The organism is Corynebacterium sp. KPL2734 (genome assembly GCF_040225595.1).
Lineage (GTDB): Bacteria > Actinomycetota > Actinomycetes > Mycobacteriales > Mycobacteriaceae > Corynebacterium > Corynebacterium rhinophilum.
In genome coordinates, this window is record NZ_JBEHFO010000007.1 from 56,391 (window position 1) to 114,061 (window position 57,671).

Below are 57,671 nucleotides of genomic sequence, written 5' to 3' on the forward strand. Positions count from 1 at the left end.
GTTACGTGACCTAATGTGAAAGGAAACTTGACACTATGACAAGGATTAAACACACAGATGCCAGTGCCAATACGGCTGCGTGGCGGAAGTGGGAAGCTGTGGCTTGCGGCCTTTGAGCAGGTCACGGGTGGCTTTGATGAGGAGGATGACTTGGTCAAGGTGGTGCCTGACGTCATCGGCAGTAAAGCGCAAAACCGTGTACCCATGCGCGGTCGCGGCGTTCTGTTTGGAGCGGTCGGCCTGGAACGCGATGCTGTGGTTGTGGTAGGTCCAACCATCGATTTCCACGATGAGCTTGCCCATCAGTAGGTCGAAGCGGTAGCCACACACTAGGGCGTTGTGAATAGGGAAAATGCCTTCGGTGCGCAGGGCACGGCTCACCTTCCGCTCCGGCGGACTATCCGCGCCGATGGCGGAGAGTCGAATCGTCTCTTTCAACGCGCGCGGTGTCCGGCCCATTCGCTTGCGGTCCCGCTCCAGCCGGCCGGGTCCCTTTTCGCCGCGATAGAACTCCTCCAGCAGTGGGCCACAGGCTCTAGCAATCTTGCGAGCAGCCCACAGAACCTGAACCACCGGAAGCCCTTTGACCAGTCTCGTTGCCTTGAGTCGAGAATGTGAAACCCGGAAATTCTTACCCCGCAGCGTGCGCGGTCCCTCTGCCTCCAGCGGAAACGTCAGCGGCCGGTCGAGGTGAATCTCCTGCGCGGTCTTTCCCGTAAAATAAATACGACTGAGCCCATGCGCCAGCGCCTTCGCCACGGCCAGCGGCGTCCATTCATCGGTATAAATCCCCCGGTGAACGCGGTACAGTTTGCCCGCGCGCACCCGCCGCCGAATCGCGTCCTTGCCCAGCCCCTGTTCGCGCAACTGCTTGGTTGTCCATGCCCCCATGGCTTCAACTTAAAAAGCGGCCGCCTCCTCGTCCAGACGGGGTCCGACAGCCTGTGGATAACCCGCCTATTTTGAGGTTTCGCGCTCTCTTTTCCTCGCCGCTCTGTGGATAACCTCCTTCCACCCTCCCTTCGTGCTCACCGGCGGCCAGGCGTGGGCCCTTAAGCGGCCCCTGGTGAGCGCGAGGGTGAGTGTGCCGGCCAGCCCCCTTTCACGCTCACCGCTTCCGCTTTCCGATGCCCATTTCGCCTCCCCATGAGCGCGGAGGACGGCCCCCACATCCGTCGCGCTCACTGAGAGGTGAAAACGGAACACCCCGCCCTGCGCCGGTGAGCGCGAAGGGCGGGGAGGCAGGCGTGAGGGCGGGGCGGATGCGAACGGTGGAGGTAGATGCGAGGTGGTGTAGGGCGCCAAGGGTAGGGCTGGAGACAAAAGCTAGGTCAGCGGAAGCGTGGAGGTCGGGTCGATGCCGCGAGCCTTGGAATTGAGCACGCCCGCGATGGCGAGCACCGCGAACATGGCGGCGGCGGAGAGGAGTTGGGTGCGGGCGGTGGCATCGGTAAGCATGAGCACCGCGATGGCCGCGAAGAGGGCGAGGGCGAACCAGGTGAGGTAGGGGAAGGCCCACATGCGGATGGGAAGGGGATGCAGGGCCTCGAGTTGGCGGCGCAGGCGCAGCTGGCTGACGGCGATGAAGACCCACACGACGAGCAGGGAGGCGCCGGCGGCGTTGAGCATGAAGGTGAGCAACCAGCCAGTATCGGCGTAGTTGAGCACGACCATGAGCGCGGAAAGTGCAACGGATAGGGCGATGGCGGTGGTGGGTACGCCCTCGGTATTGGTGGCGGCGAAAATGCGTGGAGCCTCGCCGCGGGAGGCGAGCGAGTGCATCATGCGGGAGGAGGCGAAGATTTGCGCGTTGAAAGCGGATAGCAGCGCGAGGACGATGATGACCTCCATGATGCCGGCGGCACCGGGAATGCCGGCGCGGTCGAGGACCATGGTGAACGGCGATTCGGCGGCGGTGGAGGCGGCGTCCAGGCTGGAATAGGGAAGCAGGAACGTGATGACCAGGACGGAGCCCAGGTAGAACACGGAGATCCGCAAGATGGTGGAGCGCACAGCGTTGACCAGGGACTTTTCGGGGTCCTCGGATTCGGCGGACGCGATGGCGACGACCTCGATGCCGCCGAAAGCGAAGGCTACGGCGAGCAGGCCGGCGGCGACGCCGCCGAGGCCGTTGGGCATGAAGCCATCGGCAAGGAAGACGGATGTGCCCACGAAAGTGTGGCCCGGCAGGAGGCCGAAGATGAGGAGGGCGCCGATGATGAGGAAGGCGATGATGACGACGACCTTGATGAGAGCGAACCAGTACTCAAATTCGCCGAAGGTGCGCACGCGCAGCAGGTTGACGAGGCCGAAGACGGCGACGCAGATGGCGGCGGGTATCCAGGGAGGCACGTCGAACCACGAGCCGATGAAACCTGCGGCGCCGGTGATTTCTGCGCCGAGGACGGCGACTGTGGCGCACCAGTAGATCCACCCTTGGGTAAAGCCCGCCCAGCGGCCGATGCCGTGCTCGGCGTATTCGGAAAAGGAGCCGGAGGCGGGGATGACCGTTCCCATCTCCCCAAGCATTTGCATCACGAGGATGGCGAGGAAGCCGGCGATCACGTAGGCGATGATCACCGCTGGGCCGGCGGCGGAAATGCCGACGCCCGTGCCGAGGAAGAGACCGGCGCCAATGGTGGAGCCAAGCCCCATCATGGTCAGGTGGCGGACCTTCAGGCCAGAACCAAGGGTAGAAGAGTTATCAGACACTTCTCCATGGTATTTCTCGGCCGCAGGGCACTGGAATTGGGGTGGCGTTAATTCTTGTGGAGGTCCTCGTTCAGTGCGACGGCCTCAGCATTCCACTCCACGGCCTCGACGGCACCGAAGACGGAATTGCGGCGCAGCAGCAGGCCGGAGGCGCCGGAGAGCTGGGAACCCTTAACGGCCTCGCCATTGCCGACGCCCAGGGCCTCAGCCACCTTGCCAAAGACGGCGACCTTGGTACCGGCGGTGACGTAGAGGCCGGCTTCGACAACGGCGTCATCGCCAAGCGAAATGCCGATGCCCGAGTTAGCGCCGAGCAGGCAGCGCTCGCCGATGGAAATAACTTCCTTGCCGCCGCCGGACAGGGTGCCCATGATGGAGGCGCCGCCGCCAATATCGGAGCCATCGCCCACGACGACGCCCGCGGAAATGCGGCCTTCCACCATGGAAGCGCCCAGGGTACCGGCGTTGAAATTGACGAAGCCCTCGTGCATGACCGTGGTGCCCTCTGCCAGGTGGGCGCCCAAGCGGACGCGATCGGCATCACCGATGCGCACACCGGAGGGGACAACGTAGTCCACCATGCGGGGGAACTTATCCACGGAGTAGACCACGACGGGGCCGCGGGAGGCGAGGCGGCCGCGCACCATCTGGAAATCGGAGACGGCGCAGGGGCCGTAGTTGGTCCAGACCACGTTGTTGAGGTGGCGGAAGATGCCGTCCATGTTGAGGCCGTGCGGTTTTACCTCACGGTGGGAGAGCAGATGGAGGCGCAGGTAGGCGTTGTAGGTATCGGTAGGTGCCTCGTCGAGGTCAGCGATGGTGGTTTCCACCGCCACGCGAGCCACGCCGCGCTCTTCATCGGGGCCGACGAGGGCGGAGAACTGCTGCGGAGTCTCCTCCAGACGCGTCGTGCCGGTGGTCTCTACTTGCTTATCGGTATGAACTGCTGGGAACCAAACGTCCAAGACGGTGCCGTCGTGGGTAATGGTTGCCAGGCCACGTGCGGATGCAGAAGTCATGGTGGCTAGCTTAGCAATTACTGCCGAACTTGTTCGCGCTTGTCCGCGGGAACCACGAAGGACAAGGCGACGAGCGCGGCAAAGAGGATGATGACGGCGATGACTTGGTTGCGGGCGGAGGGGTCAAAGAGCATGAAGATAGTCAGCGCGGCCAGCGCGGTGGCGGTCGCCCACGGTAGCCAGGGGTAGCCGGGCACGCGGATGTCCGTGAGCTCGCCGTTCGCCTTCAACTGCGGGTGCAGCTTGAGGAAGGAGGCGACGATGAAGGTCCACACCACCAAGAGGCAGCCGCCGACGGCGTTGAAGAGGAAGGCCAGCAGTCCCGGCGGGTTCCAGAACTGGAGGCCCACCGAGGCGAAGGCGAAGATCATGGACAAGATGACGGCGTTGATGGGGGAGCCGGAGTGGTTGGTCTTGAGGAAGAACTTTGGCGCGCAGTGGTCCTTGGCCATGTCGAAGACCAGGCGAGAGGTGGCGTAGATCTGCGCGTTGAAGGCGGACAGGAGGGCCAGCGCGATGATGGCCTCCATGAAGCCGGCGGCGAAAGGAATCTTGGCGGCCTCGAGCACCAAGGTGAACGGTGAATTGGCGGCGGCGTCGGCATCTTGGATCTGGCTAAACGGCAAGGCCATGGTGATGACCACGATGGAGCCGATGTAGAAGATCATGATGCGCACGATGATGGCGCGCACCGCGGTTGCCACGTTGCGGGCTGGATCCTCGGACTCGGCGGCTGCGATGGTCACCAGCTCGATTCCACCGAAGGCGAAGGCCACGGCCAGCAGGCCCGCTGCGAAGCCGGGCATGCCATTGGGTAGGAAGTTATCGGTGAAGTTGGTTCCAGCGCGGGAGAGATCCATGCCGGGCAGGATGCCGAGTGCCATGAGGATGCCGACAACGAGGAAGGCGATGATGACGGCGACCTTGATGATGGCAAACCAGAACTCGAATTCACCGAAACCGCGCACTGCGGCGAAGTTCACCACGGCGAAGAAGGCCACCGCGATAAGCGCGGGAATCCACGGTGCAATATCGAACCAATTGCCGATGATTGCTGCGGCACCGGTGATTTCCGCGCCCATGACCATGATGAGCATGAACCAGTAGATCCAGCCCATCGTAAAGCGCGCCCAGTGGCCGAAGGCCTGGCCGGCGTAGGTGGAAAAGGAACCGAGGGAGGGACGCGCTGCGGCTATTTCCCCGAGCATCCACATGATGAGCGCGATGAGGATGCCGGCGACGGCATAAGAGATGAGCACCGAGGTGCCGGAGATTTGGATTCCCAATCCGACGCCCAAGAAGAGACCGGCACCCACCGCGGAGCCAAGGCCCATCATGGTGAGGTGTCGCGATTTCAATTGTGTGGCTTCGGCCATAATTACCACCTTGTGAGAGGTTATTTTTTGCAGTGAAGTGAACATTACACAATGCAACGGACCCAGCGGGGCGCTACCATGGCGGCTTGTGACTTTAGATCTATATGCCGACCCCATTGAAGTGACCAAGGCGCTAGTCGATATCCCAAGCCCCTCCCACCACGAGGAGGCCATCGCGGATGCGGTGGAAGAAGCCCTGCGTGGTCTAGACGTGGAGGTCGCCCGCTTTGGCAATACCGTGTGTGCGCGCACGAACCGCGGGATGGATTCCCGCGTGATTCTTGCAGGCCACATCGATACCGTTCCATTGGCAGATAACGTACCGCATCGCATGGACACCGCCGAAGATGGTGCCGAGATCATGTTCGGCTGCGGCACCGTGGACATGAAATCCGGCATGGCAGTATACCTCAACGCCTTTGCTCACCTGCATGAATCGGAAGAGCTCCAGCATGACCTGACCGTCATTGCGTATGAGGGCGAAGAGGTATCCACTGAATTTAATGGGCTGGGCCACTTGCAAAAGGATCACCCCGAGTGGTTGCAGGGCGATTTTGCGCTCCTCGGCGAGCCCTCCGGCGCAATGGTCGAGGCCGGCTGCCAGGGTACGATTCGCCTGCGCGTGACGGCGCATGGCACCCGCGCGCACTCGGCCCGCGCGTGGCTCGGCTCCAACGCCGCGCACAAGCTCGCCCCCGTCATGACCCGCATTGCGGACTACGAGCCGCGCGAGGTCACCATCGATGGCTGCACCTACCGCGAGGGCCTGAACATCGTCCACCTGGAGGCCGGCGTGGCCACCAATACCTTGCCGGACGAGGCATGGATGTTCGTCAACTTCCGCTTCGCCCCGGACCGCAGTACGGAGGAGGCGTTGGAGTACATGAAGGGGGTCATCGGCAAGCATGAGGACGTCACCATAGAGATCGATGACATCGCCGGTGCCGCCCTGCCTGGCCTGGGGCAGCCTGCGGCACGCGCGCTTGTCGATGCCGTCGGCGGCAACGTCCGCGCCAAGTTCGGCTGGACCGATGTCTCGCGCTTTGCTGAGATAGGCATTCCCGCCGTAAATTTCGGTGCCGGCGATCCTGGCTTTGCGCATAAGAAGGACGAGCAGGTGCCCACGGCGCAAATCACTGAAGTTTCTACCGCACTGCTTAATTACTTGAAGGGATAAAAATGACCCCTGACCACATGCGTACCCTGCGCGGCCCGCTCTTGCTGCGCAGCGAGGGAGAACAAGGCTCCACCTTTGACCAGCGCCTGCTGGAATCCGGCGCGGACCACGAGTGGCAGCACGCCGATCCGTGGCGCGTGCTGCGCATCCAAGGCGAATTCGTCGCCGGCTTTGATGCGCTGGCTAAGCTGCCCAAGGCAGTGACGGTTTTTGGCTCCGCGCGCACCAAGCCTGAGGATGCGAGCTATCAGATGGCCGAAGAACTCGGCCGCAAGCTCGCTGAATGCGCCTACGCCGTCATCACCGGCGGCGGCCCCGGCATCATGGAGGCGGCGAATAAGGGTGCGCACGAGGGCGATGGCCTCTCGGTGGGACTCGGCATCGAATTGCCGCACGAGCAGGGCCTCAATAAGTACGTGGACTTGGGCCTGAACTTCCGCTACTTCTTCGCCCGCAAGACCATGTTCTTGAAGTACTCCCAGGCCTTCGTCTGCCTGCCCGGCGGCATGGGCACCATGGATGAGTTCTTCGAGGTTCTCTGCATGGTTCAAACCGGTAAGGTCACTAACTATCCCATCGTGCTCATGGGTACAGAGTACTGGTCTGGCCTGCTGGAATGGATTAAAAATACCCTCGCCGCCGGTGGGTATATCAACGAAGACGACCAAGGCCTTTTCCTGCTTACCGATGACCCCGATGAGGCCGTCGCCCATATCATCGAGCGCCACAAGGTGATGAGCGATAAACGCATTAGGGAGCCGCGTTGAGCCTCGCGCGCGTGATGGCGATAGTCAATCGCACCCCGGATTCCTTTTATGACAAGGGGGCCACCTTTGACATGGACCCCGCCCTCAAGCGCTGCGATGAGGCCATTGTGGCGGGAGCCTCCATCATCGATATCGGCGGAGTCAAGGCCGGACCGGGCGAGGAAGTGGATAGCGCGGAAGAAATCGACCGCGTCGTGCCCACCATCGCCCGCGTGCACGAGCGCCACCCGGAGGTACTTATTTCCGTCGACACTTGGCGCAGCGAGGTCGCCGAGGCCGCCATCGCCGCTGGGGCAGGGCTGGTCAATGACACCTGGGCCGGCTGGGATCCGCAGCTTATCGAGGTCGCCGGCCACCACCGCGTGGGCTACGTGTGCTCGCATACCGGCGGGATTACCCCGCGCACCCGCCCGCACCGAGTCCACTTTGATGATGTCGTCGCTGACGTCGTTGCAGAGACCACCGCCCTGGCGGAAAAGGCCGCGGGGCTTGGCTGCCCCGAAGCTCTCACCTTCATCGATCCCACGCACGACTTTGGCAAAAACACCTATCACGGCCTAGAGCTCCTGCGACGTATCGACGAGATCGTCGCTACCGGCTGGCCCGTGCTCATGGCGCTATCCAATAAGGACTTCGTGGGCGAGACCCTCGCGCGCGGAGTAGGAGACCGCGTCGCCGGAACGCTCACCGCCACGGCCTGGGCCGCAGCGCACGGGGTGGCCGCCTTCCGCGTCCACGAGGTCGCTGAGACGGTCGACGTCATCCGCATGACCGCCGCCATCCAGGGCACGGCCACGCCCCTTGACACCACGCGCGGGCTCGCATGAGCGTTTCCGTCATCATCCCGGCGCTCAATGAGGAATCCACCGTGGCCGGCGTTATCCGCGCCTGCCTTGCCGATGACCCCCTCGAAGTGCTCGTCATCGATGCCGACTCCACCGACGAGACCGCCGCAGTGGCGCGCGCCGCCGGTGCCGATGTGCGCAATTGGCGCGATATCCTGCCCGAACCGCCGCGCCCCGGCAAGGGCGAATCCCTCTGGCGCGGGGTCGCCGCCGCGCGCGGAGACATTGTCGTATTTATCGACGCCGACCTAGAATCCGCTGCGCCCGGCATGGTCACAGCACTCGCGGCGCCCTTTGAGGATCCCAGCGTAACCATGGTCAAGGCCCGCTATCGCCGCAGCCTCAACGGCCAACCCACCGGCGGCGGGCGCGTGACCGAACTCACCGCAAAGCCACTCATCCGGCAGTTCTTCCCAGAGCTAGCCCACATCGATCAGCCCTTGGGCGGCGAGTACGCGATCCGCCGCTCTGCCGCGCTAGAGGTGCCCTTCGTGGAGGGCTATGGGGTGGAAGCGGGGCTGCTGGTGGACATCGGCAAGCGCGGCGGGCTGACAGAAGTCGACCTAGGCACTCGAGTCCACCGCAACCGGCCGCTTCATGAGCTGGCACCGATGGCGGATATCGTGGCGCGCACGCTGCTCTCGCGCGCCGGGGTGGGAGCGCCAATTGCTCAGCGCCCGCCGCTGCTAGGTAGGATTTAAGCCATGCTGTCCTGGATTGTGCTCATCGTGGTGCTCATTGCGTTCATCGTGATCGGAACGTGGCTGTGGGGCTCGATTTTTGGGCCCGGGACCGTGATGGACCCGCCCGATGAGCCGCAGAAGGTGTTGGAAAATAACCGCGCCGCCGCAGCTCAGGGCCGTTTTGAGGACGTGCAATTCGAGGTCGTCCCGTGCGGGTACCGCCAGGATCAGGTCGATGATCTGCTCGCGCAACTTGAGCAAGAATTAGCGGCCGCGCGGAAAAGCGGGCAAAAAGGGACTAAGCTGGATAGAAACGAAGATAGTTAAGGAGCCCTACTATGGCAGCAATGAAGCCACGTACCACTGGCGGCGAAATGGAAGCGGTGGTGGAATCCCGCAAGATCGTCATGCGCATCCCTTCTGACGGCGGCGGGCGCATCGTTATCGAGCTGAACAAAGAAGAGGCCGCGGAGCTCGGTTCTTTGTTGACCGAGGTTTCTAGCTAGTCTGGATACATGCTTTCTCATATCGTCGATATTCTGGCCGATCCAAACGACGGCACGGCGCTTTCCGGCGCCGATGATTTTTCCCGCCTCGTTTCGGACTCCGGCCATTCCTTTGATGTGGCCAAGCAAGGGTATGTGACCTTAGCGGCCGGTGCTGGCCTCAAGCACAAGGGCGATGACATGGATATGGTCAACGCCCGCGAAGCGTACCTAGCCACCGGCCATTTCGCGCCCTTCGTCGAGTCTGTGACCGGCGCGGTGCAAGACGCGCTCGACGCTAGTTCGCTGTCTGCATCTACGCCCGCTTCGCTCCTCGAGGTCGGCGCCGGAACCGGCTACTATCTAGCCCACACGCTTGATTCCATCGACGGCGCGCGCGGCGTCGGGCTCGATATTTCCCCGCACGCAGCCAAGCACCTGGCCAAGTGCCACCCACGCGTGGGTGCCGTGGTTGCCGATGTCTGGCAGCAACTTCCCATCCGCGATGAATCCATCGATGCCATTTCCGTGGTCTTCGCCCCGCGCAACCCATCCGAATTCCAGCGCGTCCTCGCCCCCGGCGGCCAAGTCATCGTCCTGACCCCAGGCGCCGGACACCTCGATGAGCTGCGCGAACCCCTCGGCATCCTCGGCGTAGAAGAGGGCAAGGTTGACCGCATGTATGAGCAGGCGGAAGGCCACCTCGAGCAAGCCGCCGATCCGGTTGATATTTCCTTCCCCATCCAGTTGGACAAGGCGGCTATCGCCGCACAGGTAGGAATGAGCCCGTCCGCTCGCCACATCAGCGCCGACGAGCTCGCCGAGCGCATGGCCGCCCTTCCTCCCACGCTGACGGTCACCGCCCGAGCCCGGCTGGACCGCCTCCGCGCCGTTTCCTAATCGCACACCTGCCTCGCGGCAACCTGTACCGCCCTTCGCGCTCACCAGCAGCGCGCGGGGCGGTTCTTTTTCGCTTCCGGTGAGCGCGAAGGACGGGTGTGGAATCGGCCAGTCACCGTACCCTCCCTTGGCGCTCACGAGGAACAGCTTGCCGATGCCCCTCCACCTTGCCCGTGAGCGCGAAGGGCGGGTGGTACGACAGGACGGTGGGTGACGGAAAACGAGGGTGCAGAATGCGGCTAAGGACAGCATCATTTGAGCCGTGCGGTCGGTCCTGGGGTCAGATGGAAGGAATACCCGCCCTTCGCGCTCACGGCGAGCACATTCTGGTGGCTGGAGTCTCTTGCCGGTGAGCGTGAAGGGCGAGTGAGCGGTTGGCCGGCTACCGTACCCTCCCTTGGCGCTCACGGGGAGCTGCCTGCCGATGCCCCTCCGCCTCGCCGGTGAGCGCGAAGGGCGGGGCCGAAAGGCGCGTGGCGACAGGCTTGGGCAGAAAGGCGGGGGCCGAGAGGCGGGTGGCCGGGAAGGAGGGCAGCAGTATTAGAGCTTGGAGCCGGAGCGTTGCCAGTCTTGTTCGATGACTGCATCACCGGTGGTCTCGACGTCCATGCCGGAGCAGCCGCCGTCGAAATAGACGCGGGAGGCCATGGCGATGAGGCCTCCGTCGACGAATACCTCTACCGTGGAACCGTCTTGGATGATGGTGAGGGTATCGGAGTCGCCATCGGCAAGCGTGGCTGTGGCGGGAGCGGAATCAGCGAAGAAGTGGTCGAAGGCCTTGTTCATGGAACGATCGAGGTTGATTTCCTCGCCGGAGTGGCAGATGGTGGCGGCGGGGTCGCCGTTGCCATCGAGAAGGGTGATGGTGACACTGGAGCCGGTGGGAACCTCCATGACGCCGGTCCAGGAGCGCGCGTAATCCGAAAGCTTGACCGCCTCGGGCAGGCCGGTGGCCGGTGCCTGGTACAAGACGCCGCCCTCGAGCGTGACCTGGCGCGGCAGGGAGAGGGCATTCGACCAGCCTTCGGCATCCCAAGAGGCGTGTTGGGTGGCGTCGTCGCCGCGGCCATTGCCGTTGAGAAGGCCGAGGATGACGGCGCGCTCGTAGCGCCTTTCTTCAGGGATCGTGCCTGCGGTGGCGTTGGTATTGCGCGGGCGGGAGAAATCGTGGCCGAAGTCCACGCGGCGGAATCCGGAAACCACCGTGAAGGTGGTGTCTTCCAGCTGACCCACGAGGTAGCCGGAAACATCGCGGCCGTCGCGCTCGAGTGTGACAAAGAGGACGTCGTAGATTTCTTCGTCGACTTCATCGCGCAGGCGCACGATGCGCGGGGAAACCACCGGAGGAATAGGGGAATTGGCAGGCACTTCGCCGTCGAGGAAGCCTGGGTCGCCCTCAAAGGTAAGGCTACCGCGCAGGGACCATGAGATGCCGTCATGGCTTTCTAGAATGACCGGCTGCGGGGTTTCGGTGCGGCCAGAAAGCGCCAACATGAGCCAGCCCTTGTGGCCGTCTTCGCGGTCATCGGTGGCCCAATCGGGCACGACGGAGGGCGAGCGGAACCGGGTGTGGTCGGTGGTATTGCCGGCCACCTCGCCGAAGCGCACGACGTTGGGGTCGAGGGCCGAGGAGTCATCGGAGACCTCGCAGACATCGTCGATGCCGGAATAGCGCGCGAGGCGAATGGAGGTGCCGGTCGCGGTCACGGAGGTGAAATAGAGGTTGGTAGCGTCCTCACCCTGGGCCACGGAACCCGCGCGGAGGGCGAGCTCACCGCCGACGGGTGCGAGGACATCATCGCAGTCCAGCCAGTTAAACGGCGCTTCCTCCGAATAGGTGTGTCCCCAGCGGGCGGGGGCATCGGAAGTGGGGCGATATTGATAGAACATGTGCCACGTATCGCCATCGCGAAGGACACCGGCGGGTGCATCTAGGATGCCGGCATCGGGGATGAAGTGGAGTTCGGGGCGGTGAGTCGTCACGGCATTCCTCTCTTAAATCAGGTGCGGGTTCAAGCTTGGGTTGGGGTGGCAGCCACGCCAGGGAGGAAACTCGTTGACCTGCCACGCGGTGGTTTCGCCGCCGTGCGCGGGCGAGGACTTTATGGGGCAGTGTCCGGCTGTCATGTACACCCAGAATACGGATATCTTTTAGCGCGTGCAGGGCCCTCGCTTGCCGATGCCCCCTTTAAAGCTTCGTTACCAATGTCAGCCCCGAACCCAGTGGGAGCCGGGTCACGGTGGCGCCTTCGAGTTCGCGGAGGTATTCATCGGCCTCGCGCGCGGCGGCGGTATCGCGGTCGGTGCGGGAGGTGTCGGCGACGGTGCCATCGAGAAGCGCATTGGCAAGCACGAGCGTGCCGTGCTGGTGCAGCAGGGGCCAGGCCGCCTTGATGAGGGCGGGGAGGTCGAGGGCGGCGACGTCCGCGTAAATGACCTGGTAGGCCTCGGTGGCCAGGCGCCCGAGCACGTCGAGGGGGCGCGAGGGGAGAAAGCGGCCGCGGGTGGGGGCGTAGCCTGCCTCGCGGAAGGCGGCCTTGGCGCTGCGCTGGTGCTCGGCCTCAGGGTCGATGCAGGTGAGGATGCCGTTGTCTGGCATGCCCGCGAACAGGTAGAGACCGACGACGGAGGCGGCAGGGGTAATCGCCACGGCCTGGGGGCGGTCTACCACGCCGGAGGAGGTTGCCGTCAGCGTGGTGAGAAGCTGACCGGTGGATTCATCCGGGACGGGCAGGCCGTATTCCTCGGCGTGGTCGCGGGCTCCGCGGAGAGCCGCCGAAGGCTCACTGGTGGAATCGATATAGGAGCGCAGTGCGTCATATGCGGTAGTAGTCACGATTAAGACAATAGGTAAAGTTGCGCGAAAGGGTGGCAAAAACGCGCGCAGCCAGCGAAATTGTGGTCTGTGGGAAGTATGTGACGGACTCACAGGATATTATCAGCGCAGCAGCTGGAGTTTCCGCGCCGAGTATAGAAAAATGACACCCATGACAGAAACGAAGCGCGATGCCGAGTCCGTTGCCTCCACCGATCCGAACGTGGAGTTGACCGGTACCGCGGCGTTCGATGCTGGGGAAGCCACGATGCCTTCGTGGGCCGAATTGGTGGCAGAGCACGCCGATGGCGTGTACCGCTTGGCCTACCGTTTATCCGGTGACCAGCAGGATGCCGAGGATCTCACCCAAGAGACCTTTATGCGTGTCTTCCGCTCTTTAGATAAGTACCAACCGGGTACCTTTGGAGGCTGGCTGCACCGCATCACCACGAACCTCTTTTTGGATATGGTGCGCCACCGCTCCAAGATCCGCATGGAGTCCCTACCTGAGGATTATGAGCGCGTTCCGGGTACGGATATGACCCCGGAGCAGGCCTATACCGTGGCCAACCTGGATCCCGTGCTGCAGTCCGCGCTGGATAGCCTGGCGCCGGATTTCCGTGTCGCCGTGGTTCTGTGTGATATCGAAGGCATGAGCTATGACGAAATCGCCGAAACCCTCGGCGTGAAGATGGGCACGGTGCGCTCACGCATCCACCGCGGCCGCTCCCAACTGCGTGCGGCGCTGGAAAAAGAGGCACAGACCAATGCGGAAGCGCGCATCTTGTTGCGCACGCGCTAGAATCGAATCGTTAGCTCCCCTGCCGCGTGGCAGGGGGATTAAGTGTGAGTAATCCGGCTGTGGCATGAACGTGAGGAGGGGTGTCGATGGACTCACTGCGCGGACGCCGCACCCTCTCCAGGCTCAGCGTGCGGGGTGACTTTACCCCCGCGCAGGCGAAGGCCCGGGATAAGGCAAAGGCGCGGGCGCGGCGCAGCGATTCCATCGGCCACCTCGGCCCAGAGGCCGTCGTTGCCTTCGTGGACGGGGAGATGGAGCCCAAAGCCATGCACCGCGTGCGCATCCACCTGGTCCACTGCGCGGAATGCCGCGCCGACGTGCACCACCAGCGCCATGCCTCCGAGTGGGTGCGCCACTGCAGTGATGATTCCGCGGTGAAGGCCCCACAGTCCTTATTGGCCAAACTGGCGGGAATGGCTACAGAGGGTGTGGCGCCGGGCCCCGATGCGTCGACCCCGGCGCACCGGCCGGAGCAGGATTTCCTGGATAAAGTCGAGACGGTGGTACGCGCGATTAAACACAATCAGCGCGGACAGAACTAAACGGAGGGCGAGGATTTAACCGTGTTTTCTTCCATTGGCTGGCCCGAGATTATTGTCATTGTCCTCCTCGGCATCGTCATCATCGGTCCAGAGCGCATGCCGGAGGTTATCAAGGACGTGCGCGCGGCCATCTACGCCGCCCGCAAGGCCATCAATAATGCGAAGGCCGAGCTCAACGGCGAGATGGGGTCCATCTCCGCGGAATTCGACGATATCCGTGGCCCGCTCAACCAAGCTGCACAGTGGACGCGGTTAGGCCCGAAGGGTGCTATTACCAAGGCGCTTTTCGATGGCGACGATGCCGCTTGGGACGACTTCAATCCCCAGAAGATGGCCGAAGATATCAAATCCGGCACCGCGCCGAAAGAACCCGAACAGCGCGCGCAAGACAACAATGGTGCTGCCCGGCCCACCTTTAACTATGCCGAGGTATATGGCGATACCACCGAAACCACCCAGCAGCCGCCCCAGCAACAACAAAAGCCGCAGCGCGGTGGGGAAGATTCCACCGGCGGCGGCTCTGAGTGGAGCGACGTTACCTAATACAACGCGCTCTTAGTTCACGCCCAAGTTGAGGCTCTTGCCCACGAGGGAATCGGAGCGGATGGCGAGCTTATCAGCAACTGCCCTGATTTCCTTTGCGGCAGGGGAGTCGGGTGCTTCGAGCACGATGGGTGTGCCGGCGTCGCTATTCGAGCGCAGTGACGGATCCAGCGGTACGGACGCCAGCAGCGGCACCTCGTGGCCCAGGATGACGCCGAGGCGGTCTGCGACGATCTGGCCGCCGCCTTCACCAAAGACATCCATGGTGGAGCCATCCGGCATGACCATGGCGCTCATGTTCTCAATCACGCCGGCCACGCGCTGGCGCGTTTGTTGGGAGATGGAACCGGCGCGCTCGGCTACCTCTGCTGCAGCGGCCTGCGGCGTGGTGACGATGAGCAGCTCCGCATTCGGGATGAGCTGCGCAACGGACAGCGCTACATCGCCGGTACCCGGAGGCAGGTCGAGGAGGAGGACATCGAGGTCGCCCCAGAATACGTCCGCCAAGAACTGCTGCAGCGCGCGGTGGAGCATGGGCCCGCGCCAGACGACGGGCGCGTTACCCTCCACGAACTGCCCAATCGAGATGTGCTTAATGCCGTGGGAGATGGGGGGCAGCAGCATTTCATCATCAAGCACGGTGGGGCCGTCGGTTGAGCCGAGCAGGCTGGGCACGGAGTGGCCGTAAATATCGGCATCGACAATGCCGACCTTCAGGCCCTTATCCACCAGCGCTGCGGCAAGGTTGACGGTCATCGAGGACTTGCCGACGCCACCCTTACCCGACGCCACCGCAAATACGCGGGTCGTCGAATCGGGCTTCGCAAAGGGAATCTCGGGTTCGGCCTGGCCGCCGCGTAGCTTTTGCTTCAGCTCGCGGCGTTGCTCATCGCTCATCGCGTCCATGGTCACGGTGACCTTGCCAACGCCGTCGATATCCTCGACCGCGGCACGGGTATTGGTCTCGATGGTGGACTTCATGGGGCAGCCCGCGATGGTCAGATAAATGCCAACGGTGACGTCGTTTCCTTCGATATCGACCGATTTCACCATATTGAGTTCGGTGATGGGGCGGCCGATTTCTGGATCCTGTACGTGGGAAAGAGCCTCGCGTACGGCTGATTCGGTAATAGAGCTAGACATAACTCTTGCCATCTTAGTCACGGCGCTACCTCAGGTAAACACGCCTGCACGGTAGACTCTGTGGGACGTTTAAATCCATCCGTTTGTATCGGTGAACTAGAAAAATTAGAAGGAGCACCCTCAGTGAAGCGCAGCCCCGCCCGTCGATATGCCCGCGCTACTGTTACCGCGGTGGTAGGCGCTGCGCTGCTTGCTGGCTGCTCCGACAAGGTCGAGACCAGCCCCGCTGCGGCACAATCCGAACCGGAACAGGTGCAGATCGTCGTTGACCCTGCAGAAACAGATCAGCTCATCTTAGGCGAGGTATTCCGGCAGTCGCTCTTGGAGGAAGGACGCATAGCCGAGCTGAAGAAAGAAGAAACCTTCAAAACACATGGAGGCAAGGGCAGTTCCCTAAACCCGGAAGGCAATTTTTACGTTGGGTGCACTGGCAGCTTTTTAAGCCACTTTAATCCCGGTGAGGCGCGCGATATCTCGGCGGAATATAAAAAGGCAGAAGAAGACAGTGAGCCGGGCGGGGAGGACTTCCTAGCCCGCACCCACATTGCACTCATGTCTACCTTGCCCACTCAACTTGCCACCGTCGAGCCCTCCGGCGCTCACGGTTGTGAGGATGCGCAATCAGAGCTGCCAGAAAACTTCGTGGTCATCTATAGCGATAGCCTCTTTGACCGCGAAGAGGAAAAATCCGTCGCCGCGGTCACCAAATTCATCACACAAAAAGATATCTCTGACATGGTGGAGGCGATAGAGGATGGCGAAGAGCTGAAGAAGGTCGTCCACGAATGGATGGAAGCTTCCGGAATGGACATTGTCAATGAAGAAAGCGATTCCGGCTCCTCCGGCGGCTCGGATCTGAGCAGTTCCTAAGGTATCGGTGCGGTTCGTTCTACCCACCACCCGCCCTTCGCGCTCACCGGCAGGCGCGCTTTAGCGTGCATTCGGCCTCTTCGTGATCGCGAAGGGTGGGGTAGGCGAACCGGCGAATCTAATCGTCGCACCATTTCTGCGATAGCTGCACCGCTCCCCTTGACGCTCACGGGCGGTGCTTGCCGATGCCCCTCCACCTCGCCGGTGAGCGCGAAGGGCGGGTAGGCGGCTGGCTGGAAGCGAACCTAGCGAGGCGAAGGCAACAGCGTCCATGAAATAGCATTAAGCATGAAAATGCCCCAGTGAGGAAATAACCTCACTGGGGCATTCAGCGCTGTACTGCGCTAGGTGCGGCTTCGGCGATTAAAAGCGATTAAACGTCGAAGGCCTCTTCAAGCAAGTTCTTCTGCTCAATCTGGTGCACCTTGGCGTTACCCGTAGCCGTAGAGGACTGGGCGCGGCGGGAAACGCGGACCATTTCCGGCATATCCGGAATGAGGTCGCGCAGGTGCTCGTTGTAGAACGGCCATGGGCCCTGGTTGGCGGGCTCATCCTGTACGAACCGGACCTGGGTGGCATTCGGGTACATCTCGAATGCCTCGCTCAGGCGGTTGAACGGAATCGGGTGGAGCATTTCCACGCGGACGATGGCGATGTCATCGCGGCCGTCGGCCTCGCGCTTCTTCTCCAAGTCCCAGTAGAGCTTGCCAGAAACCAGCATGATGGTCTTGACCTTGTCCGTGTCGCCGACCTTCTTGTTGTTGACGTCCACGAAGTGGGGGTCATTGATAACGGACCGGAACTTCTTGACCTCGGTGAACTCCTCAACGGAGGAGGTGGCGGCCTTGTTACGCAGCATGGACTTCGGGGTGAAGACGACCAGCGGGCGCTTCATCTCGCCCAAAGCCTGGCGGCGCAGCAAGTGGAAGTGGTTAGCCGGGGTGGACGGCTGGGCCACGGTCATGGAACCTTCCGCGCACAGCTGCAGGTAGCGCTCGATGCGGGCGGAGGAGTGGTCCGGGCCCTGGCCCTCGTAGCCGTGCGGCAGGAGGAGAACCAGGCTGGACAGCTGGCCCCACTTGGCCTCACCGGAAGACAGGTACTCATCGATGATGGTCTGGGCACCGTTGGCGAAGTCACCGAACTGAGCCTCCCATGCCACGAGGGCATCGGGGTTGCCCACGGTGTAGCCGTATTCGAAGCCCATACCGGCGAACTCGGTCAGCGCGGAGTTGTAGACCATGAACTTGCCGCCGTTGTCCTTGGACACTGCCAGGGAGTTGAGCGGGTTGTACTCGTTGCTATTGCGGGGGTCGAAGGTCACGGCGTGGCGCTGGGTGAAAGTACCGCGGCGGGAGTCCTCGCCGGCCAGGCGCACGACCTTGCCCTGGTTAGCCAGGGAGCCGAAGGCGAGCAGCTCGCCCCAGCCCCAGTCGATGCCGCCTTCGCGGACAGACTTCGCACGGTCCTTGGCCACCTTGGCCACGCGCTTGTGGTACTCGAAGTCCTCGGGTGGGTTGCCGTAGGCATCGCCAAGCTCGACCATCTCTTCTGCGGTGATGGAGGTATCCAGGCCGCGGGTGAGCTCCTGCGAGGAGGTAATACCGGTCTGTTCCTTGGGGCCGGCCTTTTCGGCTTCCTTGTGCTCGGTGAACACGGACTCCATCTGGTCGTGGAAGTCGCGTGCGGCTGCCTCGGCGTCCTCGGCAGACAGGTCGCCACGGCCGATGAGCTCGTTGGTGTAGTGCTCGCGCACCGGCTCGTGGTTCTCGATGACCGAGTACAGCTGCGGCTGGGTCATGGATGGGTCATCGGCCTCGTTGTGGCCGCGCAGGCGGTAGACCACGAGGTCAATGAAGACGTCCTTGCCAAACTGGCGGCGGTATTCTGCGGCCATCTGGCCTACCCAGACAACGGCCTCTGGGTCATCACCATTGACGTGGAAGACCGGGCAGTCAAAGCCCTTGGCCAGGTCGGTGACGTAGTGGGTGGAGCGGCCGGAATCCGGGGTGGTGGTAAAGCCCACCTGGTTGTTGACCACGATGTGGACGGTACCGCCGTTGGTAAAGCCGCGCAGCTGGGACAGGTTGATGGTCTCCTGCACGACGCCGAGGCCGGTGAAGGACGCATCGCCGTGGAGCATGACGGGAACGACCGAGTATCCGTCCTTGCCCTTGTCCAAGATGTCCTGCTTGGCGCGGGCGATGCCCTCCATGACTGGGTCGACGGCCTCGAGGTGCGACGGGTTGGCGGCAAGGGTGACCTTGATTTCGCCATCGCCGAACATCTGCAGGTGCTCGCCCTCGGAGCCCAAGTGGTACTTCACGTCACCGGAGCCGCCGAGCTGGCCGCCCTTGTAGTTGCCGTCGAACTCACCGAAGATATCTGCCAGCGGCTTGCCGACGATATTAAACAGCACGTTCAAGCGGCCGCGGTGCGGCATGCCCATGACGACCTCGTCGAGGCCCTGGCCCGCAGCGGTGTCGATGATGGAATCCAGCAGCGGGATGAGAGTCTCGGCACCCTCGAGGGAGAAGCGCTTTTGGCCCACGTACTTGGTCTGCAGGAAGTTCTCGAATGCCTCGGCGGCGTTGACCTTCTGCAGGATGTACTTCTGCTCGGCGTTGGTCGGCTTAGGCATGCCGGCCTCGAGGCGGTCCTGCATCCAGCTGCGCTCGTCGCGGTCCAGGATGTGGGTGTATTCGGAACCGACCTTCAGGGTATAAGCAGCGCGCAGGCGGGAGAGTACCTCGCGCAAGGTCATCTGTTCCTTGCCGCCAAAGCCACCGACGTTGAAGACGCGGTCCAGATCCCAGATGGTCAGGCCGTGCGTAGCGATGTCGAGGTCGCGGTGATCCGGGCTAGGCAGGCCGGGCTGGGACCAGCCGAGCGGGTTGACATCGGCAAGCAAGTGCCCGCGGGAGCGGTAGGACTCGATGAGCTGCATGACGCGGGTGTTCTTGTCCACGCCGGAGTTGGGGATGTCCTGTGCCCAACGGAAGGGCTCATAAGGAACGCCCATGGACTCGAAGAGCTCGTCCCAGAAGGCGTCATCAACAATGAGCTTGCCGATGGTGCGCAGGAACTCGCCGGACTCTGCACCCTGGATAACGCGGTGGTCATAGGTGGAGGTCAAGGTGACCAGGCGGCCGACGCCCAAGTCAGCCAAGCGGTCAGCGGAAGCGCCGGCGAATTCTGCCGGGTAATCCATGGAACCAACGCCGATAATGGAGCCTGCGCCCTTGGTCAGGCGAGCAATGGAGTGGCGGGTGCCGATGCCACCCGGGTTGGTCAGGTTAATGGTGACCCCAGAGAAGTCATCCATGGTGAGCTTATTCTTACGGGAACGGGTAACGATGTCCTCGTAAGCCTCAATGAACTCGGCGAAAGATTTGGTCTCGCACTCCTTGATGGCGGCGACCACGAGGGCGCGGGAGCCATCCTTCTGCGGGAGGTCGATGGCCAGGCCCAAGTTGATGTGCTCAGGCTGGACGACGAAGGGCTTGCCGTCTTTTTCCTCGTAGCGCACGTTCATGCCAGGGTGCAGCTGCACGGCCTTGACCATGGCGTAGCCAATAATGTGGGTAAAGGAAATCTTGCCACCGCGGGTGCGCTTCAAGTGGTCATTGATCATGGAGCGGTTTTCCCACATGAGCTTGACCGGCATATCGCGCACGGTGGTAGCGGTAGGAATCTCGAGGGATTCTTCCATGTTCTTAGCAATCGCCTTGAACATGCCCTTGAGCTGGCGCTCGTCGCCGCCCTTGTAATCTTCTAGGTTTTCCAGCGGAGACTGCGCATTCTTGCCTGCAGAATGCTTAGCCTTCGCGGACTTTTCCTTGGCCTTAGATACAGACTCTTTCACGTTGGTATCGCGGGCCTCTTGCTTGCGGGCGGTGGTAGTGCCTTCGGTCTTCTTGGCCGAGGACGTGGACTCTGCCTTTGCCTTCTTTGGCTGTGGCTTAGATGCTTTAGAAGGAGACTCAGCTTCCGGCTGCGCCTTGGGCGCGCCGTTTGCTTCGAAATAGTCGCGCCACTCCTTGTCTACGGAGCTAGGATCCTTGGAGTACTGCTGGAACTGCTCGTCTATCAGCCACGCATTCGGGCCGAAGATGCTCGATGTGCTCACGGCAGGTTTTCGCCTCATTTCTCTGCTTTAAAATGGTCGTTTATTCGACTTTAGTCCGGACTTTGTACGAGCGCATTTATCACCCGCCAAAGTGTCTGCCTATATGATACGGGCCAATCCCTCACCTTCACTATGTCAGGGGTACTGAATTCGCTCTAAACGATCATTGGGTACCCGCCTCAGTGTGGGAAAGAGGGGAGAGCTGGTGGCGGGCGTGTTCGATGACCTGATTGGCCAGCTTGCGATTGGCCTTCGTGCCAATGACCGCGCCGATGCCCATAGGCATGAGCTTGCCCACCCAGGCCCACTTCATGCGCTTGGTGATTTGCTTGGTAAATACCTTGGTCAACCGGCCATTGATGCCAGATAGCGTGGGCCCGGAAAAGCGGGAGAGGGAGGCCACGGAACGCGCCCCCGTGACCGTGCCGAGGTCACCGACAAAGGTATCGACCACCGCAGAGCCCTTCGAGCCCGTCAATACCACCAGCACTAGGGCGCGGCGGCGCTCGGGCGAGGAGATATCATCGCCGCGCAGGTACGCGGACGCCAGGATGTACCACGCAGCGGCTTCAAGAAAGACTACGGATTCCGCACCAATGGTGGCCGCGCCCGTAAATAGCCCAATGCCGGGCACGGATGCGGAGGCACCGGCGGCCGCGCCCGTGCCAGTAGTGATATTGATGAAGTGCTTGTTAATAAAGCCCTGCAACTCCTGGTCAGTGGCATCCGGGTGGTGCTTCTTTAGGTTCTTGACGTATTTGGAAATAACACCAGATTGCACGGATACCGCGCGGTCCAGGGAGCTCAGCAGCGCCCTAGTAAACCGCCCGCTGTGCTCCGGATCGATGTCATACGTGTCGCTAGCTGCTTTATCCGGGGTGGACTTTTTAAATATGGACATGCCTTTTCCCACACCAATCCTTAAGTTCGTTGGGGCAGTGGTATTAATTGAATTTTTACCTAGCATAGCCCTGACCTTGAAATAAGGTGGGCGCGCATGTGCGATTCGGATCGCCACCGGCGTGCAACCTACCTAAGGTAGGGAGTATGCCTTACCCGCAGGAAAATCAACGTGACACTGGGGACTTTTATTCCGAAGAGTCCACCGCTGCCGCGCGCTTGCGGGCCATGCGCGCACACGAGCGCGCCCGTCAGGCCCACGAGCGGGCACAGAATGCCTATGCGGATGAGCTCACGGTGCGCACGACTTCCGGCTGGGTGCGCGGGGTCATCGAAGAAGACCTTAGGGTAGATCGCCCCATCAGCGCCGGGCCGGTGCGCACGTGGCGTGGCATTCCCTTCGGCGCCTCCACAGCTGGCGACAACCGCTTCCGCGCCCCACGCCCGGCACCGCGCTGGGACGGGGTGCGCGATTGCAGCCAATTCGGGCCAATCGCCCCACAACCCACGTACTCCTGGACCGACCGCATCGTCGGCTCCGAGGACTGCCTGTATCTAGACATCGTGCGCCCGCGCACGGAGGAAAAGTTGCCCGTCGTGGTGTACCTGCACGGTGGCAGCTTCATCATGGGTTCATCCCACATGCTCATGCTGCGCGGGTTTGAGCTCGCCACCCGCATGAACGTGGTCTACGTATCTATCAACTTTCGCCTCAACGCCTTGGGATATCTCGATCTGCGCAGCCTCGGCGGCGAGTGCAGCGCTAACCCCGCCGTGGCGGATCAGATTCTGGCCCTTAATTGGGTGCGAGATAACATCGCTGCCTTTGGCGGCGACCCAGACTCGGTCACCCTCATGGGCGAATCCGCCGGCGGTGCCGCGGTGCTGGCGCTCATGACCAGCCCGCCGGCCGAGGGGCTCTTCCACCGCGCCATTGCCCAATCCCCACCGATTGCGTTGGTGCACTCCCGTGCCCAATCCACCTTGTGGGCCCGCGAACTTGCGCGCCGAGTGGGCCTACCGCGCCGAGTGAGCGTGGATGATCTGCGTCAAGAAGACTGTGCGGATGTGGTGCGCTCCGGCCAATCCATGATGTGGCGCGCCGGCGAGCTACTGCACTTGAACTCCTGCTACGCGCCCACGGTGGACGGCGAACTTTTGCCCGAGCACCCCATCACCGCCTTCGAGCAGGGCCATCAGCACAAAATTCCGTTGCTGATTGGTACGAATTCGGATGAAGCCAGCTTTGGCAAATTCCTTTTTCAGCGCCAAAGCGCCCGGGAGCGCGCAGCCCTCCGGCTCTTGGCCTCCTATGATCCCCACCACGCCCCTGAGGTCGTTGCAGCCTATCGCGGCGCGGTCCGCAGGGAGGATTTTGCGCACTTGCTTGCCGATGCCCTCTTCTGGGCACCCTCCACCCGCATCGCCAGCGCCCACTCTGAAGTGGCCGATACGTGGATGTACCGCTTTGACTTCGCCTCCGCCGTCTTGAAGTGGCTGGGGCTAGGTGCCATGCACTCGATGGAATTGGGCAATGTCTTTGGTGATCCCCAATCCTCCCGCGCCTCCCTGCTAACCGGCTGGGGCTCGCGCGCTGAGATGGAGGAATTGACCTCCACCATGCAAGATCACTGGGCCGCATTCATCCACGGCGACAGCCCCAAGGAGCAGTGGCCGCGCTATGACGGCGGGGACCGCGCGACCATGATCTTTGATGAACAGGCCTATATCGTGCACGCCCCCAACGATGGACGCCGCAAGGCGTGGGAGGATTACCACATGGTGGAGTGGGGAAGTGGGCGCCCAGAGCTCGTGCGCTCACTTGGTTTCCAACCACACGGGCGGGATTAGCGGTAGACTCCACAGTGACCGCGGGTGGCGTCTTGCCCACCGCGGGGACCTCTGCTTCCGAAGGATGGATTTTTCACCACCATGAGCTTTTTCGAAGATATCGCTTCCGCATTGGACGCCGAGGGCATCGAGTCCCGCGTCAACGAAGACGTCATGTTCGTTCCAATCACCTCTGATTTGGAAATCCAGTTTGTTGAAATCGATCCTCTCTTGCCTGCCGCCAACGTGTACATCGCTGCGGCGGATGTGGATGAAGACGATGAAGAATTCGAGGCCGTCTTGGTCTCCGTTGCCTTTTCCGTCGAAGACGCCGTAGAAGCCGTCTCCCGCCACATCGCCACCGACCAGGTTGTTACCGTCCTGCGGGACCTCTTGGAAGGTACCGATGAGCGCATCGCGGAATTGGAGTTTGACCAGGATGAACTCAACCCGCACCTGGTGGTGGCGGAAGTAGGCAACGATTCAGAGCTGCGCGTATTAGTAGAAACCATCGACGGCGTGCCCTCTGCCATCGTGCGCTTCTTGGCCTTCGACTTCGATGAAGAAGACATGGAAGAGCTCGAAGATGAGGCCGTCACGGAGCTATGGCAGGTGGATGAGGAAGGCGAAGACCTCGATGAAAACGAGCGCCTTGCCCTCTTTGGCAACACCGATTCTGATGACATCCCTATCGTAGAAGTCCCCGCTGAGGCCCTAGAACTGGGCACCTACACCGATTTCGACCGACTCTTTGACGTGCTTGGTCTGGTCTCGGAACAAGCTCTTGATTGGGAGGCACAGCTCGTCAATTTTGATGAGGATGACTTCGAGGAACCAGACGTCTACGACATTTTCTGCGAAGATGCCGATGATGACGATGACGAGGACCTTGAGTTCTTCGATACCTTCACCGAAGACGACGCTGACGCTGATGACGAGGGCGACAACAACTAAGCCCCTAAGCCGCTTGTTGGAATCCCGTGAAAAGGGATTCCGGCGAGCGTACGGGCTTAAAGGCGCTATCCACGAGCCACACGTAAGTGGCATTGGGCCCACGAGAGATTTCGTGGACGGCGCCAGCTAATTCTACGGGGACAAGCGTGCGTATCCACCCTTCCGCTGTGGCGGGGTCGACCACCTGCCCAAAGTTATCGGTGATCCGAATGGTGATGAGGTAGGCGGGGATGCGGCTTTCACCGAACCCGCGGATCCGTGCCTTCACTCGTGCTCCCACGCGGTGGCGCGTAATGCTCATGCTGTAGTCCGCGCCGACAGCACCAGGCGTGGATGGCAGCTGTTTTATGGGCGGACGCCACGTCGGGGTGGGGCGAGCCAAGGACCGTGGGTGGTGCATGATGGCGGAAATAGAGCTGACGGTCTCATAGTGGTGGTAAGCCAAGTCGGCGGCGATTTCCGTAGCCATGGCATTGGGTTGACTGGGTACTGTGTGCGAAAAGTTCTTATCTACGTTGTGCATGGCACTTACTCTAAACCGCAGGGCCGACACGAGTTCGAAGAATGCAAATACGTGTTCGAATAAGTGGGCTAAATAGCTTTCAGACCTTCAAAGGCATAAGGTTGCACGTGCTATGAAGAGTGCTAATGCCGAACCGGCGCCCTACGAAAAGCCCAAGGTGCCGCGGGAAATCTGGGTAATGGTAACGGCGGCGTTCATTATCGCCTTAGGTTATGGCCTTATCGCCCCGCTTTTGCCGCAGTTCGTGGTCAGCTTCGATGTATCGATGGCCGCCGCCGGCCTCGTGGTATCCATCTTCGCCGCCTCCCGGCTGATCTTCGCGCCGGTGTCTGGTTCATTGGTGGATCGCGTCGGTTCGCGCCGCGTCTACCTGGTGGGCTTGATGACCGTTGCCGTGACCACGGGATTGGTCGCCATTGCTCAGGAGTATTGGCACATCGTGGTGCTGCGCGCCCTGGCAGGTCTTGGCTCGACCATGTTTACCGTCTCCGCGATGGGCCTTATCGTGCGTCTGTCTCCACCGTCGATTCGCGGTAAGTGCTCCGCCACGTATGCCACGGCATTCCTGCTGGGCAATGTCGCCGGCCCAGTGCTCGGCGCCAGCCTGTCGTTCTTGGGTTTTCGCTGGCCATTTTTCATTTACGGCATCGGCGTGATGCTTGCTGCGTTCGTTGTCTGGTGGCAGATGCCGCGGGTCAACCACGCCCAAACCACCACCTCGGAGCTACCTCCCATGCGCCTGCAGGAGGCCTGGGGTGATACCGCATTCCGTGCGGTTCTCACCTCCAACTTCGCCCACGGTTGGATCAATATGGGCGTGCGCGTGTCCGTCCTGCCGCTTTTCGCCGCTGCCATTTTCCATAATGGCGCCGCAGCCTCGGGCTTGGCTCTCGCGGCCTTCGCCGCAGGCAATGCGATTATTCTCCAGTTCTCTGGCCGGTGGTCCGATCTCCACGGCCGCAAGCCGCTTATCTTGATTGGCTTGGTCGGCTCCGCCATCTTCATGGTGCTCATGGGCTTGGCCACCAGCGTGTGGTTCCTCTTGCTCGTATCCGCGCTTGCGGGTGCAGCATCGGGCCTTATCAATCCTTCCCAGACCGCCGCGGTGGCAGACATCGTGGGCAACGAGCGCTCCGGCGGCAAGGTATTGTCCGCCTTCCAGATGTCAGGAGACTTCGGCCAAATCGTGGGCCCCATGCTCATCGGGCTGCTTGCCGATGTCTATGGCTTCCCCACAGCCTTCACGGTCTGCGGTGCCATCGCCATTTTCGGCATCATCGCCTGGCTCTTCGGCCGCGAGCCGCGCGAAGAGTCCAAGGTGGAAGTAGAGCGGATGCCGAAAAAATAGTTGACGGCAACCGCTCAATGCCGGCTAAGTTATGCGCGTGTGGATGACTTAAACGCGCGCTTTCTTGATGCGGTCAATAACGCCTTGATTATTTGGGTACGGCTGCATAATTCAGACATAGTTGTGGGCCGTGCCTGGTGGATCGAAGAAAATACTTGGGTACTCCGCCGCCTCGAGGATGGTACGCGCCGGCACATCCTGCCCCGAGAGGTGGAGAGCTTAAGGGTGATCGGCGCGTACCTCGAAGATTACGAGCAAAAAGGCTAGAAGAGCCCGGCAACCTGGGACACGCACAGGTAGACGAAGGCCGCTGAAATGATGCCCATCAAGGTGTTGATAAACCAACCATTGCGCCATTCCTTCGGGGTGTGCTTGGTATTAAGCAGTACCAAGAGCGTAAGGCCCAAGAACGGCATGAAGAATGCCCCCAAGACACCGTAGCCAATGATCAATCCGGTGGGCTTGCCCAGCAGTAGGAGAAGCATCGGTGGAAAGGTCAACCAGATGAGGTAGGCGCGGTAGTACTTACCGCCCGTGCTGGTGCTGGGATGGCCTTGTGGGAGATTCTTCAGGTGCCCCACGTAGTCCGCGAACATGAGGGATACACCGTTCCACACACCCAAGCAGGAAGAGAATGCGGCAGAGAAGAAGCCGACGATGAACCATTTAGAAATAAAGGCTCCGTAGCGAGCCTCCAGCACGTCCGCCATGTCCACCAAGCCCTGGTCATTATCGGAGACAGCGACATTAGCGCTGTACAAAAGCTCGGCACCAAGGACAAGTGTAGCGAGCACGAAGATGCCGGTGACGGCATAAGCCACCGAGTTATCCATGCGCATGACCTTCATCCACTTGGGCGTGAACCATTTCTTTTCTCGCAGCCAGTAGCCATAGGCGGCAAGGGTAATGGTGCCGCCGACACCACCGGCGATGGAGAGTACGTAGACGAAAGAACCATCCGGGATGGTGGGGACAAGGCCGCGCAGAATCTCTGGCAAATTAGGCGCGGTAATTGCGGCGATGCCCACCACAGTGACAAACATGATGCCAACCAAGACGGCGGCAAGTTTTTCAAAGAGTTGGTATTGCCCCAGCCACGTAAGGACAAAGCACAACACGCCGGTCAGGATGGCCCACATGGTCAAGCTAGTACCGGGGAAGAGTGCGCTTAACGCCAAGCCGGTACCGGACATGGCGGCGGCGCCATAAACCAATCCCCAGATGACGATGTAGGGCGCGAAGTACCACGAGGTCCAGCGTCCTAGCTCCCGCCAACCGTGGAACATGGTGTTTCCGGTGGCCAAGCTGTAGCGGCCGACGCCTTCCACCAGTACGATTTTCATAATCGTACCGACGATGACGGCCCATAACAGTGCGTAACCGTAGCGCTGGCCGGCAATCATGGTTGCTACTAGGTCAGCGGCACCGACGCCGGTGGCCGCGGCGACCAAACCCGGACCAACGAGGGTCCATTTCACCTTTGCTTGTGGCTCAGAGTCGTGTGTCTGTTGGCCTGCGGCGGGAGTTGCGCCGGTGTGGTTATAAGATTGGCTCATGACACTTCCTTAATTGGCTGTGGTTTGAATCACTTAAGGGAAATGTATCACTCTTGGTGGGTAAAGTGCAGCCTAATTGTTCAACCATGCGTGCTAAGCGACGGTCCGACCAGCAGCGTACAGAGCCTTTGGCATGGTTCTTTGGAGCTTCCATTGAAACTGAACGGGCTTTTCTCCGTGGTGGGAAACATAATCCACAGCGCCTAAAAATGTATAGGCGCTCGCGGTGCCCACTGAGTTCTTCTTAGTGAAGCGAGATGCGATAAAAATCCTCCCGCCGAGCTCCTCGTGCTGAATATAACGGCGTGCGGCCTTCGATTTTAAAGTTGTAGTAGATTGCGACTCCCAGTGGAGAAGATCCGGTGAAATCGGGTAATCACGGTAATTCGTGGTAGCGCTCACCTGATCGTCTTTTTGGAAGGTCACCAAGAACAAGTCTATGTTTATATCAGGGAAGTATTTCACTCCCTCGCGCGGAAGGCTGACTAGTTTTTCTAATTCTCCTGCTTGCAGGGCACCCACTAATTCTGCCAAGGAGTAATCGGCGTGGGTTTCCAAAACGGTGTCGTCGCTCGGCTGTGGGATAATACGCGAAGCATCATTTTGTAGCAGCATGACCTGCTCGAGTTCCCAAATAACTCGTGGGTGCTCCCGCAATATTCCCAGCGCCTCGTCAAAAGATGACGGGCTGGGTGCATTGGAATTAGCCCAAAACCCCAAGACCAGCATCCGTGCAAAGGCTTGATCAGTGGGCGTCATATCACCGAATTGCGAGGTAGCGGATTTTAGGATTCGAAGATAGGCCTCAATGCGCGTCGTATCATTGACATGAAGGAAAACTTTAATCCGGTTGAGCAAGAAGTTTTCCATCTCATCGTCACATGGCTCGAGGAGGTTTTCCTCCCGCAGAAGACGGGTCCACGAGTACTTATTCGGCCGGTAAATATCCTCCAATTCGAGGTTTGCCTCGTCAAGGAACTTTTTGAGATCGGTAGTTCGTATTTCCGCTACCAGCGCACGCACTTTCCGCAAATTGCTGCGTGCCGTCTTCTTGACGTTGTTGAGGACCTGTTCCGTCGTCGACTCATCGAATTGGATGTGCGTTCCTGGTGGCGTGGTGGGAAAGCCCTGCTCTATTTCGGTGAGTAATCGTTTGCCACGTTTTCTCGTTAGCGCGTTGAATTTACGCTCAAAATCGTATTCAACATGTTGTTGGCCAATGAAATCGAATACGGTACAAGAATCTTTGCCGGGAGCAAGGCGAAGACCGCGGCCGAGTTGTTGTAGGAAGATAATCGGGCTTTGGGTCGGCCGGAGTAGGAGCAGCGTATTAACCGCAGGGATGTCGACGCCCTCATTGAAAATATCAACGGAGAAGAGAGCCTTGATGGCGCCGGTTTCTAGCTGTTTAATGGCTTCCGCGCGTTCAGAGGAAGTCAGTTTACTGGTCACCGCTTGGGCTGGAATGCCAAAATGCTGAAAATGCTGCGCCATGTGCTCTGCGTGGGCGATGGAAACACAAAAGCCGATCGCCTTCATCTCAGAAAGATCGAAAATCCGTTTGTCCAGTTCATTCAGAATAAATCGCGTCCGCTTTTCGCCAGACTTGATATAGAACTCTGATAACTCGGTGGTGTTGTAATCCTTCTTTCCTCTGTTCCATGTGAGTGAGGAAAGATCCGTGCCGTCTGCAATTCCGTAATAGTGCATGGGGACCAACAGCTGCAGGCGCAAGGCATCCCAGAGGCGTAGTTCATGGGCAATGCGGTAGTCGAAATACTGTTGGACATTTTTGCCATCACCGCGCTCTGGTGTTGCGGTCAGTCCAAGTAATTCGTCTGGTTCAAAATGACTGAGAAGTGCGTTATAAGTTGGTGCTTCGGCATGGTGAAATTCATCGATTACCACGACATCGAATTGATCTGGCGCGAGCTTTTCTAAGCGAGTGGAATTGAGCGACTGAACGCTCGCAAAGACGAAGTCCCAGCGCCGGGGCTCGGTGCCATCGACAAGCAGCTCACCAAAGTCGGCATCCTTTAGTACCTCGCGGTACGTACGGCGCGCCTGGTGAAGAATTTCCTTGCGGTGTGCGACGAAGAGTAAGCGAGGCCGGCGCTTCCACTTCCGGCAAAGATTAAGGTAATCCAGGGCGGCGACGACGGTCTTGCCAGTGCCTGTTGCCGCAACGAGTAGATTTTTGTGGCGATCCTTTACCTCACGTTCGGACCGCAGTGCCTCGAGCATTTCTTCTTGATAAGGATAGGGAGTAACTTCCAGGCCAGAAAGCTCTAATTGGCGCAACGCTTGTGGGGACTCTGTGCCTTTGGCGATGCGCAGGGATTCCTGCAGGCGATCCATGTCACGCGCCGGGTCAAAAGTTTTGAAGTGGCTATCGTGCCAGTAGCTGTCAAAGGTTTTTATAAACTTTTCAATGACCTCAGGCGTCGCCGTAGCAGAGCCGCGCACATTCCACTCCCAGCCATCGATAAGAGCAGACCGCGAAAGATTCGAGCTTCCAATAAAGGCAGTGTCGAAACCAGAATTTCGTCGGAAGAGCCATGCTTTGGCATGCAGGCGTGTGGATTTATGCTCATAACAAATCTTCACATCGGCGCGATATTTTTCTACCAGGCGTTTAAGAGCCGCCGCATCGGAAGCACCACAGTAAGTGGAGGTCAATAGGCGGAACGGAATCTGGTTGTCGCGCAGGTACTGTAGGTGCTGGTCAAGGACACTGATTCCGGAGCTCTTGATGAATGCGCACAGCAAGTCGACGGAATCAGCCGTCTTTATTTCCCGCTCAATTTCACTGGTCAAGCTGGCTTCGCCTTGGGCATTGGTAAAAAGCGCGCTCTTAGTTAGCGATACATCGGGAAGCAGCGGAGGCTCGGCTAAAGAAGTGTTGTAGACGGCGTAGAGGAGTTGCTCGGCATCGACATCTTCGTCCTCGCCAAGCAGCCCAGCGATTGTATTGATGAGTGCTACGCGGTCTGTTGAGGATTTGAGTCCCATGAGGCGCTGTTCTAGTAGATCGCCGATGTGTTGAGACATGGCGGATGTGTAGCGCCCGCGAGCGTTATCATCTGTGCCGCTTCCGACCCCAAACCCAGCCGATGGGTGTCGGCTTTGAGTTTCTTCCATTCGCTCACGGATGCGTGAGGTCACCGGGGTTTCGTAAACGCCGAAGGGGAGCGAGGAATCCAAGGAATGGCTCATAGCTACAAGATTCTAAGGGCAAAGCTTTTCCACGGCTGGAATATCTGCTGGCGCCCAGGTCAGTTCCATTGCTTCTGCGGGGGTAACCCATCTGGTTGCGTCATGATCGCTGAGGCGAAGTTCGCCGCTGATAAGCGTGCAATAAAAGGTGGTGAGTTCGATGGTGGCAAAGTCGTATTCGTAGATGGTCGTCGTGAGTTTGCCGCCTACGCGCGCGATGAGGTTGAGTTCCTCACGAATTTCGCGGGCTAAAGCCTGTTCGGGTGATTCGCCCGGTTCGATTTTTCCGCCTGGAAATTCCCAATGTCCTTCCAGGGGTTTTCCGGGCTTCTTGCGGCAGGCGAGGAATCGGTTGCCATCATGAAAGACGGCACCGACGACTCGGATGGGGTTAGACATAGTTCCATTGTGCCTTGAGCTAGGAAACGCTAGACAATAACGTGTTATTTAGCTAACATAATCGCAATGTTCGCGTCAGGCTGTCGCGCGGGCTTGATCATCATGCAAGCTTGAGGGGCGGTCTATCGTGACTTCTACTGATTCAGTTAATTCCTCCACCCAGAGCCATGACGGGGAAGTCCCGCGGCCTGGGGGACGGTGGAAACTCTTTGTTTATAGCGCCATTGGCGCGTTCGTGTTCTTCTTTCCTGTGACGTATAAGGAAAAGAACTCCATTCCTTTGGACCACATGGTCACCATCGTGCGCGATAGCATTCCGGCGGTGGTGCCGTGGCTTATTTTTGCGCTCGCCGTGTATGGAACGGTGCGTAGCTTTAGTACTGGGGCGTTTAGGCAAAGCGCGCTGCAGGCGGTCTTTGCGGTACTCAATATCGCCGGTGCCATCATTTCCTTCCTCATGGTTATTGACGCGCTGCCGTGGGTTTTAGGTGATGAGGATTTGGTTCCCTTCTTGTGGAACTCTCTTGCCACGCCGGTGGGGCTTATCGTGCCCATCGGCGGTACCTTCCTGGCATTTCTTATTGGGTTTGGGCTCTTGGAATTTGTTGGGGTGCTGATGCAGCCCATCATGCGCCCGCTATGGAAGACGCCGGGGCGCTCCGCCATTGATGCGGTGGCATCCTTTGTCGGTTCGTATTCGCTGGGCATTTTGGTCACGGACCGTGTCTATCAAAAGGGCGGTTATACCGGCAGGGAGGCTGCCGTAATTGCCACGGGGTTCTCCACGGTATCGGCGGCGTTTATGGTCATCGTGGCCAAGCAGCTGGATCTGATGAATATCTGGGGGACGTACTTCGTCGTCACGCTGGTGGTGACGTTCCTGGTTACGGCCATTACCGTGCGCATCCCGCCGCTGCGGACGATCCCGGATGAATATTGCGCGGGTGTAGAGCCAGACCCGGAAAAGCCGGTAGAAGGATCGCGGTTTAAGAATGCGTGGCGCGAGGCGATGCTGGCTTTGCAGCGCGCGCCGTCGCTGCCACAGGCCATTTGGGATAACCTGCGCGACGGCGTGCGCATGGCCGCGGCCATCGTCCCGTCCATTATGTCGGTGGGCCTTATTGGCTTGCTGCTTGCGCGGTTTACCCCGATCTTTGAATGGATTGGGTACCTGTTTTACCCCTTTGCTTGGATTGTGCAGCTGCCGGAGCCGGAACTCGGCGGCAAGGCCGCGGCGATGGGCATCGCGGAGATGTTCCTACCCGCCACCGCTGTAGCAGGCAGCGATTCCATGGTGCTGAAATTCGTCATCGGGGTCGTGGCGGTCTCTGCCATCATCTTCTTCTCCGCCCTGGTGCCGTGCATTCTGGCCACCAAGATTCCGGTGAAGCTATCCCACCTGGTCATTATTTGGTTTGAGCGCGTCGCGCTGACCATCGTGATTGCGACCCCGATCGCGCACCTCCTGTTCTGAATCTTATTGTCCGCTTAACGCAGTGAGATGAGCGGTGACGATGTCATCGATAAGCCGCGCCGCTGCCTTGGCGGTGCGGTTGTCTATGTCGAAGGTGGGGTTGAGCTCGACGACATCGACAAGCGCGAGCTTGCCCGTCGCGGCGATAGCCACCGCCAAGGCGCGGATGCGTTCGTAGGCAACGCCGAGGCTGGCCGGGGCGGATACACCCGGCGCGGTGGAGGCGGGAAGGACATCGAGGTCGATGGATAGGTGCACCTTTTCCGCGGCGGCGGTGGCCTGGGTGGCGAGCGCGCCGCACTCGGCCGGGGTGAGGTTCACTAATTCCTCATCCAGGGTGTAATTGACGCCGAGCTTTTCGGCATCGTTGAAAAGTGCCGCGGTGTTATTGGGGCGAGAGATGCCGAAGACGCTGTAGTCAAAGTCATCGCTAAGTTGGGAAATCTGGGTAAAAGGCGTGCCCGAGGTAGCTTGGTCCGCGTGGCGGAGATCGAAGTGGGCGTCCAGGTTGATGATCTGGGTAGCACCGCGCGCGCGGAACAGGCCGCGGTGGGAGCCGAAGGCGGTTTCGTGCCCGCCACCCAAGATGATGGGCAGGGTATCGCGGTGGACAAGCTCTTCGACCTTGTCAGACAGTGCCTCGTGGGCGCCGTCGAGATCATCGGCCTGGGTGGTGATGGTTCCGGCATCGGCAAGCGCGTGGCCGTGGTGGACCGCCAGGGAGCCAAGGGCCGTGCGCAGGGCGGCGGGGCCGGCGGCGGCACCTTGGCGGCCGCCGTTGCGCAGCACGCCCTCATCGGAGGCAAAGCCCAGGAGGGTTACAGGCGCGGATTCGGTCTGGTTGATGACGCTATGCCAGCGCGCGTGCTCGGCGCCGGGGCCATCGGAGCGGCCAGACCATTCGGGGGCGGGAGTAAAAAGTGGGGCTGATTCGGTATTCATAGTGCCGATACTAGAAGCGTGCGGTGAATTTGTCTGTCAATGGCGGAATATAATTGGGCGCTGTGAGTGCTAACCGAGTCCCCGCCGCGCGCCATGCCCTAGACATCCTCAAGCTGCTATCTACTATCGATGTCCCGATTTCCGCCGCCCGCATCCAAGGCGAGCTCGGCCTGCCGCGCTCGACCACGTACCACCTGCTCGCGGAAATGGTCGATGCCGGGTTCGTTGCCCACCTGCCCGAGCACAAGACCTACGGCCTGGGGCTGGCCGCGTACTCGATGGCCTCTGCGTATGTAACCCAGCAGCCGCTGGTGCGCATGGCAACGCGCGACCTAGAAGAATGCGCACGGCTGGTGGGCGGATCCGGTCATCTTTCGCGCATGGCGGGCTCGGAGATTTTATACCTGCAGGAGGTCCGCGCGCCGGGCGCGACCTCGTTGGTGACGGAGGTCGGGGTGCGCCTGCAGGCGCATAAGACTGCCTCGGGCAGGGTGATGCTGGCACACCTGCCGGAATGGGAGGTCAAGGCCGCCTTCGATACCGCGGGCGGGGAAAATTTTGGTCTCCTGAAAAAGCAGCTTGACCGGGCCCTTGCGCGCGGATGGGACCAAGAGGTGGAAGAAATCTCGCGGGGACAGGCCTCGGTGGCGGTGCCCATCCTGGACCACCTGGAGCGGCCTGCGGCGGCCATTGCGGTGACCTATCCCGTGTCTACGCCGGGCGATAGGGTGGAGGCGCTCATCGCGGCGCTGGGCCAGGCCGCGGAGAAAGTCGCGGGGAAAATGTATCGTCAGCGCGGAAAGTGAGGTAGCATGCGGGCTAGCGCGTTAGGCTGTGACGTGAGCTATATTTTACTGCCCTAAAGACAATAGGAGTCATCATGCCTAATGCATACCCATCCACCGTTACCGTAAGCGTCGGAGCGCTGACCATTGAGGAAGTCGTGGCCGTTGCCCGCTACGGCGCCACGGTAGAAATCTCCGCCGAGGCCCTGGACGAGGTCGCCTCCACGCGTGACCGGGTCGAAGAACTGGCCCAAGACCCCACGCCGGTCTATGGCATCTCCACCGGTTTCGGCGCGCTTGCCCGCCGCCACATTCCAGAAAAAATGCGCGCGCAGCTGCAGCTATCCCTGGTGCGCTCCCACGCGGCCGGCACCGGCCCTGAGGTGGAAGAAGAAGTCATTCGCGCGCTTATGCTGCTGCGCCTATCCACCCTGTGCACCGGACGTACCGGCGTGCGCCCCGTGGTGGTAGAGACCTACGCGAAGGCGCTCAATGCTGGCATCGTGCCGGTGGTGCGCGAATACGGTTCCCTGGGCTGCTCCGGCGACTTGGCCCCGCTGGCCCACTGCGCCCTAGCGCTCTTGGGTGAGGGCGAGGTGCGCGTGGGCGGCGAGCTCAAGGACGCCGGCGAGGCCCTTGCCGCCGCAGGCATCGAGCCGCTGGAGCTGCGGGAGAAGGAGGGCCTTGCCCTTATCAATGGCACCGATGGCATGCTGGGCCAGCTCTGCCTGGCCATTACTGACCTGCGCGCGGCCGCCAAGACCGCCGATATCGCCACCGCCATGACGGTAGAAGGCCTGCTTGGCACCCTCGTTGTCTTTGCCGATGACCTGCAGCAGCTGCGCCCGCACCCAGGCCAAGCCGATTCTGCCGCCAATATCCGCCAGGTGGCAGACGGCTCCGAAATCCTCGCCGCAGCGCTGGAGGAGTTCAAGAAGAACCAGGTCCAGGATGCCTACTCGGTGCGTTGCGCGCCGCAGGTGGCCGGCGGTTTCCGCGATACCTTGGCGCACACCGCGCAGGTAGCAGAGCGCGAGCTCGCCGCCGCCGTTGATAATCCGGTCGTGGCCAAGGACGGCCGCGTGGTCTCCAACGGCAACTTCCATGGCGCCCCGGTGGCCTATGCGCTTGATTTCCTCTCCATCGTCACCGCGGACTTGGCGTCCATCTCTGAGCGCCGCACCGACCGCTTCCTGGATCCGGCGCGCAACCGTGGCTTGAACGCCTTTCTTGCCGATGACCCCGGTGTCGACTCCGGCCACATGATCGCCCAATACGCACAGGCTGGCATCGTCAGCGAATTAAAGCGCCTGGCCACCCCGGCCTCGGCCGATTCCATTCCTTCTTCTGCCATGCAGGAAGACCACGTGTCCATGGGTTGGTCCGCCGCCCGCAAGCTGCGCAAGGCCGTCGATGGCCTGCAGCGCGTGCTGGCAGTGGAGATCCTCACCGCGGCGCGCGCCATCGACATGCGCGAGGGCACGCCCGCTGGCGGCACCGGCGCGGTCATCTCCGCCCTGCGCGAGACCGTTCCTGGCCCCGGCACCGACCGCTACCTCTCGCCAGAAATCGAGGAGACCGTGCGCCTAGTCAAGTCTGGCGCGCTGATCGATGCCGTCGAGGCCGCTACTGGAAAGCTGCGTGGTTAATATGTCTTCCTTAAAGTGGAACCCGCAGTCCGAGCCGAACCCGTTGCCGTATTCGCCGTTTAAGTCCAGTACGGTGCCGCGCCCCATTGGGTGGTTGTCCAGTGTTGATAGCGAGGGCCGAGAAAATATCGCCCCGTATAGCCAGTGGCAAAACCTCACTTTTGACCCACCCATGGTGATGTTTTCTGCCAACCAATACCCGGATGGTCGGCGAAAGGACACTGTGCTCAATGCGGAGGAAACCGGCTGGTTTGTGTGGAATATGGCAACCTATGACCTGCGTGAAGAGGTTAATAAGTCCGCGCAGGTGCTCGAGCACGGCGATAGCGAATGGGAGCGCTTGAATGTCACCAAGGAATACGCGGAGAACTACCGCATACCCATGGTGAAAGAATCCCCAGTGAAGTTTGAGTGCGAATATAAGACCACGCTGCGCCTGCCGGGAAATTCCAAGGTCGGCACAATAGACCTCGTGGTTGCAGATGTTAAGACCATCCACATCGATGAATCCGTTGTTGATGAGGATGGCAAGCTCGATATCGTCCGGATTAAACCCATTGCACGCATGGGCTATTTCGACTACACGGTGGTTACCGAAAAGTTTGAGATGCGCGTTCCCGGATCGGACGACGCCGCCCGCGCCGGGCTAGAGGGCTCTGCCTAACGCCTCGGCCATCGCCACCTGGCCCGCGTGGGTGGGGTGCATGGGGAAGGAATCGGTATCCTGCCCCGTAAAGTCCACCCACGGCTCATACGAGCAGGCGGAATGCTGCGGGGCATCGTCAGGCAGCACGTAGGTGGCGCCATTGCGTTCGGCGGCCTCGCGCACTGTTTGATTGATGCGCTGGATGGTATCTGCCAACCACTCCCGGTCTGTGGCCGGAATTTTTTTAATGAAGGGGCAGGTCTCGCCCGGGTTGATGAGGGGGATATAGCCGGTGGCAATGACCTTCGCCTCAGGCGAGCGGTGGGCGATTTCCCCGTAGACCTTGTCCAGGCGTTGGGGGAGATCGTGTAGCTCCAGCTCAACCTGCGGGCCGGATTCGTCCTGGCACATATCGTCCGTGGCGCACTGGGTCAGGCGCACAAAGCTGACGTCGTTGCCGCCGATGCTCAAGGAGACAAGGGACGTATCCGCGGCCAGTGCGTCCACCTGGGCGGGGTGCTCGCCTGCGGAGGATAAAACATCCAACGTGCTCGCGCCCTGGCAGGCGACGTTGCGGAAGGAACTCGTGGTGATTTCCTGCGCGGCGAGTTCTGGATAGGAATCTTGTGCTCTGGCGCAGGAATCGGGCGGATCCAGCGGGAGCGTCGTCGAGCCCATCGCCGCGTAGGAATCCCCGAGGGCCACATAGTTTTCTGGGTCTTCTGTAGCATCTGGAGCTTCTTGCGGCTGGTTGGAGCATCCTGCCAGCAGGCAGGCGGCGGCGAGGGCGGGCAATACGTGGCGCATGACTGCCATGGTAGCCGCAGAGTCTGAAATGCCAGACAGTTGGTGATCGTGCAAGCTCTAAATACGTTGTGCATCACACTAAATTGATATCTGTGACGCTCGCCAAGCCCCCGGGAGACAGCCCCGGGAAACCGGCCTTGGGGTAGGGCACGGCGTCGATAAGCACGAGCGAAAGGAAGCCATGTCTGAACCACGCGAAGTCCGCGCACCCCGCGGCACCGAACTCAACGCAAAATCCTGGCAAACTGAAGCGCCATTGCGCATGCTGATGAATAACCTCGACCCAGAGGTGGCAGAGCGCCCCGAGGACCTCGTGGTCTACGGCGGCACCGGCCGCGCAGCCCGCAGCTGGGAGGCATTCGATGCCATTGTGAAATCGCTGAAGGACCTGGAAAGCGATGAAACCCTCCTCGTCCAATCCGGCAAGCCGGTGGGCATCTGGAAGACCAATGAATGGGCACCGCGCGTGCTCATCGCCAACTCCAACCTCGTGGGCGACTGGGCTAACTGGGAACACTTCCGCAAGCTCGAGGACGAGGGCCTGATGATGTACGGCCAGATGACGGCCGGTTCCTGGATCTACATCGCCACCCAGGGCATCCTGCAGGGCACCTACGAGACCTTCGCGGCCGTGGCCAAGAAGCGCTTCGAGGACAGCCTGGCAGGCACCCTGACCCTGACCGGTGGATGTGGCGGCATGGGCGGTGCCCAACCGCTCGCCGTGACGCTCAACGGGGGAGCAGTGCTCATCGTGGACGTGGATGAGCACCGCCTGCGCCGCCGACAGCACAAGCGCTACCTCGATGAAGTGGTCACCGACTTGGACGAGGCCCTGCGCTTGGTCCTCGATGCCAAGGAAAACAAGAAGGCCCTCTCCGTCGGCCTCGTGGGCAACGCCGCCGAGGTCTTCCCAGAGGTGCTGCGCCGCCAGCGCGCCGGGGAGTTCAAGGTAGACATCGTCACCGACCAGACCTCCGCGCACGACCCACTGTCCTACCTGCCCACCGAAATCACCGTGGATGACTGGCAGTCCGAGGCCAAGGCCGATCCCACGACCTTTACCAAAAAGGCCCGCGAATCCATGGCCGCACAGGTCCAGGCGATGGTGGAATTCCAGGACGAGGGCGCTGAGGTCTTTGACTACGGCAACTCCATCCGCGATGAGGCCCGCCACGCCGGCTACCAGCGCGCATTCGAGTTCCCAGGTTTTGTTCCCGCCTATATCCGCCCGCTGTTCTGCGAGGGAATGGGCCCGTTCCGCTGGGCAGCGCTGTCCGGCGATCCAGAAGACATTAAGGTCACCGACCAAGCCCTGAAGGAGCTGTTCCCGGAGAACGAGCACCTGCACAACTGGCTGGACGCCGCCGAGGAGTACGTCGAGTTCGAGGGCCTGCCCGCCCGCATTTGCTGGCTCGGCTACAACGAGCGCCACAAGGCCGGCTTGCTCTTCAATGACCTGGTGCGCGAGGGCAAGATTAAGGCCCCCATCGTCATCGGCCGCGACCACCTCGACTCCGGCTCGGTTGCATCCCCGTACCGCGAGACCGAAGCCATGCTCGATGGCACCGACGCCGTCGCTGACTGGCCGCTGCTTAATGCCATGACCGCCGTATCTTCCGGCGCGACTTGGGTTTCCCTCCACCACGGCGGCGGAGTGGGCATGGGCCGCTCCATCCACGCCGGCCAGGTCACGGTTGCCGATGGCACCGATCTCGCCGCCGCCAAGCTGCGCGCCGTGCTGACCAATGACCCAGGCATGGGCGTTATCCGCCACGTCGATGCCGGGTACTCTCGCGCAGAGGAAGTAGCCAAAGAACGCGGCGTACGCGTACCCATGGAATTTAAGGCAAGGGATTAAATGAGCACACTTTTTACCGGAATTTCTGAACTCCGCACGGTCAGCGAGCACGGCACGCTTAACGATGCCGCCCTTATCGCCGACCACGGCACCATCGCCTGGATTGGCCCCGCCTCTCAGGCACCTGCCGCCGATGACCAGGTGGACTTGGGCGGGCGCGCCGTCCTTCCTGGTTGGGTGGATTCGCACACCCACATGGTCTTCGACGGTGACCGCTCCGCCGAGTTCGAGGCCCGCATGTCCGGCGGTTCTTACGAGGCAGGCGGCATCGCGGTGACCATGGACGCCACCCGGGAGGCGGGGGCGGACCGCTTGGATAAGCTCGTCGCCGAGCGCGTGGCCGCCGGCCGTCGCGGTGGCACCACCACCTTCGAGACCAAGACCGGCTATGGCCTCAACACGGAATCTGAAGTGGAAGCCGCCCGCGTGGCATCCCAGCACGTCGATGACGTCACCTTCCTCGGCGCCCACCTCGTGCCGCCGGGAGCGGATGCGGAAGATTACCTCGATGAGGTCGTCGGCCCGATGCTGGACGGCGTTGCCGAATACGTCCAGTGGATCGACGTCTTCTGCGAGCGCGGCGCGTTCAATGAAGAGCAGTCGCGCCGGGTTTTAGAAGCCGGTAAAAAGTTGGGCCTTGGCCTGCGCGTGCACGGCAACCAGCTTGGCGAGGGCCCGGGGGTTAGCCTCGCGGTCGATCTCGGCGCCGCCTCGGTGGACCACGTGAACTACCTGAGCGATAGTGACATCGAAAAGCTCGCAGCATCTGAGACCGTGGCCACCATGCTCCCAGCCTGCGATCTTTCCACGCGCGAGCCCCTGGCGCCTGGCCGTGCGCTTCTCGATGCCGGCGCCACCCTCGCCATCGCCTCCAACCTCAACCCAGGAACGTCCTATACCTCGTCGATGAACTACTGCGTGACCACGGCCGTCCTGCAGCAGCACCTATCCGTCGACGAGGCCATCCACGCCGCCACCACCGGCGGTGCCACGGCGCTGCGCCGCCATAATGTGGGCAACGGACTCGACCCGCAGGGCCGCCCCGCGAAGGGCACCCTGGTGGAAGGAGCTGCCGCTGACCTGCACGTGCTCGATGCTCCCAGCGCGGTGCACTTGGCCTACCGGCCGGGCATGCCGCTGAGCTACCGCACGTTCGTGGCGGGGGTATAGCGAGGAATGGAGTTTGCCGCCGGTATCGCGTAGGGTTGGACGAGCAATGAGCATTACCGATAACGCCACCGGCGGCTTAAACGAGCCGGAAGATTTTAATAAGTCGGAATCTCAGGACAACTCGCAAGGTGTCAACCAGGACACCAGGGCTGCGAATACTTCTGAGGGCACCGGCGCTGAGTCCAAAGATTCGGCCAACGACAACTCCCAGGGGTTCGAGCACCTCGGCTTGCCAGATAAAATTCTGCAAGCCGTTGCGAAAGTAGGCTTCACCACGCCGTCCCCCATCCAAGCAGAAACCATCCCGATCCTGATGGAAGGCCGCGACGTCGTGGGCCTTGCACAGACCGGTACCGGCAAAACCGCAGCCTTCGCGCTGCCGGTCTTGTCCCAGCTTGACCCGCAGGCGCGCCACCCGCAGGCACTCGTCCTCGCACCAACCCGCGAGCTCGCCCTGCAGGTTGCAGACGCCTTCCAATCCTTCGCGGAAACCCTGAAGGGAATCGAGGTTCTTCCCATCTACGGTGGCCAGGCCTACGGCATCCAGCTGTCTGGCCTGCGTCGCGGCGCCCAGGTCATCGTGGGTACCCCGGGTCGCGTCATCGACCACCTGGAAAAGGGTTCGCTTGACCTGTCCCAGCTGCAGTTCCTCGTCCTCGATGAGGCCGATGAGATGCTGAACATGGGCTTCCAGGAAGACGTTGAGCGCATCCTGGAAAGCACCCCGGACCGCAAGCAGGTGGCGCTTTTCTCCGCCACCATGCCTAATGCCATCCGCCGCCTGTCCAAGCAGTACCTGCACAACCCGGCGGAAGTAACCGTTAAGTCCGAGCGCCGCACCAACGACAACATTAAGCAGCGCTTCCTGCTGATTCCGCACCGCGCAAAGATGGATGCTTTCACCCGCATCCTCGAGGTCATCACCTATGACGCCATCATCGTCTTCTGCCGCACCAAGCATGAGACTGAAGAGGTGGCCGAGGCCCTGCGCGATCGCGGCTACAGCGCTGCTGCCATTAACGGCGACATCGCCCAGGCGCAGCGCGAGCGCACCGTCGATCAGCTCAAGGATGGCCGCCTGGACATCCTCGTCGCTACCGACGTCGCCGCGCGTGGCCTTGACGTCGAGCGCATCACCCACGTGGTGAACTTCGATATCCCGAACGATACCGAGTCCTACGTGCACCGCATCGGCCGTACTGGCCGTGCCGGCCGCTCCGGCGAGGCAATCCTGTTCGTCACCCCGCGCGAGCGCCGCATGCTGCGCTCCATCGAACGCGTGACCAATGCTCGCCTCGAAGAGATGGACCTGCCGTCCGTCGATGAGGTCAATGAGAAGCGCAAGGAAAAGTTTGCGCAGGCCATTACCCAGTCCATGGACAACAAGCAGGCCGATTTCTTCCGCAACTTGGTGCGCAAATACTCGGAAGACAACAACGTTGCCATGGATGACATCGCAGCTGCGTTGGCCGTCATGCACCAGGGTGGCAAGAACTTCCTATTGGAAGACAAGCCTTTGCCCAAGCCAAAGAAGGACCGCCGCGATCGCGATGACCGCAAGCGCGACCGTGACTTCAAAGGTGGCGGCAAGAACCGCGGCGGCTCCAAGCGGCCGGATGGTGACTTTGAGACGTACCGGTTGGACGTCGGCAAGCGCCAGAATGTCCGCCCTGGTGCCATCGTCGGTGCTATCGCCAACGAAGGTGGCCTGTCTGCCAAGGACTTCGGGCGCATCACCATTGCGGTGGGGCACACGCTCGTGGATCTGCCGAAGAACATGGACCCGGCTGTGCTGGACCGCCTGAAGGATACCCGGATTTCTGGGCAGCTCATCAAGATTCAGAAGGATACCGGCCGCCCGCTTCGCCGTGATGGTGGCGGCGGTGGTCGCAAACACGGTGGTCGTTTCCGCGACTAATTAAACCCCAAAGGGCCTCTTTTTAGAGGCCCTTTTTTCATGCCCTCTGACCTGCGCTTTTACTATAAATGGGGGTAGTGTGTCAGGGCGGTTTTGTATGGTATGTGACGAATGAATGTTCTAGTAAATCTCTTGAAAGAAAGTCCATGAATGCGCCATATTATGCCAATACCAATCCAGAAAATTCTACCTCCCGTGCAGCTACGGAGATTAGGAAGGCCGAATACCAGTTTTGGGAAAGGCTTCATCCTGGCCCGGATGACGATATCGAAATTATTAGCCAATCCCTGTCTGACTTAACTGGGGCGCGTCAGTCCCGCATTAGAAATATTATCTTCGCCTTCGAGCGGCTAAAGGAGTTGCCGCGACTGCGGGCCCGGCAAGAACAGCATTTTCATTTAGATTTAGACCGACTCATTACGATTGACCAAACCCTAGCCAAACTCGGCGCCATTGATGCGGAGAAGAAATTCACTATCGATGACGCCCTGACCAACTACTTGACCCCAACCCGTCCCAATCAAAAGCTGCCCTCGCACCGTAATCTCCGCCGCAAGCTGCGCGAGCTCATTGTGCGCCTCGATCCCTCTATTGCCGCGCGGGATCCGCGCCGCAAGCAAACCTATAGCGTTGAACCTACAGGTGGGGAGTGGGCTGCGGTATGTCTGGACGTTGGGCTAGAAACCGCGGAGATTATTGATCGCAATATCCGGGATATCGCTGCGGACAAGGACCTCACGATGGCAGAAGCCGCAGTGGAACTGCTTAGTGGAAAGGCACAGGCTAAGGCCAAGGTTGTGTTGAATATGTATCGCTGTGATCTGCCGGATGCACCCGCGTTTGTGCAGAACCTGGGGTGGGTGTCACCGGAGACCGCAGATGATTTACAGGCGCGGGCAACCACGAGAAGGGACATGGAGAAGTCCGGTCAGGCGGAAAGCCCTAACTACGTGACACCGCCGGATATCCGGGCGTTTGTGGAGGGCTTGGATGGCACCTGCCGGTGGCCAGGCTGCACGCGGCCGGCTGTGGCTTCCCAGATGGACCATCGGCACGACTTTGCGGATGGCGGTCCGACCTCGGCGGCAAACCTTACGTGCTTATGCCAACACCATCACAATATAAAGACCGATGGGAGGGCCTTTTATATCAAGGACCCGATAAGCGGGGACATCGTCTGGCTCTTTGATGACTCTACGTGGGTCTATGACTCCGCGAGTGGGCCGCTGGCCCCCAAGAACCGCAGGTGGGCGCAGACGGTTGCACAGGCGACGCAGAAGCGGAGGGAGAATGCGCATGCAGATGCACAACAGTTAAAAGAAGAACTTTGGGAAGAATCCACCCATGAAAAAGGGGACAGTGATGACACTGTCCCCGAAGAGTAAATGGCTTCCTAGATGTACATCAAGATAAGGCAGATGATCCACAGGAGGTTGAAGACGCCGCCGAAAGCGGACAAGGACTTCTTAATGGAGCCCAGGTTGGCTGTATCGCCGGACTCTAGGGCTGCCTGCGCCGTGCGCTGCTTAGGAAGGATGAGGAAGAAGAGCAAGCACCACGCGATGATGGCCACGAGGATGGCGATGTGGAAGTTGACCTGGCTCTTGAAGGTTTCGATATCAGACAGGAAGACAGCAAGGCCAAGGACCGGCACGAGCGCGGAAATGTAGCCGTAAGTATTGGTGATGTTGTGCAGGTTGCGGGCGGCACCGAGGGCCGTCTTATCGCCCTGTGCTGCGCCCTGCAGCTGCGTCTGGTAGATGGACGTGGAAATGCACACGGGGCCAAGCAGAACAATGGCCGCCGCCACGTGCAGGAAAGTGAAAAAAGTAGTCATGGAGGATGCCCTTCAATTAAGAAAAGTTGCCTTGTTCACCCTAATCAATTTCCTTGCTAGAAATCGAACCGACATTGCTTTCTCATTGCGCGCACGTCTGCGCGGGGCAACGGTAACTCGTACTTCCGGGCGATTTCTGCGAGGCGCCGCGAGTAATCGCAGCGGTTGGCGGGCGGGAGCCACTCAGAGGGGAGGGAATCGGACTTTTCCTGATTGAGCTCCCGGCTGGTCGCCACCAGATTGAGGGGATCGTTGGCAAAACGCCTCTTGGTGTCTTGATCCCAGTCCACGGCACCCATGTCAAAGGCAGCAGAAAGAGGGAAGATGTGGTCGACCTCGATGGGGGAGGTCGCTGAAATCATCTCACCCGCGTAGGGGTCATAAATCGTGCCGGATTGTGGCCGGCAGTCAGCGAAGTCCTCGCTGGCTTGGTTCTCCATGATGGCCTCACGCGTGGTGCATGCGCCGTTGGGCTGCCAGCCGCCGAACTCGTCGCGGTCGTAGCCCGGCAATTCCGCGCGAGCCGGCACTGTGGAGACATCAAAACGCGGAAAAGGCCACGCATACCATGCGATAACGAGAGCGGTTATGCATGATAGCGCGGCCAGATAATAGGACTTCATGTCCTATTGGACTCCGCGAGGCGCGGGAAGGTTCCTACTTGTTATCGGAAACCTTTTCTGCTGCTTCCTCGAAGTCCAGGGAGTCGTCCTTCTCAACGAGCTTGGCAAGCTTCTCGGCTTCCTCGAACTCGTCCAGGACCTCCTGGTCTGGCTGCTTGGTAGCCAAGGTGACCAGAATGGTGACGATGAGTGCGGAGAAGAAGCCTGGAACCATCTCGTAGAGGGAATCGCCAAGCGGGGACATGCCCCAGCCGATGGCGACGACTGCACCGGTAACCATACCGGCGATTGCACCGGTTGCGTTGAGGCGCTTCCAGTACAGAGCCAGGATGACGAGCGGACCGAATGCGGAACCGAAACCAGCCCATGCGAAGCCGACCAGGCCAAGGATGGAGTCGGACGGGTTGATGGCCAAGATTGCGGCGATGACCGCGATGGCCACGACGGCGGTACGGGACAGGTTAATCAGGATGCGCTCGTCAGGCTTGCGCTTTGCGATGATGAGGTAGAGGTCCTCAATCAGGGAAGAGGAAACCACGAGCATCTGGGAGGACATGGTGGACATGATCGCTGCCAAGACTGCGGTCAAGATGAAACCTGCAGGCAATGGGTGCATCATGGCCTGAGCCATATCCAAGAAGATGGTCTCGAAGTTCTCTTGGTCAGTAATGGTTTCACCGAACTGGGTGAAGTACACGGTACCGGTAAGCGCAACGAAGATAGCGCCGATAACGGAAAGGCCCATCCAGGTGATGCCGTAGAAACGGCCCTGCTTAGCGTCGGAAGGCTTACGCAGCGCCATGAAGCGCACGATGATGTGCGGCTGACCAAAGTAGCCAAGGCCCCAGGCGGCGTTACCAACGATAACACCAGCGGAAACACCCGCGAAGAGAGAGAAGTAGTTATCGTTTGGCTCGAGTACGCCATCGGTGGCGTAGCTGTTCTCGGTAGCGAAGGAGAAGATCGCACCGGCATCGTCAAGAGCGAAAAGCGCCATGATTGGCACGATCAGCAGGGCGACGAACATCAGCATGCCCTGCATAGCGTCGGTGTAGGACACTGCCAAGAAGCCACCGATGAAGGTGTAGAAAATGGTCACTGCGGCGATGACCAACATACCGGTGATGTAGTCGCCACCGAAGGTGGACTCGAAGTAACGACCACCGGAGACCATGCCGGAAGAGACGTAGAAGGTAAAGAAGAAGATAATGATAACTGCGGAGATAATACGCAGCATGCGCGACTTATCGCGCAGGCGGTTCTCGAAGAAGGAGGGGACCGTAATGGAATCGCCCGCAACCTCCGAGTAAGCGCGCAGACGCGGCGCAATCCACTTCCAGTTTGCCCATGCACCGATAAGGAGGCCGATAGGCATCCACAGCTCGGAAAAACCGGAAAGGAAGAGCGCGCCAGGCAGGCCCATGAGTAGCCAGCCGGACATATCGGATGCGCCGGCGGAGAGAGCAGCTACGAATGGGTGCAGGCCACGGCCGCCCAAAACATAATCGTCGTATTCGTCGGTTTGTTTGTAGCTCCAGTAGCCAATGGCTGCCATTACGAGGAAGTACACAATCATCGCAATGACGTACCAAGTTGATTCTTGCACGTTTCACTCCTTGTAGTGATTTATCGGACATTCTTACGTTAACGGTGACTTAAGGTTCACCCAAGCTAAAATTCAGCTGTGGCATAGATCTCCGGTGATGTTTTTCACCGTCTAACTGCGTAAAGACGTGAATATAACGAGCTTGTAACAAAACTATACAGGGCTGCTATGCTGGCCGTTATGGCTTCTTACCTTGTGCATGGCCTTTGGCTGCCGGTTTCGGGGCTTGGTCTATGGATTGAGCAGGTAGAAGGACACAAGATTGTTATGCCTTCGGCCGTGCCAGAAGGGACGTTTCCGCAGGCAATTGATGCCATCCTGGCTAAGAAATCCTTCCGGAACCGGGCGCGCGTATCACTACGGACTCCAAAGGGCAAAGACGTCTCGCTCATGGTGCCCATGGCCATGTTTGCCCCAGAAGAAGCAGTAGAAGCCCTAGCCCAGCTGGAATACCTAGACCATCATCCACCGGCACCGATTGCCCCGGATCTGCACTGGCTCATTCACGCATATAGTGGCCTGAGCAAGTTTGTCCGCGCGGGCAGGGTGACGTTCCGGTTGGCGTACCAGGCCAACGAGTGGTTTCCCATGTGGCAGCTGGCCTCAGGTTTGGGTGAGCGCGGTTGGCTAGCAGAAATGATGGCCGCGGCCCCCGGGATTCTCCATATAAATAATAGAGCCCTTTCAGATGACCTCGCGGATGAACTGACGCATTGGATTGCCAACCGGGAATTGCAGCCGCTGCTTAATGAGCCCCGGCCCATGCCTTGGCACGACTTCGCCCGCGCATTGCTGACGACGGCCCCTATCCGCCGCGGCCGCGCGCAACTGCTGCGTGGGCTCAATGAATGGAAAAACTCCATTTACCAGGTGGAACTCCAACTCGTCTACATCGTGGAGGAACCGGAGGAACAGGATCCAGAATATGCAGCGTGGCCGATTCGGGTGCGGGTACGCTCTGGAACGGATTCGCCGCGGCCGGTATCGGCGGACGAGTTGGATAGGGCGAGCATCGAGAAGCTGCGCGAAAACCACCGCAAGGCCGTGCATGCGGCACCGAGCCTGGGCCAGAGTACGCAATTGCCCCAGCCTGGCGACGGCGATTGGGATGTCTACCTGGACACGGAGCAGCTTACGCAGTTTATTGCGCACGAGGTGCCCGAGCTGAAAAAGCGGGGCATTACCGTCATGCTGCCCAAATCGTGGGCGCAGATGGATACCAAGGCCAAGCTGGAAACCCGTGAGGCCCGGGACCCGGCCGAGGCCGCCACGAAGAAGCACATCGGCATGAATCAGCTCGTGGACTATAACTGGCGCATGTCCGTGGGTGATGTGGAGCTTACCGAGTCCGAGATGGATGAGCTGGTCAATTCCAAGTCCGGGCTCATCCAACTGCGCGGCAAGTGGGTGATGGCCGATACCCAGGTTGTGTCCAAGGTCTCCTCTTATATGGAGGAGCTGGCGGATAAGTCCCGCGAGCGCGCCAAGAAGGAGCTCGAGCAGCTGGCGGCCTCGGCGGAGATGGCTAAAAAACTCAATGAGCCGGGCTGGCAGCAGCTCATGGCAGAAGTTGAGCGTCGCCGCGCGGAGTTCAATGAGAAGAGTGAGCACCAGGTCACGGTGGCGGAGCTGCGGGAGCTGGCGCTTGAGTCGATGGCCCAAGAGCCCATCGAATTTACCGGCAGCACATGGCATACCGCGTTGCTCGGCGGCATGGATACGGTTGCGCCTAAGCGCGTGGACATTCCGGAGACCGTGCATGCTGAGCTGCGCGAGTATCAGCGTACTGGCGTGGACTGGCTGTATTGGATGTCTCGTAACAATATTGGTGCCGTGCTTGCCGATGACATGGGGCTCGGCAAAACACTCCAACTACTGTCCCTATTGGCGGTAGAGAAGGAGCGCGGTGAACAAACCGGACCCACCTTAGTAGTCGCACCGACTTCCGTGGTGGGTAACTGGGCTCGCGAGGCGCGTCGCTTCGTGCCGGATTTCGAGGTCATGGTGCAACACGGCGCGGGGCGTCCGAGCGGGGAGAAGTTCCTCGAGGCCGCAGGAAAAGCAGATCTCGTCATTACTACCTATGGCACCGTGAGCCGAGACTTTAACCTCTTGGGCGAGGTGTCTTGGCAACGCGTGGTCCTCGATGAGGCGCAGGCCATTAAGAATTCGGCCACGCGTTCCTCCAAGGCGGTGCGATCGCTGCCCTCTGAGCACCGCGTGGCTCTGACTGGTACGCCGGTGGAAAACCGGTTGTCAGAGATGCGCTCCATCTTGGACTTTTGCAACCCTGGAATCTTGGGCACGGCGTCCTTCTTCCGCAATCACTTTGCCAAGGCCATCGAGCGCAATAATGATGAGGAGATGTCCGAGCGCTTGCGCGCGCTGACCGCGCCTCTTATCCTGCGCCGCGTCAAGACCGATCCCAATATCATCGATGATCTGCCGGAAAAGTCTGAGCAGATTCTTACGGTCTCCATGACCACCGAGCAGGCCGCTTTGTACAAGGCGCTGGTCAATGAGGTGAAGAAGAGCTTGGAGGATGCTACGGGCATCAGCAAGCGCGGCATCGTCTTGGCTTCACTGACCCGCATTAAGCAGATTTGTAATCACCCAGCACACTACCTGGGGGATGATTCACCGGTGGTTATCAAGGGCAAGCATCGCTCAGGCAAGGTGAAAGAGCTGATGCGGATTGTCGATGCCGCAACCGAATCCGGCGAGCGACTGCTGATCTTTACCCAGTACAAAGCCTTCGGGGCTATTTTGCAGCCCTACCTGAGCGGGCAGCTGGGCCACGAGATTCCTTTCCTGCACGGCGGGGTGACGAAGAATAAGCGCGACCAGATGGTGGACGATTTCCAAGCCGAGGATGGTCCACAGGCGATGATCCTTTCGCTCAAGGCGGGCGGCACGGGCCTCAACTTAACTGCGGCATCGATCGTGGTGCACATGGACCGCTGGTGGAACCCCGCGGTGGAAAACCAGGCCACGGACCGTGCCTTTCGCATTGGTCAGCGCCGTAACGTGCAGGTGTATAAGATGATTACCGCTGGCACGTTGGAAGAATCCATTCAAGACATTTTGGATGGAAAGACGCAGCTGGCTGGTTCCGTCGTCGGCGAAGGCGAGGGTTGGCTCACGGAGTTGGAGCCGGACCAGCTGGCAGAGCTTATGAGTTACCGGGGAAAGGAGTAAGCGGATGGCCGTCAAGGGCGATGACAATGTCATCTACGCAAACTTTGGTACCCGCAAGCGCGTGAGCACCCCGGACGAGGTTAACCATGTTGACCGCAGCGGGCGGCTACTGTCCAAGACCGCTGCCCGGATTTCCTCCTTTACCAGCCATGATGCGGACCGGGGGCGGATTACCCGCGGGCGCCAGTACGCCGAGGGCGGGCACGTCGTGGGTCTGGAGATCCGCAACGGCGCCATCCACGGGCGCGTGGCTGGTTCCCAGAACGAGCCTTTTTCCATACTCATTCAGCTGCCGTACCGCGATAATGACGATATTGCGGCACTTGCCAGCCAATTCGCGCGCACGCCGAATTCCGTAGCGAATGCGCGGAAGGGCCTGCTATCTGAAGATGCGTTGGATACCCTTTTTGCCAGCGAGGCCGAAGAACTGCGCCTATCCTGTACGTGCCCGGATTCAGCCTATACCTGCAAGCACATCGTGGCGGTGGGAGATAGGCTCGCCACCCGCGCGGATGCGGATCCCGCCGTGATTTTCAATATGCGCGGGCTGGACTTTGCGCGCTTGGAAAAGGCCGTCATGGAGCAATCGCAGCAGGTCTCCCGCGAAAGCTTTGGAGCTAGCGATTTATCCGCGGAAGAAAAGAACGACGTGTTCTGGAATGGCCGCGAGATGCCTAAACTGCCGCACCCCAAGGTTGCCCCAGCGCTGGAAGATTCCGATCCGGACCTCTTGCGCAAGGCCCTGCGGGCCGTATCGCATACCAATATTGACCTCTTGCGGGCCGTGTCCGATATTGAAGACCTCTACTACCACTTAACGCACTGATTATGATTGCAACGACCTTTATCCACACGTCCGACTTCCAGCTGGGAATGACCCGCTGGTTCTTGAAGGGGGAGGCGCAAGGTCGTTTCAACGATGACCGCGAGTCCGCCATCATGCACCTAGGCCAGCTCGCGGAGGAGGTCGGCGCGCAGTTCATCGTCGTGGCGGGCGATGTATTTGAACACAATGCGCTCTCCCGGGAGATCTTGGCGCGCGCCACTGAGATGTTTAAGCGCCTGCCGGTACCGGTGTATGTGCTGCCCGGAAACCACGATCCGCTGGTCGCGGACTCGGTATTTTATCGCACCAGCGCCGACAACGTGCACGTCATCGCGGATTCAGAACCCATCGCGGTGGGCAAGGGCGTGGAATTGGTGGGGGCGCCGTACTTGTCCAAACGCGCCAACCACGACTTGGTGCGCCAGGCCTTGGAGCCGCTCGAACCCACGGAGGGAATCCGGATTGCTGTGGGCCATGGACAGGTGGATTCGCGTACTAGCGGGGGAGATGCCGATACCATCGACTTGGAATTCGTAGAGCAGTGCTTGGAGCGTGGGGTGATCAATTACTTGGCGCTGGGCGATACCCACTCGACGGCCAGCCTGGGAAAGACCGGCCGCGTCTGGTTCTCTGGCAGCCCGGAGACCACGGACTTTAAGGAATGCTCCACCGGTGGCGGCGAGGCCGATTCCGGGAATGCGTTGGTGGTAAGGATTGAGGGGGAAGATATAGACATCGATAAGCGCAGCATCGGGCGCTGGACGTTTGAGGCCCTCGATGCCTCCGTCAATTCCATCGAGGATGTCGAGCGCTTCTTGCGCAGCCTCGAGGAGTACCCGGATAAGGTGCGCACGGCGATTAAATACAGCCTGCAGGGGACCCTCGGTATTGCGGCGCATGCCCGGCTCCAGCGCGGGCTGGATGAGTTGGAGGCGGTCTTTGCCTCGCTGCGCCCGCGCGAGCGAACCATGGACCTGTTCTTGGAGCCTAGCGAAGACGAACTAGCCAACCTGGACATTTCCGGCTATGCCGCCGACGCCCTGCAGGAGCTGCTGGATAACCGAGAGGATCCGGTGGCCCGCGACGCCGCCAATATGCTATTTCGCCTGGAGGGATAAACCACATGCGCATCCACAGCTTAGAGATTAAAAACGTCCGCGGCATCGAGCACCTGGTTTTAGATGATCTGCCAGAAACCGGGGTGGTGGTTATCCACGGCGAGAACGAGGCCGGTAAATCCACCATCGTGGAGGCCCTCGATGTGGTGTTGACGGAAAAACACACGGCGCGCCCCAGCGGCATCCGGGACTTACAGCCGGTGGGCAAGGACGTCTCACCGGAGGTCATCGCGGATATTTCGGTAGGGCAGTACCGCTTTCGCATTGCCAAGCGATGGCTGCAGAAGAAGTACTGTGAGCTGGCCATATCGTCCCCGCGCCACGCGCAATATACCGGGCGCCAGGCCGATGACGAGCTGGAACAAATCTTAAGCCAGAACATGGATCGCCAGCTTCTCGATGTTCTCTTTATGCGCCAGGATGACTCCAATGACGCCATCTCCGCGGTGGCCATCCCGTCGCTGACGCAGGCCCTCGAGCAGGAGTCCGGCCTGGCAGAGGACGAGGTATCCGGCGATGATTCCCAGCTTTTGGGCAAGGTAGATAAGGAATACAAGCGCTACTACACCGAAAAGACGGGCAAGGCAGCCGGCGAGTATAAAAAGGCCCAGGAGACTGTGGAGCGTGCCGAGCAGGAGTTGGAGGAAGCTTCCGCTGCGGTGCGCGGGCTCGATTCCGTGGTGGAGCGCTACGAGCACCTGGAACGCCAGCAAGAAGAAGCCGAAGCGCAGCTACCCGCGGCTCGCCAGGACCTCGCCGAGAAACAAGCCGCCGCGGACGAAGCCGTGCAGGCCCAGCACCAGGTGGATGCGCACAAGGCCGAGCTCACCCGCGCCAAGGAGGATTTCCAACGCGCTAAGGACGCGCAATCTAAGCGCCGGGAATTGGCCGAGGCACTCGACACCTCAGGCACCGCAAAGTCGAGCGCTGCGGATAAGCTTGCGACCGCCCGCGAGAAGGCCGCGGAGGAAAACGAGAAGAAAGAGGCGGTGGAAAAGAAGCTGGCCACCGCCAAAGAGGACTACGCCACCGCGCGCACAACGCTCAAGCTGGCGCGGGCGTATCAGGACAAGGAGACCTTCCAGCGCCTGGATAAGCGCCTGCTCAAGGTGGAGGAACTGGCACGTGGTGTGGAGAAGGCCCAAGCGGAAATCGCCCAGCGCGGGCGCGAGATGACCGCCGCGGATGTCGAGGAACTCCGCAAGGCTGATGCCGATCTGTCGCTAGCCAAGCGCCTGCATGATGCCACCGCCGCTAAGGTGGAATTTTCCGGTCCGGAGGGCGCGGAGATTGGAGTTGATGGGAATCGGGTGGACATCGGCAAGCAGCCCGCAATTGAGCTTGTCGATGGCCGCGAAATCACCATCGGCGATATCACCGCCCGCTTTGTGGCTGGCGCGTACTCTTCAGATAAGACCCAGCGCGAGGTGGAACAGGCCGAGGCACGCCTGCAGGAGCTTTTCGATGCCACCGGCGTGGGCTCCATCGCCGCCGCCGAGGACCTGCACAAGGCACACAGCGAGCAGAATGCCGAGTTGGATGCGGCAACGCGCAAGCTCGAGGGCGAGCTGGGGCCGGATGATTTGGGCGAATTGCGCGCCCAGCACGCGGCACTCAAGGAGAAGGTCGCCGGGCTCGATGATGCCCCGGCCATGGATTTATCCGCTGCGGAGGAGGCGGAGGAAGAGGCGCGCGAGCTTGTCGATGCCCTCGACCGCGAGCTAATTCCCTTCCGCGATAGCCGCATCGCCCACGACGTGGTGCGCCTGGAAGCCGAGCTCGAGGCCGCCACCGAGAAGGCCGAACGTGCCGAGCGCGAGTTGGCTGAAGCGCGAGAGAAAAACTCCGATGCCGGCCTAGAAGAAGAGGCAAAGCGGTTGGGTGTTTTGGTAGGCAAGCTGCAAGAACAGCTTTCTGAGATGGAGGCCGTGGACCTGGCTACCACCCAAGACTTGGTAGAGGGCGCGCAATCGCACCTAAAGTACCTGCAAAATCAGATACAAGATTCCAAGGTGGAGCTGGGCAAGCTGTCGAGCGAGATTAATTATCACTCCGGCGCGGCAGAGCGTGAGCAGCAGGCGCAAGCGGAAGCAGAAATGGCGCAGGCGGTGTTAGAAAGCGTGGAAAAACGCGCGCTGGCGGCGCGCTACCTGCGCGAGTTGCTGCTCAAGCACCGCGATGCCGCGCGTCAGCGCTATGCCGAGCCCTTCGTGGAGGTGCTCGCTCAACTGTCCCGCACCATTTACGGCGGGGATATCAGCTTTGAATTGGCAGACGATCTCTCCGTTACCGCGCGCACCCGCGATAATGAAACGGTGGCCATGACCAGCCTGTCTGGCGGCGCGCGCGAGCAGCTGGCCATCCTTACCCGCTTTGCCATCGCGCGCTTGGTGGCGGGGGAGGAAACCGTGCCGGTCATCGTCGATGACGCGCTGGGTTCTACCGACGCGCACCGCCTGCAATTAATGTCCACCCTGTTCTCACAGGTAGGCCGCGAGAACCAGGTTTTGGTCTTTACCTGCATGCCGCAACGCTATTCGCGGGTGCTCGGGCGCAGCGAGCGCGACATCGCCATGCTGAAGGGGGTAATCTAGTCCTTATGTCTGAACAAACCCGCTGGTTAAACGATGATGAACAGGAGCTATGGCGCCTATTATTGGCTGCGACCCGCAAGATAGATAGGGGCATGGACGAGACCCTTAAGGCGGGCGGGGAGATCTCCGTGTCCGAATTCGCGGTCTTGGTATCCCTCTCGGAAGCCCCAGATCAGCACCTGCGCCTGCGCGATCTGTGCACGGAGCTGGCCTGGGATCGCTCGCGCGCCTCCCACCAAGTCACCCGCATGGAAAAGCGCGGGCTCTTGGTCAAGGAAAAGACCACCGATGATGGCCGCGGGGTCAACGTGCACATCACGGAGGCTGGGCTCCACCACCTCGAGCGCGCGGCCCCCGAGCACGTGGAATCCGTCCGCCGCTTGGTCTTCGACCACCTCCATGAGGATGACGTTCCCGCGCTCAAGCGCTTTTTCCACGGGGTATTGCAGGTCAATAATATCCCCGGCTATTCGGGATTCGTCCCGGATTCTTTATTAAATGGAGGAAAATAATACCGCCATGATGGGACAAGAACTTTTCGAGCACCCTAAAAAGCAGCATAAAGCGTATGGCTTAACGGCCTTGGGTGAGCTGGGCCAGCGCATTGGTGACCCAGAGGCTTTTGCCGAGGACCGTGCCGATGCCGATCAGCTTGCCGCGATGGAGGAAGCCCTGGAAACCTATCCCGATTCTGCAGTGACCTTTGATGAGGATGCCGATGCCTGGATTGTGGGTGCGGAAGAGGATATCGAGAAAATGTTCGCGGACCGCGAGGCATTCCTTGAGGCATTATTAAATAACGAAGATCCGGGGATCTAATGCCACCGCGGAGACCATAAACTGTTAAGATACTTTTAGTTAATCTTCGGTGAAGCGAGAGGTTTTATCATTATGAACGAGCGCGAGGCTCAAGAACAACGCGAGGCGGCGGCCCGCCAGCAATCCGAGGGCTGGGTTTCCGTTTTTGTCCAGTGGATTCCTTGCATGCTGCTGGCCCTAGTGCTGCTCGGTGCCATGTTCTTTGGCATGTACTACATCGAGCACGGCACGTTGGATATCACCCAGCCGATCACCAACGAATTCATCGTTGAGTAATCCTGCGCAGTAGAAAAATCCGGCCTCCCCTTGGAAAGTGGGAGGCCGGATTTATTTTTATTTCTTGAGCGCCTGGCGCCAGGTCATCTTCTTGCCATTATTCAAAATGGCACGGCGGTAGATGCGCGCGACAACGATGAGAATCAGCACGGTAACAACAGCGAGGACCGCATAGCTTCCCGCCAAGCCCAGCCAGCTCATATTGCCGCTAGCAACTTGGAGGGGAGCGACCAACATGGAGATCGGCGGCACCCAGCCCATCACCTGCATCCAGGTGGCATCCAAGTTCGTCCAGCCAAACATAGTGATATACATGGTGGCAAAGACGAGGAGCAGGATGGGCATCTGCGTCGATTGCAGATCCTCGGTGCGCTGCACCATGGAGCCAGCTGCGGCGTAGAGACTGCCGAAGAACAAGAGGCCGAGGATTTCCCCGACGAGGAGGGCAGCGATTAGACCATAATCGAGCTGGATTTCGCTCGCTGCGCCAGTAAATGCCAGGGAGGCTACGCCGCCGGCCAGGATGAGGAAGGTGCCGAGTAGCCCGATGATGGTATTGCCAATGACCTTGCCGGCCAAGAAATCCACCGGGCGCACCGTGGACAGGATGATTTCGACCACGCGCGAGGATTTCTCTTCTGTAACGCGGCCGCCGATGAGCCCGGCGAAGGTCATGATGGAAAAGACCACCACCATGGAGGCGATAAGGACAATGGCAACGGTGCCCATCTGGGCCTCGGAAGTCTCATCGGCTTCCAGATCGACCGCGGTCACTTCGGCTGATGGGGTGGCGGCGGCAAGCTCTTGGGCATCAATATTCAGCGTATTTAAGGCCTCTGCCTGCGCCTGCGCTGCGACCACCTGATTGACCGTGGTGGAGATGGTGGTGGAGGCAGTGCCGTTGGCCAAAAGCTCCCACCCCTCGTCGCCGGCGGGCACGAGCGCGGCGTCGACATCGCCGGCATCGATAAGCTGCACCGCGCCATCCCGGTCATCGGCGGCCTGGGCCTCCAGCCCGGAATCAGCGAATGCGTCTGCCTCCATGCCCACCACGGCGACGGAATCTGGTTCATCGTCACCACCGGAGAGCAAGTCAATGATAATGGGGGTGGCGATGGCACCAATGATAAGCAGCAGCATCATGATGACAACGGATTTGGTCTTAAGAGCAACCGCCATTTCGCGCTTGGCGACGGTCCCTATGGTCTTCATTGCCGAATACTGCATGGGCTAGGCCTCCTCGGTGGTGGTGCTGGTGACGACGTCTTGGAAAAGCTCGGTAAGGTCTGGGACCTTGAGGCCGAAGGAGTGAACAGGGCCAGCGGCCATGGCAGCGCGCAAGATGGCTTGGTCATCGGTGCCGTCATCGGCCTCGAGCACCACGCCCTGGTCAGTTTCCTCAACCAAGTGAGTGCCCTCCGGGTACCACCCGCGCGCAGGGGTTTCCACCGCATAGCGCGAGGCGCCTTGGGTGCGCAGCTCGTCTACCGTGCCTTCTGCCACCATGCGGCCTTGCGTGACGATGCCTACGTGATCGCACAGGCGCTGCACCAAGTCCAGCTGGTGGGAGGAAAAGACCACCGGCACCCCGCGGGCGGCGCGCTCGCGCAGCATGTCAGACATGACATTGACCGCAACGGGGTCCAAGCCGGAAAAGGGCTCATCCAGGATCAACATATCGGGGTCATGGATGAGGGAGGCGGCCAGCTGCACGCGCTGCTGGTTGCCCAAGGACAAGTCATCCAGCTTGTCTTTCTGGCGTTCACCTAGCCCTAGCTGCTCCAGTAGCTCCGTGCCGGATTTCTGGGCGGCCTGCTTGCTCATGCCGTGCAGGGTGCCCAGGAACGTCAGCTGGCTAAGCAGCGGTTCCTTGCCGTAGAGTCCGCGCTCTTCGGGCATATAGCCAATGCGGCGGCGGTTATCGTCATTAATGGGGGAGCCATCGAAATAAACTTCGCCGGAGTCTTTCGCGAGCACTCCCAGCGCGATGC

At 60.4% G+C, this 57,671-nt stretch carries 51 protein-coding genes (1 of these 51 only partly in view); 30 read left to right on the forward strand and 21 right to left on the reverse strand.

Translation table 11 applies throughout. From position 1 onward, the window contains the following. Positions 1–45: 45 nt before the first annotated feature. The 4 genes from ABRP88_RS06410 to ABRP88_RS06425 form a co-directional block, all read right to left on the reverse strand. Positions 46–891: a DUF559 domain-containing protein gene (locus tag ABRP88_RS06410; protein ID WP_349836658.1), complete on the reverse strand. Its 846-nt coding sequence runs from the start codon at positions 889–891 to the stop codon at positions 46–48. 435 nt (positions 892–1,326) lie between these two features. Then, complete coding sequence (locus ABRP88_RS06415; protein WP_349836698.1) at positions 1,327–2,658, reverse strand: amino acid permease; 1,332 nt, start codon at positions 2,656–2,658, stop codon at positions 1,327–1,329. Positions 2,659–2,759: 101 nt separating this feature from the next. Continuing rightward, a complete protein-coding gene (gene dapD / locus ABRP88_RS06420) occupies positions 2,760–3,731 on the reverse strand; it encodes a 2,3,4,5-tetrahydropyridine-2,6-dicarboxylate N-succinyltransferase (RefSeq protein WP_349836659.1) in 972 nt (323 codons plus the stop codon). 17 nt (positions 3,732–3,748) lie between these two features. Then, complete coding sequence (locus ABRP88_RS06425; protein ID WP_349836660.1) at positions 3,749–5,107, reverse strand: amino acid permease; 1,359 nt, start codon at positions 5,105–5,107, stop codon at positions 3,749–3,751. 88 nt (positions 5,108–5,195) lie between these two features. Between ABRP88_RS06425 and dapE the strand changes: the two genes are divergently transcribed. The 7 genes from dapE to ABRP88_RS06460 are packed head-to-tail and all read left to right on the forward strand — an operon-like array spanning position 5,196 to position 9,964. Continuing rightward, on the forward strand, positions 5,196–6,284 hold the full coding sequence (dapE, locus tag ABRP88_RS06430; protein ID WP_349836661.1) for a succinyl-diaminopimelate desuccinylase: 1,089 nt from the start codon (positions 5,196–5,198) through the stop codon (positions 6,282–6,284). 2 nt (positions 6,285–6,286) lie between these two features. Further along, positions 6,287–7,051 carry an LOG family protein gene (locus ABRP88_RS06435; protein WP_284769902.1) on the forward strand — a complete coding sequence of 255 codons (765 nt, stop codon included), beginning with the start codon at positions 6,287–6,289 and terminating at the stop codon, positions 7,049–7,051. A gap of 14 nt (positions 7,052–7,065) precedes the next feature. After that, the gene (gene folP / locus ABRP88_RS06440; protein WP_349836699.1) at positions 7,066–7,878 is read left to right on the forward strand and encodes a dihydropteroate synthase; all 813 of its coding nucleotides are present in this window, start codon (positions 7,066–7,068) and stop codon (positions 7,876–7,878) included. After that, positions 7,875–8,597: a glucosyl-3-phosphoglycerate synthase gene (locus tag ABRP88_RS06445; RefSeq protein ID WP_349836662.1), complete on the forward strand. Its 723-nt coding sequence runs from the start codon at positions 7,875–7,877 to the stop codon at positions 8,595–8,597. The genes folP and ABRP88_RS06445 overlap by 4 nt, the downstream gene beginning before the upstream one ends. 3 nt (positions 8,598–8,600) lie before the next feature. Further along, positions 8,601–8,906 carry a cell division protein DivIVA gene (locus tag ABRP88_RS06450; RefSeq protein ID WP_349836663.1) on the forward strand — a complete coding sequence of 102 codons (306 nt, stop codon included), beginning with the start codon at positions 8,601–8,603 and terminating at the stop codon, positions 8,904–8,906. Positions 8,907–8,917: 11 nt separating this feature from the next. Then, on the forward strand, positions 8,918–9,085 hold the full coding sequence (locus tag ABRP88_RS06455) for a DUF3117 domain-containing protein (RefSeq protein WP_005280113.1): 168 nt from the start codon (positions 8,918–8,920) through the stop codon (positions 9,083–9,085). 9 nt (positions 9,086–9,094) lie between these two features. After that, positions 9,095–9,964 (forward strand): methyltransferase domain-containing protein, encoded by an 870-nt coding sequence (locus tag ABRP88_RS06460; protein ID WP_349836664.1) that lies wholly within the window; start codon positions 9,095–9,097, stop codon positions 9,962–9,964. Between the two features lie 540 nt (positions 9,965–10,504). Here ABRP88_RS06460 and ABRP88_RS06465 read toward each other — a convergent pair. From ABRP88_RS06465 to ABRP88_RS06475, 3 genes are all read right to left on the reverse strand, one after another. Next, positions 10,505–11,947 (reverse strand): GH32 C-terminal domain-containing protein, encoded by a 1,443-nt coding sequence (locus ABRP88_RS06465; RefSeq protein ID WP_349836665.1) that lies wholly within the window; start codon positions 11,945–11,947, stop codon positions 10,505–10,507. Between the two features lie 12 nt (positions 11,948–11,959). Next, positions 11,960–12,091 (reverse strand): hypothetical protein, encoded by a 132-nt coding sequence (locus ABRP88_RS06470; protein WP_284769897.1) that lies wholly within the window; start codon positions 12,089–12,091, stop codon positions 11,960–11,962. 61 nt (positions 12,092–12,152) lie between these two features. Beyond that, positions 12,153–12,800 carry an O-methyltransferase gene (locus ABRP88_RS06475; RefSeq protein ID WP_023028631.1) on the reverse strand — a complete coding sequence of 216 codons (648 nt, stop codon included), beginning with the start codon at positions 12,798–12,800 and terminating at the stop codon, positions 12,153–12,155. 151 nt (positions 12,801–12,951) lie between these two features. Here ABRP88_RS06475 and sigE point away from each other — a divergent pair, with 151 nt between their 5' ends. From sigE to ABRP88_RS06490, 3 genes are all read left to right on the forward strand, one after another. Further along, positions 12,952–13,581 (forward strand): RNA polymerase sigma factor SigE, encoded by a 630-nt coding sequence (gene sigE, locus ABRP88_RS06480; RefSeq protein ID WP_005280118.1) that lies wholly within the window; start codon positions 12,952–12,954, stop codon positions 13,579–13,581. An 86-nt stretch (positions 13,582–13,667) separates the two neighbouring features. Continuing rightward, the gene (locus ABRP88_RS06485; RefSeq protein ID WP_284769895.1) at positions 13,668–14,123 is read left to right on the forward strand and encodes an anti-sigma factor family protein; all 456 of its coding nucleotides are present in this window, start codon (positions 13,668–13,670) and stop codon (positions 14,121–14,123) included. Between the two features lie 21 nt (positions 14,124–14,144). After that, the gene (locus ABRP88_RS06490; protein WP_349836666.1) at positions 14,145–14,666 is read left to right on the forward strand and encodes a twin-arginine translocase TatA/TatE family subunit; all 522 of its coding nucleotides are present in this window, start codon (positions 14,145–14,147) and stop codon (positions 14,664–14,666) included. Between the two features lie 12 nt (positions 14,667–14,678). Here the strand turns inward: ABRP88_RS06490 and ABRP88_RS06495 are convergent, their stop codons facing one another. Further along, positions 14,679–15,809, reverse strand: coding sequence for an Mrp/NBP35 family ATP-binding protein (locus ABRP88_RS06495; RefSeq protein WP_284769893.1), 1,131 nt, complete (start codon positions 15,807–15,809; stop codon positions 14,679–14,681). Between the two features lie 123 nt (positions 15,810–15,932). Here ABRP88_RS06495 and ABRP88_RS06500 point away from each other — a divergent pair, with 123 nt between their 5' ends. After that, on the forward strand, positions 15,933–16,679 hold the full coding sequence (locus ABRP88_RS06500; RefSeq protein WP_349836667.1) for a hypothetical protein: 747 nt from the start codon (positions 15,933–15,935) through the stop codon (positions 16,677–16,679). Positions 16,680–17,052: 373 nt separating this feature from the next. Here ABRP88_RS06500 and ABRP88_RS06505 read toward each other — a convergent pair whose 3' ends face one another. Together ABRP88_RS06505 and ABRP88_RS06510 are read right to left on the reverse strand one after the other, a co-directional pair. Beyond that, positions 17,053–20,808 (reverse strand): multifunctional oxoglutarate decarboxylase/oxoglutarate dehydrogenase thiamine pyrophosphate-binding subunit/dihydrolipoyllysine-residue succinyltransferase subunit, encoded by a 3,756-nt coding sequence (locus tag ABRP88_RS06505; RefSeq protein ID WP_502879870.1) that lies wholly within the window; start codon positions 20,806–20,808, stop codon positions 17,053–17,055. 163 nt (positions 20,809–20,971) lie between these two features. Beyond that, a complete protein-coding gene (locus tag ABRP88_RS06510) occupies positions 20,972–21,709 on the reverse strand; it encodes a hypothetical protein (protein WP_349836669.1) in 738 nt (245 codons plus the stop codon). 146 nt (positions 21,710–21,855) lie between these two features. On the opposite strand from ABRP88_RS06510, the gene ABRP88_RS06515 reads away from it, so the two are divergent. Continuing rightward, the gene (locus tag ABRP88_RS06515; protein ID WP_349836670.1) at positions 21,856–23,559 is read left to right on the forward strand and encodes a carboxylesterase/lipase family protein; all 1,704 of its coding nucleotides are present in this window, start codon (positions 21,856–21,858) and stop codon (positions 23,557–23,559) included. Positions 23,560–23,640: 81 nt separating this feature from the next. Beyond that, complete coding sequence (locus tag ABRP88_RS06520) at positions 23,641–24,492, forward strand: DNA primase (protein ID WP_284896179.1); 852 nt, start codon at positions 23,641–23,643, stop codon at positions 24,490–24,492. Between the two features lie 4 nt (positions 24,493–24,496). Here ABRP88_RS06520 and ABRP88_RS06525 read toward each other — a convergent pair whose 3' ends face one another. Then, positions 24,497–25,015 (reverse strand): hypothetical protein, encoded by a 519-nt coding sequence (locus ABRP88_RS06525; protein WP_349836671.1) that lies wholly within the window; start codon positions 25,013–25,015, stop codon positions 24,497–24,499. A 112-nt stretch (positions 25,016–25,127) separates the two neighbouring features. Here ABRP88_RS06525 and ABRP88_RS06530 point away from each other — a divergent pair, with 112 nt between their 5' ends. Together ABRP88_RS06530 and ABRP88_RS06535 are read left to right on the forward strand one after the other, a co-directional pair. Then, positions 25,128–26,363: an MFS transporter gene (locus ABRP88_RS06530; protein ID WP_349836672.1), complete on the forward strand. Its 1,236-nt coding sequence runs from the start codon at positions 25,128–25,130 to the stop codon at positions 26,361–26,363. Between the two features lie 39 nt (positions 26,364–26,402). After that, positions 26,403–26,630 (forward strand): hypothetical protein, encoded by a 228-nt coding sequence (locus ABRP88_RS06535; RefSeq protein ID WP_349836673.1) that lies wholly within the window; start codon positions 26,403–26,405, stop codon positions 26,628–26,630. On the opposite strand, the gene ABRP88_RS06540 is transcribed toward ABRP88_RS06535, so the two are convergent. The 3 genes from ABRP88_RS06540 to ABRP88_RS06550 all read right to left on the reverse strand — a co-directional run bounded on the left by ABRP88_RS06540 (position 26,627) and on the right by ABRP88_RS06550 (position 31,534). Continuing rightward, positions 26,627–27,919, reverse strand: a complete 1,293-nt coding sequence (locus ABRP88_RS06540; protein ID WP_349836674.1) for an Nramp family divalent metal transporter — start codon at positions 27,917–27,919, stop codon at positions 26,627–26,629. The genes ABRP88_RS06535 and ABRP88_RS06540 overlap by 4 nt on opposite strands. 93 nt (positions 27,920–28,012) lie before the next feature. After that, entirely contained in the window at positions 28,013–31,135 is a 3,123-nt protein-coding gene (locus ABRP88_RS06545; RefSeq protein WP_349836675.1) for a DUF3427 domain-containing protein, read from the reverse strand. 12 nt (positions 31,136–31,147) lie between these two features. Then, positions 31,148–31,534, reverse strand: coding sequence for a (deoxy)nucleoside triphosphate pyrophosphohydrolase (locus ABRP88_RS06550; protein ID WP_284769884.1), 387 nt, complete (start codon positions 31,532–31,534; stop codon positions 31,148–31,150). A 127-nt stretch (positions 31,535–31,661) separates the two neighbouring features. On the opposite strand from ABRP88_RS06550, the gene ABRP88_RS06555 reads away from it, so the two are divergent. Next, on the forward strand, positions 31,662–33,008 hold the full coding sequence (locus ABRP88_RS06555) for a YjiH family protein (protein ID WP_349836676.1): 1,347 nt from the start codon (positions 31,662–31,664) through the stop codon (positions 33,006–33,008). 3 nt (positions 33,009–33,011) lie between these two features. Here the strand turns inward: ABRP88_RS06555 and hutG are convergent, their stop codons facing one another. Further along, entirely contained in the window at positions 33,012–33,950 is a 939-nt protein-coding gene (gene hutG, locus ABRP88_RS06560; protein ID WP_349836677.1) for a formimidoylglutamase, read from the reverse strand. A gap of 62 nt (positions 33,951–34,012) precedes the next feature. Here hutG and ABRP88_RS06565 point away from each other — a divergent pair, with 62 nt between their 5' ends. The 3 genes from ABRP88_RS06565 to ABRP88_RS06575 all read left to right on the forward strand — a co-directional run bounded on the left by ABRP88_RS06565 (position 34,013) and on the right by ABRP88_RS06575 (position 37,048). Continuing rightward, positions 34,013–34,756, forward strand: a complete 744-nt coding sequence (locus tag ABRP88_RS06565; protein WP_349836678.1) for an IclR family transcriptional regulator — start codon at positions 34,013–34,015, stop codon at positions 34,754–34,756. A gap of 74 nt (positions 34,757–34,830) precedes the next feature. Continuing rightward, the gene (gene hutH, locus ABRP88_RS06570) at positions 34,831–36,384 is read left to right on the forward strand and encodes a histidine ammonia-lyase (RefSeq protein ID WP_349836679.1); all 1,554 of its coding nucleotides are present in this window, start codon (positions 34,831–34,833) and stop codon (positions 36,382–36,384) included. A gap of 1 nt (position 36,385) precedes the next feature. After that, a complete protein-coding gene (locus tag ABRP88_RS06575) occupies positions 36,386–37,048 on the forward strand; it encodes a flavin reductase family protein (protein ID WP_349836680.1) in 663 nt (220 codons plus the stop codon). On the opposite strand, the gene ABRP88_RS06580 is transcribed toward ABRP88_RS06575, so the two are convergent. Next, positions 37,031–37,837: an SGNH/GDSL hydrolase family protein gene (locus ABRP88_RS06580; protein WP_349836681.1), complete on the reverse strand. Its 807-nt coding sequence runs from the start codon at positions 37,835–37,837 to the stop codon at positions 37,031–37,033. The genes ABRP88_RS06575 and ABRP88_RS06580 overlap by 18 nt on opposite strands. A 181-nt stretch (positions 37,838–38,018) precedes the next feature. Here ABRP88_RS06580 and hutU point away from each other — a divergent pair, with 181 nt between their 5' ends. The 4 genes from hutU to ABRP88_RS06600 all read left to right on the forward strand — a co-directional run bounded on the left by hutU (position 38,019) and on the right by ABRP88_RS06600 (position 44,168). Beyond that, the gene (gene hutU / locus ABRP88_RS06585; RefSeq protein WP_349836682.1) at positions 38,019–39,695 is read left to right on the forward strand and encodes a urocanate hydratase; all 1,677 of its coding nucleotides are present in this window, start codon (positions 38,019–38,021) and stop codon (positions 39,693–39,695) included. Further along, positions 39,696–40,865, forward strand: a complete 1,170-nt coding sequence (hutI, locus tag ABRP88_RS06590) for an imidazolonepropionase (protein WP_239267832.1) — start codon at positions 39,696–39,698, stop codon at positions 40,863–40,865. Between the two features lie 46 nt (positions 40,866–40,911). Further along, positions 40,912–42,783, forward strand: a complete 1,872-nt coding sequence (locus ABRP88_RS06595; protein WP_349836683.1) for a DEAD/DEAH box helicase — start codon at positions 40,912–40,914, stop codon at positions 42,781–42,783. Between the two features lie 146 nt (positions 42,784–42,929). After that, complete coding sequence (locus tag ABRP88_RS06600) at positions 42,930–44,168, forward strand: HNH endonuclease signature motif containing protein (RefSeq protein ID WP_349836684.1); 1,239 nt, start codon at positions 42,930–42,932, stop codon at positions 44,166–44,168. Between the two features lie 8 nt (positions 44,169–44,176). Here the strand turns inward: ABRP88_RS06600 and ABRP88_RS06605 are convergent, their stop codons facing one another. The 3 genes from ABRP88_RS06605 to putP are packed head-to-tail and all read right to left on the reverse strand — an operon-like array spanning position 44,177 to position 46,849. Beyond that, on the reverse strand, positions 44,177–44,620 hold the full coding sequence (locus ABRP88_RS06605) for a DUF2269 domain-containing protein (protein ID WP_349836685.1): 444 nt from the start codon (positions 44,618–44,620) through the stop codon (positions 44,177–44,179). 56 nt (positions 44,621–44,676) lie between these two features. Then, complete coding sequence (locus ABRP88_RS06610; RefSeq protein ID WP_349836686.1) at positions 44,677–45,243, reverse strand: HNH endonuclease family protein; 567 nt, start codon at positions 45,241–45,243, stop codon at positions 44,677–44,679. Between the two features lie 34 nt (positions 45,244–45,277). Then, complete coding sequence (gene putP, locus ABRP88_RS06615) at positions 45,278–46,849, reverse strand: sodium/proline symporter PutP (protein ID WP_349836687.1); 1,572 nt, start codon at positions 46,847–46,849, stop codon at positions 45,278–45,280. A 180-nt stretch (positions 46,850–47,029) separates the two neighbouring features. Here putP and ABRP88_RS06620 point away from each other — a divergent pair, with 180 nt between their 5' ends. The 7 genes from ABRP88_RS06620 (at position 47,030) to ABRP88_RS06650 (ending at position 55,680) form a co-directional block, all read left to right on the forward strand. Next, positions 47,030–50,047, forward strand: a complete 3,018-nt coding sequence (locus ABRP88_RS06620) for a DEAD/DEAH box helicase (RefSeq protein ID WP_502879872.1) — start codon at positions 47,030–47,032, stop codon at positions 50,045–50,047. Between the two features lie 4 nt (positions 50,048–50,051). After that, a complete protein-coding gene (locus ABRP88_RS06625; RefSeq protein WP_349836689.1) occupies positions 50,052–50,873 on the forward strand; it encodes an SWIM zinc finger family protein in 822 nt (273 codons plus the stop codon). Positions 50,874–50,875: 2 nt separating this feature from the next. Next, positions 50,876–51,991, forward strand: coding sequence for a metallophosphoesterase family protein (locus ABRP88_RS06630; protein WP_349836690.1), 1,116 nt, complete (start codon positions 50,876–50,878; stop codon positions 51,989–51,991). Between the two features lie 5 nt (positions 51,992–51,996). Further along, positions 51,997–54,585 (forward strand): AAA family ATPase, encoded by a 2,589-nt coding sequence (locus ABRP88_RS06635; RefSeq protein WP_349836691.1) that lies wholly within the window; start codon positions 51,997–51,999, stop codon positions 54,583–54,585. A 5-nt stretch (positions 54,586–54,590) separates the two neighbouring features. After that, on the forward strand, positions 54,591–55,097 hold the full coding sequence (locus tag ABRP88_RS06640) for a MarR family winged helix-turn-helix transcriptional regulator (RefSeq protein ID WP_023026318.1): 507 nt from the start codon (positions 54,591–54,593) through the stop codon (positions 55,095–55,097). Beyond that, on the forward strand, positions 55,084–55,404 hold the full coding sequence (locus ABRP88_RS06645) for a molecular chaperone GrpE (protein ID WP_349836692.1): 321 nt from the start codon (positions 55,084–55,086) through the stop codon (positions 55,402–55,404). Before ABRP88_RS06640 ends, ABRP88_RS06645 begins: the two co-directional genes overlap by 14 nt. A gap of 72 nt (positions 55,405–55,476) precedes the next feature. Next, complete coding sequence (locus ABRP88_RS06650; protein WP_023026320.1) at positions 55,477–55,680, forward strand: hypothetical protein; 204 nt, start codon at positions 55,477–55,479, stop codon at positions 55,678–55,680. 57 nt (positions 55,681–55,737) lie between these two features. Here ABRP88_RS06650 and ABRP88_RS06655 read toward each other — a convergent pair whose 3' ends face one another. Continuing rightward, positions 55,738–56,907 (reverse strand): ABC transporter permease, encoded by a 1,170-nt coding sequence (locus tag ABRP88_RS06655; protein WP_349836693.1) that lies wholly within the window; start codon positions 56,905–56,907, stop codon positions 55,738–55,740. A 3-nt stretch (positions 56,908–56,910) separates the two neighbouring features. Further along, positions 56,911–57,671: the 3' portion of an ABC transporter ATP-binding protein gene (locus ABRP88_RS06660; RefSeq protein ID WP_284853510.1), read on the reverse strand. It continues 139 nt past the right edge of the window; the window shows 761 of its 900 coding nt (coding positions 140–900); its start codon lies beyond the right edge, outside the window; it ends in the stop codon at positions 56,911–56,913.

Excerpts from the sequence above, each read along its gene's own strand:
- ABRP88_RS06595 (WP_349836683.1), top strand. The coding sequence starts at position 40,912 with ATGAGCATTACCGATAACGCCACCGGCGGCTTAAACGAGCCGGAAGAT.
- ABRP88_RS06625 (WP_349836689.1), top strand. The coding sequence starts at position 50,052 with ATGGCCGTCAAGGGCGATGACAATGTCATCTACGCAAACTTTGGTACC.
- ABRP88_RS06645 (WP_349836692.1), top strand. The coding sequence starts at position 55,084 with ATGGAGGAAAATAATACCGCCATGATGGGACAAGAACTTTTCGAGCAC.
- hutG (WP_349836677.1), bottom strand. The coding sequence starts at position 33,950 with ATGAATACCGAATCAGCCCCACTTTTTACTCCCGCCCCCGAATGGTCT.
- ABRP88_RS06510 (WP_349836669.1), bottom strand. The coding sequence starts at position 21,709 with ATGTCCATATTTAAAAAGTCCACCCCGGATAAAGCAGCTAGCGACACG.
- ABRP88_RS06410 (WP_349836658.1), bottom strand. The coding sequence starts at position 891 with ATGGGGGCATGGACAACCAAGCAGTTGCGCGAACAGGGGCTGGGCAAG.
- ABRP88_RS06530 (WP_349836672.1), top strand. The coding sequence starts at position 25,128 with ATGAAGAGTGCTAATGCCGAACCGGCGCCCTACGAAAAGCCCAAGGTG.
- ABRP88_RS06630 (WP_349836690.1), top strand. The coding sequence starts at position 50,876 with ATGATTGCAACGACCTTTATCCACACGTCCGACTTCCAGCTGGGAATG.
- ABRP88_RS06610 (WP_349836686.1), bottom strand. The coding sequence starts at position 45,243 with ATGAAGTCCTATTATCTGGCCGCGCTATCATGCATAACCGCTCTCGTT.
- ABRP88_RS06425 (WP_349836660.1), bottom strand. The coding sequence starts at position 5,107 with ATGGCCGAAGCCACACAATTGAAATCGCGACACCTCACCATGATGGGC.
- ABRP88_RS06640 (WP_023026318.1), top strand. The coding sequence starts at position 54,591 with ATGTCTGAACAAACCCGCTGGTTAAACGATGATGAACAGGAGCTATGG.
- ABRP88_RS06445 (WP_349836662.1), top strand. The coding sequence starts at position 7,875 with ATGAGCGTTTCCGTCATCATCCCGGCGCTCAATGAGGAATCCACCGTG.
- ABRP88_RS06495 (WP_284769893.1), bottom strand. The coding sequence starts at position 15,809 with ATGTCTAGCTCTATTACCGAATCAGCCGTACGCGAGGCTCTTTCCCAC.
- hutH (WP_349836679.1), top strand. The coding sequence starts at position 34,831 with ATGCCTAATGCATACCCATCCACCGTTACCGTAAGCGTCGGAGCGCTG.
- sigE (WP_005280118.1), top strand. The coding sequence starts at position 12,952 with ATGACAGAAACGAAGCGCGATGCCGAGTCCGTTGCCTCCACCGATCCG.
- ABRP88_RS06415 (WP_349836698.1), bottom strand. The coding sequence starts at position 2,658 with ATGATGGGGCTTGGCTCCACCATTGGCGCCGGTCTCTTCCTCGGCACG.
- ABRP88_RS06545 (WP_349836675.1), bottom strand. The coding sequence starts at position 31,135 with ATGAGCCATTCCTTGGATTCCTCGCTCCCCTTCGGCGTTTACGAAACC.
- ABRP88_RS06550 (WP_284769884.1), bottom strand. The coding sequence starts at position 31,534 with ATGTCTAACCCCATCCGAGTCGTCGGTGCCGTCTTTCATGATGGCAAC.
- dapD (WP_349836659.1), bottom strand. The coding sequence starts at position 3,731 with ATGACTTCTGCATCCGCACGTGGCCTGGCAACCATTACCCACGACGGC.
- ABRP88_RS06600 (WP_349836684.1), top strand. The coding sequence starts at position 42,930 with ATGAATGCGCCATATTATGCCAATACCAATCCAGAAAATTCTACCTCC.
- ABRP88_RS06515 (WP_349836670.1), top strand. The coding sequence starts at position 21,856 with ATGCCTTACCCGCAGGAAAATCAACGTGACACTGGGGACTTTTATTCC.
- ABRP88_RS06650 (WP_023026320.1), top strand. The coding sequence starts at position 55,477 with ATGAACGAGCGCGAGGCTCAAGAACAACGCGAGGCGGCGGCCCGCCAG.
- ABRP88_RS06520 (WP_284896179.1), top strand. The coding sequence starts at position 23,641 with ATGAGCTTTTTCGAAGATATCGCTTCCGCATTGGACGCCGAGGGCATC.
- folP (WP_349836699.1), top strand. The coding sequence starts at position 7,066 with ATGGCGATAGTCAATCGCACCCCGGATTCCTTTTATGACAAGGGGGCC.
- ABRP88_RS06605 (WP_349836685.1), bottom strand. The coding sequence starts at position 44,620 with ATGACTACTTTTTTCACTTTCCTGCACGTGGCGGCGGCCATTGTTCTG.
- ABRP88_RS06655 (WP_349836693.1), bottom strand. The coding sequence starts at position 56,907 with ATGCAGTATTCGGCAATGAAGACCATAGGGACCGTCGCCAAGCGCGAA.
- ABRP88_RS06620 (WP_502879872.1), top strand. The coding sequence starts at position 47,030 with ATGGCTTCTTACCTTGTGCATGGCCTTTGGCTGCCGGTTTCGGGGCTT.
- ABRP88_RS06435 (WP_284769902.1), top strand. The coding sequence starts at position 6,287 with ATGACCCCTGACCACATGCGTACCCTGCGCGGCCCGCTCTTGCTGCGC.
- ABRP88_RS06460 (WP_349836664.1), top strand. The coding sequence starts at position 9,095 with ATGCTTTCTCATATCGTCGATATTCTGGCCGATCCAAACGACGGCACG.
- ABRP88_RS06540 (WP_349836674.1), bottom strand. The coding sequence starts at position 27,919 with ATGAGCCAATCTTATAACCACACCGGCGCAACTCCCGCCGCAGGCCAA.
- ABRP88_RS06525 (WP_349836671.1), bottom strand. The coding sequence starts at position 25,015 with ATGCACAACGTAGATAAGAACTTTTCGCACACAGTACCCAGTCAACCC.
- hutU (WP_349836682.1), top strand. The coding sequence starts at position 38,019 with ATGTCTGAACCACGCGAAGTCCGCGCACCCCGCGGCACCGAACTCAAC.
- ABRP88_RS06455 (WP_005280113.1), top strand. The coding sequence starts at position 8,918 with ATGGCAGCAATGAAGCCACGTACCACTGGCGGCGAAATGGAAGCGGTG.
- ABRP88_RS06450 (WP_349836663.1), top strand. The coding sequence starts at position 8,601 with ATGCTGTCCTGGATTGTGCTCATCGTGGTGCTCATTGCGTTCATCGTG.
- ABRP88_RS06635 (WP_349836691.1), top strand. The coding sequence starts at position 51,997 with ATGCGCATCCACAGCTTAGAGATTAAAAACGTCCGCGGCATCGAGCAC.
- ABRP88_RS06485 (WP_284769895.1), top strand. The coding sequence starts at position 13,668 with ATGGACTCACTGCGCGGACGCCGCACCCTCTCCAGGCTCAGCGTGCGG.
- ABRP88_RS06580 (WP_349836681.1), bottom strand. The coding sequence starts at position 37,837 with ATGCGCCACGTATTGCCCGCCCTCGCCGCCGCCTGCCTGCTGGCAGGA.
- ABRP88_RS06470 (WP_284769897.1), bottom strand. The coding sequence starts at position 12,091 with ATGACAGCCGGACACTGCCCCATAAAGTCCTCGCCCGCGCACGGCGGC.
- ABRP88_RS06575 (WP_349836680.1), top strand. The coding sequence starts at position 36,386 with ATGTCTTCCTTAAAGTGGAACCCGCAGTCCGAGCCGAACCCGTTGCCG.
- hutI (WP_239267832.1), top strand. The coding sequence starts at position 39,696 with ATGAGCACACTTTTTACCGGAATTTCTGAACTCCGCACGGTCAGCGAG.